Source organism: Photobacterium pectinilyticum (genome assembly GCF_024357955.1).
Lineage (GTDB): Bacteria > Pseudomonadota > Gammaproteobacteria > Enterobacterales > Vibrionaceae > Photobacterium > Photobacterium pectinilyticum.
Genome location: NZ_JANEYT010000022.1, coordinates 1 through 57,671 on the forward strand (window position 1 = coordinate 1; position 57,671 = coordinate 57,671).

Genomic DNA, 57,671 nt, shown 5'->3' on the forward strand with positions numbered 1-57,671 from the left:
TCGGAACCAGCTGTTCCATTGTGACCATTTCGAGTTCGTACTGTTGGGGTAAGGGTTCTTTTAACATGTCGAGATATTCATATTTCGATACCTCTATTAGATCAAAGGCCTAGCTTAAAAGCCAGGCCTTTGTCATCAATCTGAAGCCAGCTGGTATACCAGCTGGCTTTTTTATTAATTTTCCTATACGAAACTTGTTAGGTTTGTATTTAATGCATATGGTTTATTTAGTTAGATAACTTTTGGACCTGCAATGCCTTTATCGCGAAAGACAGAGATACCCAATAGCAACAGCGATTATTATTATCAGCCACAAGGGAATGAAATTGAATTATTTGAGTATGCATACTCTCATCAATTACCTCTGTTGATTAAAGGCCCTACAGGGTGTGGTAAAACACGATTTGTTACGCATATGGCAGATAAATTGGACCGCCCTCTATACACCGTGGCATGCCATGATGACTTAACGGCAGCGGATCTAGTAGGACGACACTTGATCGGACCTAATGGCACTTACTGGCAAGATGGCCCTTTGACCAAAGCCGTAAGAGAAGGGGGGATATGCTACCTCGATGAAATAGTTGAAGCACGTAAAGATACCACGGTTGTGCTGCATCCCTTGGCAGATGATCGTCGAATGCTGCCGATAGAGCGCACCGGAGAACTATTAACCGCAACACATGGTTTTATGTTGGTTGTTTCTTACAACCCAGGATACCAAAATATCTTGAAGGGAATGAAAGCCAGTACTCGGCAGCGATTTGTCGCCATGCGCTTTGACTATCCCGAGCCTCTATTAGAGCAACAAATCTTAATTGGTGAAAGTCAGATTGATCAATTGCTTGCATCAAAATTAGTCGAGTTGGCTGGCGCTCTACGTCGGCTGGAAAGTGATTTAGATGAGGTGGTATCCACGCGCTTACTGATATACGCAGGACGCATGATATCGAGCGGAATGTCCCCGCAGGAAGCTTGCCGAAGCTGTCTTGCCGAGCCGTTATCTGATGATATCAGTACAGTCGTTGCGTTGATGGATGTAGTGAAGCTCTATTTTGATAATTAAAATTACTGATTATGTCTTGTTATTGGTTTTTGTAGCCAAATTTATGCCCAGACCATGACCGGACTAATGTCCAGACCGCGATTAAAATAAATACGGTGTGGATAAAGACGAAGTAGGTGATCACAAAAACCCAAGTCCAACCGGAGTTAAAACCACCCAGTGAGATCATGATAATACTCACTAAAATAAGTGCTATTGCCGCAATAAGATTAAGTTTTATTGCAAACTGTAAGTGATAATAAGCGAAAGACTGCTTCTTGAACTGTTTTAACTTCATTAATAAAAAAATAAATGCGATAACGGGCAGGAAAGTTAGATTCAGTAAAGACAGTAAAGCGATATTAGATGCTGATTTTAATTCTTGCTTATCGTTAGTTTGTATAAGTGTTCGCATAGTATATAGCCTCAAAAGTTATTATCTGGGCAAATAAATGACCATGATGGCACAGAAGAGACAGATGCAGATGAATGCTCCAATAAAAACCTTAGTACGGTATCGTCGGCTATTAGGATGATGCTTGGGTAATGGCATCCCACATTGACTACAGGTTTGTGATTTTTTCTGGCGATGGGAATTTTCATCGATTTTGTTCTCTGTTTGACAATATAAACAGTGTATTAACTCTTTCATAAACCCCTCCATTGATTGTTCACCATATTCAATGGTGCTGGGTTAATTGATGGTACAAGAGGGGCAACTTTTTCGGTAATTGACTAGGGTTGTAAATAGTCGTAAACCCGTTGTTTCCAAAAATGTACGGTAGATATTGATCTGCTTTTTTATCGATGGTGATGCAGAAGGGAATGAGTCCTTGTTTACGCGCTGCTATGATAGCTTGCCTGGTGTCCTCTATGCCAAATCGTCCTTCATAGTGGTCAATATCGTTAGGCTTTCCATCGGTTAATATCAACAATAATTTTTGAGAGTGCTGTTGCTGAGCAAGAATATCACTTGCTTGGCGAATAGCAGCACCCATGCGGGTATAGTATCCAGGATGCAGTCCCAATATCCGGCCACGTATATTGTCGGTGTATTGTTCGCCAAAGTTTTTCAGTATGGTGAACCGAACATGCTGGCGTTTAACGGATGAAAATCCATAAATAGCAAAAGGGTCTCCTACTGCTGTTAAGGCTTCAGAAAATAACAACATACTTTCTTTTATGACATCAATAACCGTCTTTTCATCATTGATATGGGCATCTGTCGACATTGAAAGATCAGACAGCAAGAGGCAGCTAATATCACGATTTTCATTTTTGAAGTGCAGGTAATAATCGGAGTCTTTTGCAACTGAGGCTTTACTTTCAACATAGTAATCAATCCAAGCAGACAAGTCGATCTCACTGCCATATGGCTGGGCTTTTAGCCAATGTTTGATACTTGATAAATACTCAAACTGGTTCCGAATTTTTTTTGCATTGGCCTGCAGGTTGGTGGGAAGAGGTTCTGGTTTACACTGTCTAAGCAACAGTGGTTGTACCAAGCAGCGGTTTGGAACCAGTTGTTGGGTTTTATAATTCCACTCTGGCTGCTTTATTCCCTTGCCAAGTGGGTAGTCATCCTCTATTGCTGCAGGCAGATCGAGGTCTATTTTGAGTTTGGCTGTTTTTTGTTGGCTTCCTTTAGCGACTGTGATGAGATTTAAATCTTCTGCAACACGTTTTGAGTCGGTATCTTCGGTGTCATCTTCTGCCCGATTGACTTTAGAAAACTCACTCCATGAAAATAGGTTTTCTAAACGAAAAACCATAAGACTGTCTTTGGTATTGCTGTCATCAACCCGTTCTGTTTTTTTCCGAGCTTGATGGCTTTCAAGTTTACGACTTTCTGAGGGAGAGCTTTGCTCAGGATCTGAACTCGTTGTGTCTTTAAAGGGGTTAGCGTTGATGTATTCGCTAGGGTATAGCCAGAGATAAATGGCTTGTGGCGCATAGTTAGCCTCAGGAAATTCCATGGGCAACTCAGGATATTTAAGTGCTTCAATAACGGATTTTTCTAAAGATTGCATGCCCTTAGGTAACTTATTAATGGGAACTCGTTGCTCTAATGCAGCACCAAGGAGATCGTTGTAGCGAGGTCTTAAATTTGGATAACGGTTTAATATTGTTGCGACGATAGCCTGATTATCTTTAGCCCAGTGAGTGAATGTCACTGAGCTATGGGCAGCTAAGACTGTAAGCCACATATAGAGCTCTCTATTTAGGTGCTTACTATCAAAGACCGCAATGGATTGTGGTAAGCGTAAACTACTTTCATCTTGCCACGCTAGGCTTGTTTGTAATTTTGTACCCGCAATTTTGTCGAGGAGATGACGACGGATAACATAATCACGTGGGGCTGCGGCTTCAATCCGTTTAGAAGGCTCCCCGCCGAGTGAACGAAACAGTATTCCCACTGATTTTTTTACGTCATTGAACTCTACACGTGCACCGTGAAAGTCAGTATTGCTCTTTTGGACGATAAACTTATGCCAAATACTGCCAACCCACTCTTCCATAAGTTTCCTTTATGACCTAAGCAAGACTTTTCATCAGGTTTAATGGATAAACTATTTTTTAGCTATCCAAAAGTTTGCAAGATATGTGAATAAGCCAATTAGAAATATCACCCCGGCCAGCTCTCTAGCCCAGTAGAAGATGGATAGCTTATCCTGAGTTGCCATAAACCCTAATGCTTCACCACCTTCAGGTATACGCTGTAGCCAGACTTGGAGTATCCCCGCTCCCGTTAGGAAGAGAGTGATGAATACCATGGAGACAGTCATTAACCAAAACCCCCACATTTCGATGACTTGCGCTTTTTTACTGAATGCTTCGCCGGCGCCATTCAATTTCGGCATCGCATAAGAAATAATGGTGAGTACGATCATGGCGTATGCGCCATAGAACGCCATATGGCCATGGGCTGCTGTGATTTGCGTTCCATGTGTGAAGTAGTTTACGGGGGCAAGGGTATGGAGAAAACCCCATACACCCGCACCTAGGAAAGCCATGACTGCAGTGCCTAAAGCCCAAAGTGTGGCGGCTTTATTCGGGTGCTCCCGGCGGCGATTATTGACCATATTGAATGCGTATAGAACCATCGCAAAGAATGGGAGGGGTTCAAGTGCAGAAAATACCGAGCCAACCCATTGCCAATATGCAGGGGTACTGAGCCAGAAAAAGTGATGGCCAGTGCCTAACAGTCCTGAGATCAAAGCCATTGCAACAATCACATAGAGCCATTTTTCGATGATTTCTCTATCAACACCGGTGATTTTAATCAGTATAAAGGCCAGGATTGCCCCCATGATCAGCTCCCAGACCCCTTCAACCCACAGATGTACCACAAACCACCAGAATAGCTTGTCGAGTGCGATATTTTCAGGGTTATAAAACGAGAAGAGAAAAAACACCGCGAGGCCAATCAAACCGGTGAGCAAAACCATATTGATCACGGTTTTTCGTCCACGCAAAATGGTCATGCCAATATTGAACAAAAAGCCGAGGCAGACGATGACAATACCTATTTTGGTTATCGTCGGCTGCTCTAGAAACTCGCGACCCATGGTTGGAAAGTACTTATTGCCGGTGATTTCAGAAAGCGTCGAGTAGGGGACTAAGAGATACCCCAGAATGGTTAATGTTCCTGCAATTGCAAATACCCAGAAGAGCAAATTTGCTAGCTTCGTGCTGTACAGTTCAGTTTGAGATTCCTCTGGTACCAGAAAATAAGCTGCGCCCATGAAGCCGAATAATAGCCAAACAATTAATAGGTTAGTGTGTACCATGCGGGCAACATTAAAAGGTATCGTACCAGCAAGGAAATCGCCAATGACGTATTGCAGTCCCATAATGAGACCGAACAGGATTTGGCCAGTAAATAGAACTAATGCAAATACAAAATAAGGTTTAGCAACCGATTGAGATTGAAACTTTAAGGTGTCCATTGCTTAACCCTCAATATTTGGTGGCCAGTTATTGACTTCAACTTCTGCCGTAAATTTCAGAAACTCTGCTAAATCGTCGACTTGCTGTTCATTGAGATTAAACTGTGGCATTTGACGCCTGCCAGGTACACCCAAAGGCTGTGCTGCCATCCAAGCTTTTAAATAGGCTTTAAAGGCAATGAGGTTGCCCGCTCCTCGACGGAAATAAACGTTGCCTAATTCAGGGGCATAATAGGCGCCTTCACCTATGAGGGTATGACAACCGATGCAATTGTTCTCTTCCCATACTGTCTTTCCTCGTGCAACGGCTTCGGTCAGGTTTTCGCGGTGGTCAGTCTTTGGCATCTCTCGGGTTGTATGTAGGGTTAATGCAGCAAAGAGCAATAGAAAAAAAACACTGCCGCCATAATAAATATTTCGAGCCATGCCTTTTGTAAAATGGTCTGACATATGCCACTCCGTTGTATAATTCTTTATTTGGCGGAATAAGAGGAAGTATAGGTCAGCGCAGAGGTTTTCATTGGACTAATCGATTAACAGTGCTGCAATGACTGGCGAGACGCTTTTGGTACGGACGTGATTTAACCACCAAGTATCAATAATATCGACTAACTTTAACTCATTACATCTCATGTTGAGTGCTTACAGCTTTTGTTGCTGTACCTATACCCTCGAAATAGGCTAACTATTACGTTCGGCTATTTGTCTTGAACTGAAACCATTGATGAAGCTCTGAATCCTGCAACTTGGAGTAACTTGGGTATACTATGAATGATCAAACACCGAAAGAGCCTCTGGGCATTTTTCCCCGTTCTTGGAGTGAAGATCGAGCAGGTAGGATTCCAGGCAATATTCCTATATGGGTTGGGATTCTGTCGGAGCTGACAGAGTTCGGTATTTTTTTTGTTGCCTATTTTATTGCTAAATTTAACTACCCTGATGTTTTTTCTAAAGGACCGCATACTTTAAGTACCTCTTTTGGGGTTGTCAATACCATTTTTTTACTATCGAGTAGTTACTTTATGGCAAAAGCGATGATGTATATTCGGTTAGGAAAGAGAAAAAAATGCCAGTTTAGTTTATGGCTTACCTTCATCTGTGGTTGTTTGTACTTGCTAGTAAAAACGACAGAGTTTTATTGGAATCATTTGCAGGGGCTGCATACGGGAAGTAGTCAATTTTTTACCATTTATTACTATATGACATTCAACCATTTCCTTCATGTTGGATGGGCGACTTGTGCCATTCTATGGGTAATCATTAGGTTGCGAAAAGGCACTTATTCTTCAAGTCGTTATGCTGGCTTAGAAGCATTGGCAGTTTATTGGCATATGATTGATCTAATGTGGATTTTAATATTCCCACTTTTATATGTTTTAAGGTAGGTGAGTTTTGAAATGGTTAGGAAATCTTGATTATTATTGGTTGATATTAATATCCGTCACTTTGTTTAATACCTTTTTAGGTGAGAAACTCAGTTCTGTTCAACTGTTAAGTGTATTGGTTGCATTCACTGTAATGTATAAAGGCTTAATCGTGATAGATCATTTTATGGAGCTTAAATATGCACATAAATACCTACGGCTTTTAATGCGGCTGTATGTTTTTATCTTTCCCTCACTGATTATTGTGATTGCATTTTTATAATTCAGGCGCTTACACCGATTTACAAACCGTATTTAAATCCTACCAAAGAGGTTAGGTTAATCAAAAGAGGTGCCTGTAAACTTACCTTTTTTGGTTGAGATTTGATCGTAATCTTTCATTTTGTAAATCATCACGCTATTAACTTGTGCCGTAATTGGGTCTTGGCTAATGCTTCTGTATTTGTGATTCCCATCACGTTTCATTTGTTTTTGCTATTTGTGTTGTAGGTTTTTTTTGAGATTAATATCACGTTAGCAAACGTTTGCCTGTGCTTTTTTTGAACATTTTTGTGTTGTGTGATTGTTGGGAATTAACGTTTGCGCAGCATGCAAAGGTTTACAATTAACGACTCATTTATCAAATTTACTGAATTTACATTTTGAAACTCTCTCGGTGGTTTTCGAGTTTTTATTCTATTACTAAGGCGTATATTTGCTCACGATTACATTTTCTATTTTTATTTTTAATTATTTTGATTGCCTATATATGACTAAGAATACTATTAAGGTTGCAACGCTGAGTGCAGCGATTGTTACCGCCCTAGCCGGGTGTAACAGCAGTAGCAGTGATGAAAAGACACAACCATCACGTCCATCAATTGCTGAATGTAAAACCTATGAGCCAACGCAACCAGTGATCGTTAAAGGTGACAATGAAAACCTTAACTTCCAAACGATTACTATCGGTGCAACAGGTGATATGCACGGCCGTATCTTTGCGTATGACTACGCATTAGATGACGTGGATGTGAATGCGGGCTTTACCAAGATTGCCACACTTCTTCATGAAGAACGTGCGCAAAATGAAAATTTCTTGATGATTGATCTGGGTGATACCGTCCAGGGCAACTCTGCAGAACTATTTAACGAATTACCTATTCACCCAGTTGTTGAAACCATGAATCATATGGAATACGACGTTTGGGTACCGGGCAACCACGAGTTTGATTTCTCTCGTGATTTCTTATTCCGTAACTTGGAAGGTTTTAATGGTGCAGTAATATCTTCAAACATCATCTGGCACGAAAATGCTGTTGATTGTAAGAACACTGGCCAAGAAACACCTTTCTTACGTGGTTACCAGTTATTTGACTACAACGGCGCAAAAGTCGCTGTTATCGGCTTGACGCCTTCTCACGTAAGTAGCTGGAATGCTTCTAACCCAGAGAACTTCCGTAACTTAGACTTCAAAGATGAGTTCGAAGCTCTAGAAAATACGGTTGATCAAGTGATTAACCAGTATCAGCCAGATATTGTGATTGGTGCCCTTCACCATGGCCGCAGTGAGACTCATGACGTTGTTGGTGTGAATGAAATCGCATCAAAGATGGCAGACAAGTTCGATGTGATCTTCATGGGCCACGAACATGCTCGCTTTATCGAGCAAATCGACTTGGGGGCACCGTTTGAGAACGGGATGGATGACATCTCTGTTTCAGGTGATAAAGCTAACCAAGTAGAAGACAAAGCGAAATCTGGCGCTTACAACTGGCGTAACCGCGACTCTAAAGTGAAAGTTATCGAACCGGGTAACTGGGGTTGGGCATTGGCGAAAGCTGAAATCGATCTTATCAAAGACCAAGACGGCAACTGGAAAATTTACGATACCACGCTGTCTAACCGCACCGTGGCTGACGTTGAAGAAGATGCGGCGCTTCAGAATGAAATGCAGCATGTCCACTATGAATCTGTTGAAAATGCAAATGAAGTGATTGGTACGATCCATGGCAATTTCACCAATACTCCAAACGGTGGTGCGGATGAGGCCGTTTTGGAAGAGCAAGTTTTGAACAGTGAAGGTCAACGTCTATACACGACTATTCATAGCGCTAAGCTGTCTGATATGCCATTGACTGATTTGATCAACCAGATTCAGATCATGAATGTGGAGAAAGAAGCTGAAGTTAAGGTTGATGTTTCCGCTGCAGCCCTTTTCTCTGATGCATCTAACCTGTTTGATGGTGAGACCTATCGCAGGAAAGACAGTGCCAACCTGTACATGTACGATAACCAGTTGGTTGCTGTTAATATTACCGGTGATAACCTGAGGAAGTACATGGAATGGTCTTACAGCTATTTCAACCAGTATCAAGACGGTGATTTAACTGTTTCTTTCGATGAAACTGTTGCGTCATTTAACTACGACATCTTTGATGGTGATATTGAGTATGTGGTCGACCTGAGCCAAGAGGTTGGTGAACGTGTTATCTTCAGTCAACTTGCTGGCGCACCTTTTGATGCAGATCGCACATATGTATTGGCTATCAACGATTACCGCTTTGGTTCCACTATGCTGGTGGAAGGTTGGGTAACAGAAGAGGATAAAATCTGGGACTCTTCTGACCTTGATACCTACGCTATACGTGACATGCTAACAAACTATGTTGAGGAAAATGGTCTGGATCGAACTAAGTTCGAGAATGTGAACTGGTTTATCAAGCAGTATGGTGAATCAGATGAGCGTGGTGTTGTAGCTCCGCATCTTAAAGGTGAAATTCTTCAACTACGTGAAGATGATACTGCTGGTAAAGAGCTTTGGGAGCGTCTACAGAACAAAGAAATCTGTGTAATGCGCTCTGGCCCTACAGCACGCGATGCTATCAATGTATCCGTTAACGTTAAAGACGAAGATACTTGGTATGAAAACCCTAATTACTCGGAAAGTGCTTCAATCGAGGCTCTGTATCAAGGCTGTACTTACGCTAATCAGCCTAAGTCTTAGTATTTGAATTTATTGAAATAAGATATAGAAGGCGCTTTTGCGCCTTCTTGTTTTGGAATTAAGTGATGTTAAAACGATTAATATTTCCTTTTGTGGTCTTTCTTATTTCGACGGCTATTTTGTGGTATTCGCCATCGGTGAGTGAGTCATTTAGGCCAAAAGCATACAATAGTCAGGAATTTGTCCGTGCGAGTGTGATCGACGTTTTAGCTGAGAGTACTCAGTCTGATCCTTTAGTGCCTTCAGTTAAGACAGGACGTCAACGCTTATTGGTGGAATTACGCGAAGGGGAAGATAAAGGTAAGCAGGTCGAAGTCGAGAACCAACTTAGCCGCTTACATAATGTGTATGTCACCGAGGGTGATAACTTCATTCTGCTGATCCGTGAACAAGGCGAGCGTACTATTTATTGGCCGTATAATCATGATCGTTCCTCGGCCGTGTATTGGATGGTTGGGATCATTGTGCTGCTGACTGTTCTCTTCGCAGGCTTGCAAGGGGTGAATTCGGTGGTCTCCTTGTATTTTACTGGTGCGCTGTTAATTGGCGTGCTGGTTCCGGCTCTGTTTGCTGGCTGGAATCCTATTTTGCTGACCATCGGCTTGATGGCAGTGAAGATTGTGGTCAATTTCCTGCTGGTCGCAGGTTGGAACAAAAAGTCATTGGTGTCCATGTTAGGCACACTGGCGGGTGTGGTTATGGCGGGCCTGATGGCCCAGTTTTTTGGCGAGATGGCTCAACTTAATGGCCTTTATCTTGAGAAAGGCGAAGATATTCTTTATCTCGGCGGTGAGGCTCAGGTGCAGGTACGCTGGCTGTTGTTTGTTGCCATTATGATTTCGGCTCTTGGCGCAGTGATGGATGTGGCGATCTCTATGGCATCTTCTTACCACGAGCTTCGTGAAATGTCGCCGCAGCAACCTGAAAAAGATCGCTTGTTGGCGACGATCCGAATCGGCCGCGATATTCTCGGTACCATGACTAATACCTTGGTATTGGCGTTTGCAGGTAGCGCCCTTACTACCATCATGATGGTATGGGGGTTCCAAATGCCGCTGATGCAGTTTATGAACATTCCGGCGCTGTCTCTGGCCATGATCCATGGTTTGGCGGGCAGTATCGGGTTGATCATGACTGTGCCGCTAACGGTATTGATTGCCAGTGCGGTTTATCAGCGAGACTAAAAACGGAATGTGGCAATGAATAAAAAAAGCTGAGGGTTAAACGCCTCAGCTTTTTTATTATACCTATGTAGTCAGGCTACCTGATTGCGATTACCTTGGCTATGTCGGTATGTTGTCATAATTGGTGGGTAATATAGGCCCCTGTTTTAGATTTAGTGGAATTGATGTGGGGGAAACATGGAAGTCATTCTGGCTACGACGAACGAAGAGATCATTGAAATTGCACCTATCATGCAGCAACTTCGGCCAAAATACACATTGGAGAAGATAAGTGATTTACTGAACCAGCAGTGCAAAGCCGGTTATAAGCTTGTCTATGTTAAGGAAGATAACAACATCTTGTGTGTCGCCGGTTTTGTCACGGGGCACAAGTTAGGGTGGGGAGCTTATTTGTACATTGATGACTTAGTGACCGATGAAGCCCTGCGCTCAACTGGTGCAGGCCAGTATTTAATTGAGTGGTTTAAAGACTACGCCCACATCAACCAGATAGAGCAGATCCACCTTGACTCTGGTGTACACCGCTATGGCGCGCATAAATTCTATTTAAAAGAAGACTTTGTTATTTCCAGTCATCACTTTGTTTGTCAATGTTGATTGTTTGCTGAAAGTTGTCGACTGTGCCTGGTGGTTAGGAGCCACTTTGGCACAGTCGAGAGTTAGTTGATGCATCAAAGGCAGTAACTTGGCTCGGGAGTCTCTTCCATAAGAGATGCTTGCATGATTTCTTCAATCAGCAGCAAAGAGGCAGATTTCTGATCCTCTTGGCATTTAAAGTCAATCGATAGCACTTCGAGTAAGTCCTTCAATAAAAAGCTCATGTGAGATGCGTTCTTGCTACCATTCACATAAGGCTCAATAGCTAGGATCAGTTTTTCGATATCGTTGGCGATTGAGTTTGTTGCATCGTTTTTCCATTGTGCTCCCTTCACTTTGAGAACATCATTAATTGAATTGTATGTATTCATTGCTTCTGCGCCCTTGGTAAAGCTGCTAATAATAGAAATAACTACGTTGTTGAGTCGATCCAAGTGCCTTCAAGGTACTGCCTTCAAGGTACTAAGGTATGACCTTCAAGCTACTTGGGTATATCTTGAGGTGTGTCTGTTTTATTGACTTTATACCTCAGGCGTTTCTATTCCTTACTGGCTGCATGGATTTTAATCTGCACCAACAAGAAAAACCAGTGGGTATAACCATCTTTTGTTATTGGTATAACAATTCTTATTTAAGATGAAGAGAGCGTTTAGTGAAGAGTGATTACTTTTCATTAGTTTAGTTGTTAATCAATAAGTGTCGGGGGGAAGGTTGTCTGCTAATCGGGTGCGTCAGTTCAGTTTCCGGAGTTGCAACCACATGAAGTTTGGCCTGAAAATGAAAGGAGGCCTAAGCAAAGCGGAAATGGATACCCGTCATAGTGTCTCTGGTGATTTGGGTTAAACGCCAGTACTTACAATACAACTCCCTGTCGTGATTGTTCTATCAGTGTTAAAGCGATTAGGGTTATTATTTTTCGAAATTAAACACCCACTTAAATTCAAACAAACTTACAAGCTAGGGCTTAATAGCTCAAGGGTGGTTATTTGTGTTTGTATTCCTCGAAAAAACCATTTAATTCACTTTGTTGCCCCGATTTGATTCAAAACATAATCGCTCATCACTGTTACAGGGCAAGTGTCGTTTTTTTTGCACCATTATGTGCTCAGGGTATTATTCCAGACTTAATCACCTTAAGCTTTATGATGATTTATGTTGTTTAAAATCAGCTGGTTATATTTATTTTTGTTCAGTTATTCGTTTTGGCACCAATTTTGATTGGTTGTTTATGAATGTTTATTACAACGGAGATGTTAAGTATGACCATGAAGTCCAAACTGAATCTAGCCGCACTTGGCCTGAGTCTATCGTTAGTTTCTGCTGTTGCATCAGCAGAAGAGACGATAAAAGTAGGGGTTCTCCACTCACTGTCTGGCACCATGGCGATCAGTGAAACCACGCTGAAAGATACAGTATTGATGCTGGTTGATGAGCAAAATAAAAAAGGGGGATTGCTTGGCAAGAAACTGGAAGCTGTTGTTGTCGACCCTGCCTCTAATTGGCCGCTATTTGCTGAAAAAGCCCGTGAGCTTATCGAAAAAGAAAAAGTAGATGTGGTTTTTGGTGGTTGGACGTCGGTTTCACGAAAATCAATGCTGCCAGTATTTGAAGAGCTCAACAGTATTTTGTTCTACCCGGTGCAGTACGAAGGTGAAGAGTCATCGAAAAACGTCTTCTACACTGGCGCTGCGCCTAATCAGCAAGCGATTCCTGCCGTTGAATACTTGATGGATGAACTGGAGGTTGAACGCTGGGTACTGGCGGGAACTGATTATGTTTACCCCCGTACCACCAACAAGATCCTCGAGTCTTACTTGAAAGCGCAGGGTGTTGCCGATGAAGACATCATGATCAGTTACACCCCGTTTGGACATTCTGATTGGCAGTCGATTGTGTCTGATATCAAGAAGTTTGGTTCAGCAGGCAAGAAAACTGCCGTGGTCTCGACCATTAACGGTGATGCGAACGTTCCCTTTTATAAAGAGCTAGGCGCTCAAGGTGTCTCCTCTGAAGATATCCCTGTTGTCGCGTTCTCGGTGGGTGAAGAAGAACTATCAGGTATGGATACCTCTCCGCTTGTTGGCCACTTGGCGGCTTGGAACTACTTCATGAGTGTCGATACCGATCAGAATGAAGAGTTCATTGATGGTTGGCAGTCGTTCATCAAAAGTGACAAGCGTGTGACTAACGACCCAATGGAAGCTCACTATATCGGGTTTAACATGTGGGTACAGGCGGTAAATAATGCCGGTACCACCGAGCCTGAAGCGGTACAGGATGCCCTTATTGGTATTGCAGTACCGAACCTTTCTGGTGGCTACTCGACTATGCTGCCAAACCACCATATCACTAAGCCGGTCTTAATCGGTGAAATTCAAGATGATGGTCAGTTCGATGTGGTATGGGAAACCACGGGGCTAGTGGCGGGAGATGCGTGGTCTAAGTACCTACCTGAATCAGCCAAGTTATATTCCAGCTGGTCAAAGCCTTTCTCTTGCGGGGCCTTCAATACAGAAACCAAGAAGTGTTCAGGTGCTAATTAACGCATTGTTTTAGGGGCCTTTGCCTCTTATTGATGGCGCTTCAGGTTTAGGCTGAAGCGCTATTTTCGGTGGGTATTACATTTACCCGCGTTGGAAGTGGTTAATTGTCAGTAAGGACACAAGAAATGACACCTTTAATGAAGTTTGTTAAAGCGCTCATTGTTCTCTTGTTGTGTACTCCCATGGCGTTTGCTTCGGTCAGTTCGACAGATGAATTTGATCAGGTATTGATTGGGAAAAATAACAACGATAAGGAAATCGCCATTGAGTGGCTAGTCGATAATCAGCCTGCCGAAAAGGCAAAGCCTATTCTTCGGGCTTGGTTGGAAGGCAACCTGTTTTATTACAAGAACAAAAATAGTGAGGATTTCCAGCAGCTCTTTATTATCGCCGGTAGAAACGGTAAGCAAGCTGATGGTATTTGGGATTCAACACAGTTAGTTGTTTCGCGCTCTCGCGACTTTGGCAAAATTCGGGTGAATAACAAATTGCGCAGTCTTATTCGGGTACAGTTGGCCTCTATAGGGCTGAACTCGCCTGATGCGTCAACCCGCTTACAGGCTGTCGATGGTCTGCTAGGGCAAACCGATGATGAAATCATTGAAAGGCTTGCCGCGCAGTTGAACGTTGAACAGGACGACAAGGTACAGGATAGGCTGCAGTTGGCGTTGTCGGTCAGTACGGCGTTAGATAACAGTGCATCAACGTCAGTGCGAACTGCAGCCGTCAACACCTTGTCTGAATACAAACAAGCAATCGTGTTGCAAACCTTTAATAAATTGCAGCCACAATCATTGGATCCTGAACTTTCGGCAGCTGTCGAAAGAGGCTTGGCTAAATACCACCAGAGCCAGCAGCTTTATTCCGGTGTCGAGACAATCTTTTTCGGCCTTAGTTTAGGCTCTGTATTGGTGCTGGCCGGAATAGGCTTGGCCATTACATTTGGGGTGATGGGGGTCATTAATATGGCCCATGGTGAGCTCATCATGATTGGTGCATACACTACCTATGTGATGCAGCAACTTCTTCCTCAGCAAAGCGGTACCGCATTGCTGCTGTCTATTCCGATGGCTTTCATTATTTCTGGGCTGGTAGGAATAGCGATTGAACGCAGTGTGATCCGGCATCTCTACGGTCGGCCACTTGAAACATTATTGGCGACATTCGGGATCAGTTTGATCCTCCAGCAAGCGGTACGATCGATTTTCTCTCCGCTTAACCGTTCTGTCAGTACGCCCGACTGGATGGCGGGGGCTTGGGAGCTGAACCCAATGCTGTCTCTGACATACAACCGCTTATATATCATTTTGTTTTGTGCCTTGGTGTTCATTTCTATGGTTATGATCTTGAAGCGTACGCCTCTGGGCCTGCAGGTGCGGGCGGTTTCTCAAAATAGGGCAATGGCAAGGGCGATGGGGATCCGCTCAGAGCGGGTTGATGCCCTGACGTTTGGGCTGGGCTCTGGCGTGGCTGGTGTCGCGGGTGTCGCGTTGTCACAGCTGACGAATGTAGGGCCAAATATGGGTCAAGCCTACATCATTGATTCATTTATGGTGGTGGTGTTTGGTGGGGTCGGAAACCTGTGGGGTACCTTGGTTGCTGGTTTAGGACTTGGGCTGTTCAACAAGTTACTGGAACCTTGGGCGGGTGCGGTACTGGCCAAGATCTTGATGCTGGTCTTTATTATCCTGTTTATCCAGAAACGTCCTCGTGGGTTATTCCCGCAGCGTGGCCGTGCGGCTGAAAGCTAAGGAGCGCTTGATGCAGTCTAAATCAATTATTCTTTCGGCCTTGGGGCAAGATCGGGGCGGCAAAATCGTCCTTGCGTTGCTGATCTCTGCCGTCATTTTGGTCCCGATGGCAAACCTGATATTGCCGATCGGTCACCCGCTACATATCGAAACCTTCACTATTTCTCTGATGGGTAAATACCTCAGCTATGCCATGCTCGCGCTTGCGGTCGATTTGGTATGGGGCTATCTCGGGATCCTGAGTTTGGGCCATGGGGCGTTCTTTGCCCTGGGCGGCTATGCCATGGGGATGTATTTGATGCGCCAAATTGGTGACCGGGGGGTATACGCCAATCCCGTGTTGCCCGATTTTATGGTGTTTCTAAATTGGCAGGAGTTGCCATGGTTCTGGCAGGGCTTTGATCAATTCTGGCTGGCTTGCCTGATGGTAGTGTTGGTCCCCGGTGCTTTGGCTTATGTTTTTGGTTATCTAGCCTTCCGTTCACGGGTGTCAGGAGTATACCTGTCGATCATGACCCAGGCACTGACTTATGCCCTGTTACTGGCGTTCTTCCGCAACGAAATGGGCTTTGGCGGGAACAACGGGTTAACCGATTTTAAAGATATTCTCGGCTACAGCTTGCAACAAGATACAACCAAAGTGGCGCTGTTTGTCTGCACTGGGTTGGCGCTAGCTGTGAGTTACGTGGTGTGCCGAACCATTGTCAGTAGTCGGTTGGGACGTGCCGCTTTGGCTATCCGTGATACCGAGTCGCGGACACGTTTCATGGGCTACGACGTCGATGGCATCAAACTGTGGCTCTTTGTGTTGTCTGCCGTCATCGCGGGCATTGCCGGTGCCTTGTATGTGCCGCAAGTTGGCATTATTAATCCCGGAGAGTTCGCACCGCTTAATTCGATTGAGGTTGTGGTGTGGGTTGCTCTTGGCGGTCGGGCAACGTTGTTCGGCGCTATCATTGGGGCTCTGATTATCAACTATGCCAAAAGCTGGTTTACGGTTGAATTCCCAGAAGTGTGGCTGTTTGCTCTGGGGGGCTTATTTGTGCTTTCCACCATGTATTTCCCGAAAGGGGTGATTGGGTTTATATCCGACATAACGGCTCGACTGGGTAAGGGGAAAAAGGAAAAGTCTTCTCAGCAGTCAGGGGGCTCCTCGCAATCAGGAAAACCTCAACAAGAGTGCGGCGTTAATGAGGTGGTGTCATGACAGTATTAGAGACGGCAAAGAAGCTAGGTACATTTGCCCAAGAGATGACCAAACGGGAAGAAACGTTTTCATTTCTTGTCCCCGATGAGCACCCCTTGATTGATACCAGACATAACATTTTGCTCTATGTCGAGGGCGTCAATAAGAGCTTTGATGGTTTTAAAGCCATTAACGATCTCAACCTGTATATCCGCGAGGGCGAGCTTCGCTGCATTATTGGGCCAAATGGCGCCGGAAAGACCACCATGATGGACATTATTACCGGTAAGACGACACCGGATTCCGGCCAAGTGTGGCTTGGGTCAAACATCAATTTGTTGGCTATGAATGAATCGCAGATTGCCAATGCCGGCGTGGGCCGGAAGTTCCAAAAACCAACCGTGATTGAGTGCCTGACGGTTTGGCAGAACCTAGAGCTGGCGATGTCGGGAGTTCGGACGGTTTGGGCGACATTCAGAGCCAAGCTGACCGCAGAGCAGAAGGATAAGATCGAGTCTGTTCTGGTGTTAATTAACTTGGCAGATCACGCCGCCTTATTGGCCGGAAATTTGTCCCATGGCCAAAAGCAATGGTTGGAAATTGGCATGCTGCTAATGCAGAACCCCAAGCTGTTGCTGGTCGATGAGCCTGTCGCGGGGATGACCCACCAAGAGATGGATAAAACCTCGGAGTTATTGAATTCGTTGGCAGGTAAGCATTCCGTGGTTGTCGTTGAGCATGATATGGACTTTGTCCGTTCGATTGCCAGTGATGTGACAGTTCTTCACCAAGGCCATGTATTGGCTGAAGGCACCATGGACCAAGTACAAAACCATCCTGAAGTGAAGCGGGTTTATCTAGGGGAATAGCATGTTAGAGATCAAGTCACTCAACCAATATTACGGTGAAAGCCATACATTGTGGGATTTGGATATGCAGATCCCCGAAGGTAAATGCACGGTGTTGATGGGCCGTAATGGTGTGGGTAAAACGACGTTATTGCAGTGCATCATGGGGTTGGTGGGGCCAAAAAGTGGCGATATTACATTTAATGGGCGCTCAATTCTCGCGGAATCGGCAGAATCCCGGCCACGGTGGGGAATAGGGTATGTGCCGCAAGGGCGTCAGATTTTTCCGATGTTGACGGTCCAGGAGAACCTAGAGATAGGTTTGCCTATCCGTGCTCGGGGCGATCGTAAAGTGCCTGACTTCATTTTTGATCTGTTTCCGGTTCTAAAGGAAATGCGTCACCGCCGTGGTGGCGATTTATCGGGTGGTCAACAACAGCAATTGGCGATAGGCCGGGCGTTGGTGGTGAACCCTAAGCTATTGATTTTGGATGAGCCGACGGAAGGGATCCAACCCAATATCGTGCAAGAAATTGGCGATATTATCAGGATGCTTAACGAAAAAATGGGACTTACTGTGTTGCTGGTTGAGCAGAAGTTACCTTTTGCTCGTCGGGTGGGCGATCAATTTTGCATTCTCGACCGAGGACGCCATGTTGCCAGTGGTGAGATGGCCGAGCTCGATGATGCCTTGGTTAAGGAGTACCTCACCGTATGACAGAGTATTTATCGCCTGTTGCGACCAACCCGACCGCAAGTCAAATCGCCCAGCATACCCACCATGGCTGGCAGGCTGAATTGAGCCTGTCCTACCGAGATAGGGGCGATAAAACCGTACTTAAGCACCGAGAGCAAAAAGGCCCGTTAACGGTACAGCAAGCGCTCTACCCCGAAGGGGAGGTTTGCCATAGTTATCTGCTTCATCCGCCTGGCGGTGTCGCGGGTGGCGATACACTTGATATTCGCGTCGATGTTGGCGCGGGTGCCAAGGTGTTGGTGACAACCCCTGGAGCCACAAAATTTTATCGCTCTGAGCGCCGTTTTGCCAAGCAAGCCCAGCATTTGTCAGTCGCCGAAGGAGGCCGGCTGGAATGGCTGCCTCAGGAGAATATCTTTTTTCCTGAGGCCCATGCTCAGCTCAATACCGTTGTCCACCTCGAGAAAGGTGCACAGTTTGTGGGCTGGGAGTTGCACTGTTTTGGTCGCCCTGCACTAAAAGAGTGCTTTGATAGCGGTAAATTGATTGGAAAAACAGAGGTTTATGTCGATGGGCGCCGGGTGCTGACTGAAGGTTTGAACATGTCTGGTGGTGATAAAGTACTGATTAATATAGGAATGCAGAGATTCCCCATGATGGGGACCCTGTACTTGTCCGAAATGGGGCAAGATTTCTATCAGTTGGTACAGGCTTTGCTATTAGATATTCAGAGCGAAATAAATATACAGAGTGAGCTAGGTAGCAAGAAGCTAATCGTGGCTGCAACACAGGTCGAGGGGCTCATTGTTGTTAGGGCGTTGGGGTATTGGAGTGAAGATATCCTGCACTGCTTTACCCAAATATGGCAGCAAGCGCGAAGTCAGATGACGGGCATTGCCCCTCACCCCCCGCGCATCTGGGCCACGTAGTTAGTCGGTTACTCAGCGAGTTAGAGTTTTGGCGACTTAGCGACATTGGAGAGTGACATGGAGTTGACACCAAGAGAGAAGGACAAGCTACTGATTTTTTGTGCCGGGATGTTGGCCAAACAACGCAAGGAAAGGGGACTCAAGCTCAATTACCCTGAATCCATTGCTTACATCAGCAGCGCCATTCTTGAAGGGGCGAGAGAAGGAAAGAGTGTCGCAGAGCTCATGGACTATGGCCGTACGCTGCTCTCTGTGACGGATGTGATGGAAGGGATTGCGTCCATGATCCCGGATGTCCAGGTAGAAGCTACCTTTCCCGATGGCACCAAATTAGTGACTGTGCATGAGCCGATTGTGTAGTTGTTTGATGGTATAGCGGCATAGTATCTTGCAGATAAATAAGGAGAAAAAATGGCAGGGAGTGGTGCATTCAATACCTCCGCGTTTGTGCCCGGTCAAATCGAGACCGCAAGCGGGGAGATCGAACTCAATGCTGGCAGGACAACCCTTACCGTTAAAGTTGAAAACGTAGGGGATCGGCCAATCCAGATAGGCTCGCATTATCATTTTTTTGAAGTCAATGATGCCCTCAAATTTGATCGGCAAGCCTGCAAGGGCTTTCGCCTCAATATACCAGCAGGGACTGCTACACGTTTCGAGCCGGGTCAGTCCCGGACAGTAGAGCTGGTTGATTTATCTGGTAAACGGGAAGTTTACGGATTCCAAGGCAAAGTGATGGGCAAGCTCTAGTTCTTTCCTTCTCTAATCATTAATACAAGGAATAGTCATGGCAAACATTTCACGTCAGGCTTATGCCGAAATGTTTGGCCCAACGGTAGGTGATCGGGTGCGTCTTGCCGATACCGAGTTGTGGCTGGAGGTTGAAAAAGATTTCACTGTCTATGGAGATGAAGTGAAATTTGGCGGTGGAAAGGTGATCCGCGACGGTATGGGACAGAGCCAACGACCAAGTGCTGAAACACCTGATTTGGTGATCACCAATGCCATCGTGCTCGATTACTGGGGTATCGTTAAGGCAGATGTGGCGGTAAAAAATGGGCGGATTAGCGGCATCGGGAAAGCTGGGAATCCCGATATTCAACCGGGGGTTGATATCATCATTGGCCCGGGAACCGAAATCTTGGCGGGCGAAGGTGCGATCTTAACCGCGGGTGGTATTGATTCCCATATCCATTTTATTTGTCCGCAGCAAATTGAAGAAGCGTTGGCGTCTGGGGTGACCACGATGATTGGTGGTGGTACCGGCCCTGCGACGGGTACCAATGCGACCACCTGTACACCTGGGCCATGGAACATGGCACAAATGCTTCAAGCGCTCGATGGCTTTCCAATGAACTTCGGCTTGCTGGGTAAAGGGAATGCCAGCCAACCAGAAGCGCTGCGTGAGCAGGTAGCGGCTGGGGCGGTGGGGCTAAAGCTTCATGAAGACTGGGGTACTACGCCTGCATCTATTGATACTTGCTTGTCGGTTGCCGACGAGATGGATGTTCAGGTTGCCATTCATACCGACACCCTGAATGAATCAGGCTTTGTTGAATCGACCTTGGCGGCTATCGGTGATCGGGTGATACATACCTATCATACAGAAGGCGCTGGCGGCGGGCATGCCCCTGACATTATCCGTGCTGCTGGTGAATCGAATGTCTTGCCGTCGTCGACTAACCCGACTCGACCTTATACGGTCAATACCGTTGATGAGCATTTGGATATGTTGATGGTATGCCATCACTTGTCCCCTGCGATTGCAGAAGATGTGGCGTTTGCCGAATCCCGAATTCGAAGGGAAACCATTGCTGCCGAAGATATTCTTCATGATTTGGGGGCTTTTTCGATGATTGCCTCGGACTCTCAAGCTATGGGGCGGGTGGGTGAGGTGATCACCCGAACGTGGCAAACGGCCCATAAAATGAAAGTTCAACGTGGCAGTTTGGCGCAAGATTCCAGCTACAGCGATAACTTCCGGCTGAAGCGTTATATTGCCAAATACACAATCAATCCGGCTATTACCCATGGCATGGCGCATGAAATTGGATCGATTGAAGTGGGAAAACTGGCGGATTTGGTGTTATGGAAGCCGGCCTTCTTTGGGGTTAAACCAAGTACTGTCGTCAAGGGCGGCATGATAGCCATGGCCCCGATGGGGGATCCTAATGCGTCTATTCCAACCCCACAGCCTGTTCATTATCGCGCGATGTTTGGCAGTTATGGCAAAGCGGCTATGAATACTTCGATGCTGTTTATCTCGTCGGCGGCGAGTGACGCTGGCGTGGCCGAGCAACTCCAGCTTGGCAGCCAGATTGGCATCGTCAAAAATTGCCGGAATATTAGCAAGTCAGATATGAAGCTTAACGATTGGCAGCCTCGTATAGAGGTAGATTCTCAGACCTATCAGGTGCGTGCTGATGGTGAGCTTTTAGTGTGTGAACCAGCAGAAGTTCTTCCGATGGCCCAGCGCTACTTTTTGTTTTAATGCGGTTCAAATAATAACAAAGGAATTGTAAATGATTGAGTTGGTTGAAGTAAGTGCAGAGGCGGCAGTGCGGCCCGATGCGTATTTGAGTCTGCCGATTGATAGTCGGATCAAAAGCCGGTTGAAGGTAGTGCTAGATGATGGCCGTGATGCAGGCCTATTTCTGCCTAGAGGTCATATCCTGCGCGGTGGCGAACAACTGAAGAGTCGCTGTGGCACTTTAGTGGAAGTTAAAGCGGCCGATGAGCAGGTATCAACAATATATTGTGATGATCCTTACCTTTTGACGCGTGTTGCCTACCACTTAGGAAATCGTCATGTCCCGCTTCAAGTTGAAGCTGGTTGGGTGCGTTACCAACATGATCACGTACTGGACGACATGGTCGTAGGTCTAGGCGCTAAAGTCACGGTTGAAAAGGCACCGATAGAGCCAGAAGGCGGTGCTTATGGTGGTCGCTCTGGCGGACATCATCACCACCACTAATAAAGAGCTAACGTTTTTTTGCAAAAGGATATGACAATGAAAACAACCCCTATTACCTCATCGTTGGCAGCGCTTAGCCTTGTGATTCCGGTTTCGGTACAGGCGCATCCCGGACATGAGCATTCTTCATTCTTTAGCGGGCTTTTGCATCCTATTACCGGTGTCGATCACCTCATTATGCTACTCGCATTTGGCGCATTGGCTTTCTTTGCCGTTAAGAAAACCACGACCCAATTGAGTTTATTGGCCGTCGCGTTAGTCGCATTAGTGACCGGAATGGTGGCTGGACTCAATTTGGGGGAGGTAAGCGGTATTGAGGGCGCGATTGCAGCGTCGTTACTTGTTGTTAGTGCTGCACTTTGGCAAGTGTTTTCTGGTAGCCAAGTGGTAACTCGAATGGCAGTGGCGCTGTGTGTTGCCCTCATCTTTTGTCATGGTTATGCCCATGGTGTCGAGGCCACCGGTAGTGTTTCGCAGTTTGCTGTTGCGATGGCAATATCGGCATCGGCATTGATGTTGTTGGGACACCGGTTAGCGGCATTTGCATCAAGCCGCTGGGTTTCTGCTGGTGTTGCTTCTGCCAGCCTTGTTTATTTGCTGGTGGCTTAATATGGCGGCCGAGGAGCTGAGAATAAAGGAAGTCGAACGAGGTGATGATCCCATTGCCACCTACCGTTTGTTTCAGTTAATAAGCCCCTCGCTGCCAATTGGTGGGTTCACCTATTCGCAAGGGTTGGAGTGGGCTGTCGAGGCGGGGTGGGTAAAAAACAGGGTATCCATGGTCCTGTGGTTGGAGAACATATTGCGCTATAGCGTGGCAACTCTTGAGCTTCCCCTTATTGATAGGTTCTACCAAGCGATTGAAACTCGCGATATACCGAGCATCGAAGCATTGAGTAACTTGCTTTGTTCAAGTCGGGAAACCAAGGAGTTGCGGGCCGAAGAAATTCAGCGGGGGAAAGCGCTGAATGTGCTGCTGAAGCAGTTGGATATTCCTGTTGATGATTACCTTGGTAGCAATACTGATCCTAATCAGTTGGTCGGTCTGTGTGTCGCAGGCTATTTATGGGGGATAAGCCCTGAAGCCATGAAGCAGGGGTACCTCTGGAGCTGGGCTGAAAATTTAGTGATGGCAGGTGTAAAGTTGGTGCCGCTGGGGCAAACCGATGGTCAGCGGGCTTTGATGGAATTGACCCTGCAGTTTCCTGAGATGGTTTCTATCTCGACACAGATCGATGAGGTGATGATTGGCAGTTTTACACCGATTGTGTCGCTAGCCAGCAGCCTGCATGAAACACAATATACCCGTTTGTTCCGTTCATAAGCCTGATGTGCTTTGTGGGCAATAAGATAATAAGGAATGTTATGGAAACATATAAGCAGCCACTTCGTATTGGGATTGGTGGTCCGGTTGGTTCCGGTAAAACCGCATTACTTGAGGTTTTGTGTAAAGCGATACGCGATAAGCTGAATATCGCGGTGGTGACGAATGATATCTATACCCAGGAAGATGCCAAGATCCTGACAAGGACCGAGGCTCTTGATCCTGATCGGATCATTGGCGTGGAAACCGGTGGGTGCCCTCATACCGCAATTCGTGAAGATGCCTCGATGAATCTGGCCGCGGTAGAAGAGCTAGCCAAGCTGCACCGTAACCTTGATGTGGTGTTTGTTGAAAGTGGCGGCGATAACCTCAGTGCAACTTTTAGTCCTGAGCTTGCTGATCTCACCATCTATGTGATTGATGTCGCTGAAGGTGAGAAGATCCCCCGCAAGGGTGGCCCGGGTATTACCCGCTCTGATCTGCTGGTGATCAACAAAATTGACCTTGCGCCCTATGTAGGAGCGTCACTGGAGGTAATGGAAGAAGACACTAAGCGGATGCGGCCTAATCGCCCTTATGTCTTTACCAACCTTAAAGAGTCCCAAGGGCTTGAAACAATCATCGACTTTATCATTACCGAAGGGATGCTGACGCCGAAAGGTGAGTAAGCGGAAGGTAATTCGATTATAAGTGACAGGGATCTGAGCAATCAGATCCCTTTTTTATTTAGGGTGGTATTATACCAACCTACATAAATACTTGATCAACTACTTATCCAGATTGGTATTAGGCTCTCCGTTCGAAGCGAGAGAGTCAGGATCTCTTCAATACTCAAGCTCATATGAATAGAGAGCGGTCTAAATTATTTTAATGAGCCCTGTTTTCTCTTTGACTGTAATATAAAGTGATGGATTTTCAGATTTAAGGCTGTGAGCGCTAACCAATTAACCCTGTTTTTTTACGAACATCGTTGATGCAAATCTTTAAGCTGTCAGCGATTTGAATAAGTTCATTAAGCTCCAAATCGGTAAATGGGTGAGTAAGTATTGATTCGGCCCCCTGCGCATTAACAACCGTTGGTAAGCTTAAAACAACATCGTGTAAACCATACTCACCACGGACCATCGTGCCTATTGGTAGAACCGAGTGTTCATTTATTGAGATAGCTTGAATAATCCTAAATACACTGGCGGCAATGCCGTGGGCAGTATTTTGCTTACGCTTGAAAATCTCAAATCCGGCTTGTTTTACCGCTTCTAATAACTCCGTAGGGTCGATAGAGGGAAGGTGGTTGGTATCACAGTAATAATCGGCAGGTTGCCCAGCGATACTGATCAAACTTTTTGGCGTGAAACAGTGACTTCCGTGCTCGCCAAGCACATATCCAAAGACATTCTTTGGGTCGAGTTTAACCCGTTTACCGATAATGGTCATAAGCCGTGCTGTATCGACAAGGCAACCAGCACTTAGAACCTTGCTGGCGTTAAAACCAGTATTCGCAACGATGAAGTAAGCGACGATATCGCAAGGGTTGGTTACGACAATGAGGATAGCATTTGGCGTGACTTTTTCGATTTGCCGAGCGATATCAACGCCAATCTTGCTATTTATTTCGGCAAGATCAAGTCGAGATTGTCCATCTTTGATCTGTGCGCCTGCGGTGATCACAACGATTTCAGCATCAATGAGATCATGATAATCATCGCTAGCCGTGAGAGCGGTATTCTTCGAGAAAGTGAGGGCCTCAGTATGACTGAAGTCGAGGATTTCACCTTCGGCTCTTTCTCGGTTTTTATCTAATAGAACAAGCTCACTAACACTACCTAGTGTGAGTAGGTAGTTACATACTCCGACGCCAACAGCCCCAGCACCAATAATTCCTATTTTCATGACTACATTCCTTGTGCGTGTCCTAAATATTATCTTACTGAAATATTTCTGATTGAGATAGTGATTCCAAGTGTTATTACCGATATTCTGGCTGCCATTTCATTTAGTGTGATTGGTTGTAAGTGATTTTTTAATTAGAACTTCAAAGTAAAATGATTAGATAAAATGAAAATTATGTAATATAAAGTAACGTAGTATAATCCTTTTTGTGTTGTTTTAAGTTAAATCGAATATTTAAACTATCGCTAATAGTCATTTTATATCGATAGTAAATAATGTGATTAGTATATTGACATCTAATGCAAATAGGGCCATTACAGGTTCGTAATGTTAGTGCTAATGAACGGTGGAGGTTCGGTCATACCGTATCGGGCATATGCTTGGTCGCTGTAGTAAGCCCAAAGTTGGTTTCCAAAGTCGTAGTGCCACCATTCACTCGGTAAGTTTGTAAATCCCGCTTGAATCATAGCGAAATAGAGCTCGCGACGATAGTGTGCCGATAATGTATCGATATATTTTGTGCTTTCAAGCGCGGAGCTCCAAGATAAAGAGCTATCTTGATCAAACGCGGTGCCTAAATCGAGAATACGGCCAAAACGATCACATAGGGTAACATCCACCGAACCACCTGTTAGGTGAGGGCTTGGTTTTTTTGGATCACTACAGGGTGGGGAGACCTGTTTTCTGACTATCTCGATTAAAGCGGCTTCGGAGCAGTGTCTAAATTTAGGGTGCTGGTGATATTGAGAATATAGCTGGCTAAAAAAGTACTGCTGTACCAAGAAAGGCCTCCAACCATCTAGTACAACAAGCGTTACACCTTTAGGTAAATATGATGCAGCGTTAATTAATCGCTCAAAAACTGATTCACGTACAAAGCATTCAGAAATGGCATGCTTGACGCCTTTTTTGTAGTAGTTTGGGTAGCATTTGATATCAGTTGCTATGGAGAGAGGAACTAAGCTCTCCTCATTATCATTGATAAGAATGGACTCCATTTGTTGCCAAACTGGCAATGAGATTGAGGGTATCGTCTGCATATTAGTTAAATAAACCTGGGAAGAATAACGTTAGTTGTGGAATAAAGATAATTAGAGTGAGTATGCTAAGTGCATAACCAATAAACGGGATGATCTCTATGAATAAACGGCTTAGCTCAAGTTTGCTTACGGCGCTTGCAACATATAGGCAGGCCCCCATAGGTGGAGTAATCAAAGCTATGGTGATATTCATCGTGATAACGATACCGAGGTGGATTGGATCTATCCCTGCTTGCAGTGCAACAGGCATAAATATAGGGGTTAGTAGCATCAGCGCCGACACCTCTTCCATCAACATTCCAATAAAGAAGGTAATCAAGCTGAGAATAAACAGGATTAATACAGGATTATCGATAAAGGGAGTCAAAAGGTGAGTAAATAGTGTTGGCACTTGAGCGTAACCTAATACCCAGGTGATCACGGATGAGGCTGCGATGATCAAAAAAATTGCCGAGGTCAGTTTTGTGGCATCAATGATAGCCTTAACTATTAATTTAAGACTGAGAGTTCTAAGGAGTACGCCAATCACAAGCGAATACAATACAATAAGTGCCCCTGACTCAGTCGGGGTAACGATACCAAAAATAATACTCATTACAATAAGTATGGGTGCAAATAAAGCGGGAGTTGCATACAAAAATGCGTTTATTACCGATGGTAAACTTTCTCTCTTATCATTGACTGGAAGGTTGTTTTTACGTGCGTAGTTCCAGTTTACAAAAAAGAAGCACAAGCCTAGTAATAATCCAGGAATTATTCCGGCTAAAAAAAGGTCACCAACCGATGAATTAGTTAGTGAGGCGTAGAGAATCATAAAAATACTTGGTGGAATGATAGGCCCAATTAACGAACTACCAGCGGTTAAGCTTGCTGCATAACCCGTTGAGTAACCTTCTTTTTTCATTGCTGGAACAAGCATGGTTCCCAGTGCTGTCGTATCGGCAATCGCAGAACCATTGACTCCAGCAAAAAACACACTCGATATAACATTAACATAACCTAGCCCTCCTTTTAGATGACCGACCAATGAGCGAGAAAAATTCATCAGCCTTGGCGTAAGCCCACTTTCATTCAACAGATTACCTGCAAGAATAAAAAGTGGTATTGCCATTAGTGAAAAGCTGTCGATACCGCTAAAAAATTGTTGCGGAATAATACGAAATGCTAGCTCAAAATCAATAAAGGTAAATCCGACTATTGATGCGAGAAGTAGTGAGATAAACAGTGGTACACCTAATAAAAGGTGAATAATAAAAATGGTGATAATGGCAATAATCATACTGTCTCCTTGGCGGCAATGAGTACTTCAGTAAGCCGAATAAAGGTACAGAATAACAAGCAGGTGAAACCAATTGGTAGTGCTAGCATCGGGATGGTTTTGCTGATGTCTAGTCCGATAGTGGTAAAACTGTGAATTGAAATAGCGTAGCGGTAACTAAAATAGGCCATAAATAGGCAAATGCATATACTAATACTGTAGGTATAGATAGATATTGCAAGTTTTATTTTCTTAAAGGGCAACTTATCCACTACATTTAAGCGCATATGCTCTCCGGATAACATAACAACCCCCGCAATTAGCATGCTGGCGCTAATCATAAGGTAGCGAGATAACTCATCGACCCAAATTGGCGATGCACCTAAAAAATAGCGTGAAAATACGCCGTAGAGTAACGTTGCTACATTGACAATAATACTTAGAGTGGAAATTGTAATAAAAAATGAGCGAAAGCTCGTTAATAGCTTTTTTTTCAACATATGAATTCCAAATAGCGCCGTTTCCATGGCGCCAAATTGTTTAATGGTTTATAGGTTTTCTAGGTCACTATTGGCAAGATCTATCCACTTTTGATTAATTCCTTTTTTCTCAAGCCATGCAATAAAAGAAGGTTGGGCTATCGCATAAAACGCATCGAGTTCATCTTGGGTTGGCGAATAGACTTGCATTCCATTTTTCTCAAGGTAATCGACCCTAGATTGGACCTGCGCTTGCACCGCTTCTCGGTTCATATCGTTGGCTTCTTTTATTGCATCAAGTAACAGTTTTTTATCTGTTTCTGACAGGCTTTTCATTAGCTTGCCGTTTCCGATGAGGAATTGGTCAGAATATTGAATATTGGCCAGCGTCATATATTTTTGGACCTCGTTTAAACTACCCATAATAATATAAGCTGGTGGGTTCATCTGGCCATCTGCAACACCTGTACGTAATGCCATATAAACTTCTGTCCATGGAATGGGTGTGCCTGAGGCACCAAATGCTTCATATAGTGCGACTTGGCTTTGATCCATGGCGCGAAACTTGAGACCTTTAAAATCATCAGGTTTACGAATTTCTCTCACGTTGTTAGTAAAGGCTAAGAATCCCCCCTCCTCAACCACAGCCAAGATATGCGAGCTGGTTTTTTGGTTAAAAGTATGTTGGATATTTTCCCAATATTTTCCCTGGTCGAAGAATTGGCGAGCCTGTTCAAAACTCTGCAACATAAAAGGACTTGCACTCACAAAAATTTCTGGCATCAGTGGGGAAACACCCGCAAAAGAGGCGATATTTAAGCTTGGGGTGTTGATCACTTGCTCCATTCTCTCTTGCTCTTCTCCTAACATACTGTTTGGGTAAAGCTGGATTTTCATCTCACCACCCGATTGCTGTTCCACAATTGCTTTTAAGTTCGAAGCAAAAAGGTGAACGGCATTTTTTTCTGCATCCGGCGCACCGTTATAGCTCAAATTAATAGTTTGTGCTTGTAATGTTGCGCTGCAAAAGCAAGTTATTGCAAATGTACTCATACCAACAAACAGTTTGGCTAAGCTAGATCTAATTTCCATATTAAAACTCCTTTTATTGTTAATTATTCACCATCAATGCTGATGGTTGTCTATTCCTCTGGGATAAATCGTTGATGGACCCGACTTGTTAGTTTTATAGTGAGTTCATAAGGAATGGTGCCCAAGTTTTTCGCTACATGCTCAATGGGGAGGTGTTGACCCCATAACTCCACAGTATCCCCCACTTTATCTTGGTGTGCGGAACCTAAATCTACGGTCATCATGTCCATAGAAACTCGCCCTACGATGGGAACAGTGCGGCCGTTTATATATACCGGGGTGTTGGTGGGAACCAGCCTCGGGTATCCATCACCATAGCCAAAGGCGATAACACCTATGTGGGTATCGGTCGGTGAACGCCATGCCTCACCATAGCCTACTGGTTCATTGGCTGCGTGTTTACGAATGGCAATAAGCCGACTTGTTAATGTCATGACTGGGGTGAGGTTATGATCTGTGCCTGTATGCTCAGCACTCGGCGAAATACCATATAGGGCAATTCCTGTTCTTGCTATATCCATATGGGCGTGAGGCCAGAACAGTAATCCTGCAGAATTAGCGATGCTCTTGTTACCGGCATAAGTTTGGGTTGCTCTAGTAAAGCTAGCTATCTGTTGCTCGGTTTTTGGGTTGTCAGGCTCATCCGCATTGCTAAAGTGACTGATAAAACCGACTTCACCCTTAATTTTATTTGTTCTGCGAATGCGAGCAACGACATCACTGATTTCGTAGGGGGAGAAACCGAGACGGTGCATCCCTGTATCGACCTTAACCCAGACTGTAACAGGATTAACCAAGGGATAGTTTTCTAAGTCGATCAGTTGTTGGTGGTGGTGGATAGTGATATCGAGTTGAAACTGCGAGGCAAGCTGTAAGTCCTGCCCGTTAAAGCACCCTTCAAGTAACAATATAGGCTGGTTTATTCCTGCATGGCGTAATTGTAGCGCCTCCTCTAGCCGCGCTACGGCAAACTTGTTTGCGTTAGGTAACGCCTTGGCTATTTTTATCGCGCCATGCCCATAGGCATCACCCTTAATTACTGCGATTAATGGTTGATGATTATTTTGTTGACTTAACTGTTGGTAGTTTAACTTAATTGCATTTAAATCGATAAGGGCTTCCGCTGTGATCATAGTATGGTTTGCACGACGATTTATATCGTTCCAACGCGTCCAGGTTAATAGATACAATGGTGAACTAAATGCAATTTAAGTGCCATTTGTAAAATAAGGTGAATAATTATTTGTGACAATGGTTTAGCTAGCAATAATAAGGCTTTCAAAGGAAGTAGGTAAAATTAACTAAGGCTGAAATATTGGTTGATTAATTATTGAGCACAGTTAATGTGCACTGAAAAGGTTTATATGCACCAAAAAGGTACAATAAAAATGACTCACTAGAAGCACAAGAAAAAACGTTAACAAATTATTAACCGGTGGAAGTGAGTTTTAATTAAAAAGGTCCCAATTTTATTGGATAAAAGGTAAATGACGTTAAAAAAGAATAAATGGTTACGAATGTTACTTTCTTTAACTTTGCAGAGGTATAATATTTGGTTTATCTTGATTATTTTAGTGCTATATAAAATTGAGTCAATTATTTAATTTTGATTTAAATCAGGCGTTTATGGATTTTTGGTGAGGTTTTGGTGGAAAAATCTGTTTATAAATCACTGTATTTGAAAACCTGTCACGATTTTTGCACTGTTCCTGTGTGACTTTAATCTCGATGTTTATAGTTAATGATAAATTAATTTAATTTAAGGAAGAGTTAGAGATGGATCTTAATAAACCGTATTTATTGTTTCTTGGTGATGCCGCGGACCCTCTTGCCGCTAAGGTTGCACAGGGGATTAAAACATGGCGTCCAGAATACTGTGTTGGGCAACTGCGTCTAGAAAATTGTTATGCTGATGTGGGCCTCGATGATATTTCGATAGAACAAGCAGTGGATGCTGGTGCTAAGACCTTGGTTATTGGTGTTGCAAATCGTGGTGGCGTGATTTCCGAGCGGTGGCTCAGTGTATTACTTGATGCATTGCAAGCGGGGATGGATATAGCCTCTGGTTTACACAACAAGCTTACCGACATTCCTGAGCTGGTTGATTGTGCCGCGAGATATAATCGTACACTGTTTGATGTACGTTATCCCACCCAGAGTTACCCTGTGGCGACGGGCAAGAAGCGTACAGGTAAACGCCTGTTAACCGTCGGGACTGACTGTTCTGTGGGAAAAATGTACACATCTTTGGCTATAGAACAAGAAATGAAACGGCATAATATCGATGCCGATTTCCGTGCCACGGGGCAGACCGGGATTTTGATTACTGGCTCTGGTGTAAGCGTGGATTGTGTGGTTGCAGATTTTATTGCTGGCGCTATAGAAACCATTACACCGGATAGTACCCCTGATCATTGGGATGTGATTGAAGGGCAAGGTTCATTGTTCCACGCTTCTTTCGCTGGGGTAACAATGGGCTTAATCCATGGCTCTCAACCTGATGCGTTAGTATTGTGTCACGAGCCAACACGTACCCATATGCGTGGCTTACCTGATTACCCATTACCGGATATTGTAAAATGTATGAAGGTGAACTTGGAGGCCGCCAAACTCACTAACCCAAGCGCGGAATTTGTTGGTGTATCGGTTAATACCTCTGGGCTGGAAGAGCAAGACGCTTATGGCTACATGGAGAAGCTTGAGACTCAAATTGGTCTTCCTGTTGTCGATCCTTTCCGCCAAGGTGTTGCCCGTATTGTTGATTACATGGTGACATCGTTATGAAGTTGAACATAGTCAAGCAGCGTTGGCCTATTCGTGGATCATTCACCATATCTCGTGGCAGTAAAACAGAAGTCAATACATTGATTGTTGAATTAGAGCACCAAGGCGCAACAGGCCGGGGGGAATGCGTTCCCTATGCTCGTTATGGTGAATCGCTTGACAGCGTTGAGGCCCAACTGCGCTCTATAGCTTCTCTGGTCGAAGAGGGAGCAAGTCGGCTCGATATGCAAAAACTGTTGCCGCCCGGTGCGGCGCGTAACGTTATAGACTGCGCGTTTTGGGACCTTGAGTGTAAGCAACAACATTGTTCTATTTGGCAGAAGTTAGGTTGTGTCCCTGATGCACTTGAAACGGCATTCACCCTTTCGTTAGACACGCCAGAAAAAATGCAGCAGATGGCGGCAGACAATGCGTTTCGTCCCTTATTGAAGCTGAAGCTGGGGGGAGAAGACGATCTACAGCGGGTTAAGGCTGTTCGTCGAGGGGCGCCTTCAAGCAAGCTCATCATTGATGCGAATGAGGCTTGGGATATAGAGAGTTATGAGCGCGTAGTGCCGGAGTTGTTTAAGTTAGGAGTGGCCATGATAGAGCAGCCTTTTCCTGCAGATAAAGATCATTGGCTTGATGAGGTGGCAAGGCCTATTCCAATTTGCGCCGATGAGTCGTGCCACGATAGAACATGCCTAGAAATGTTGGTAGACCGCTTCGATATGATTAATATCAAGATTGATAAAACGGGTGGCTTAACCGAAGCGTTGGCACTTAAGCAAGAAGCCGAAAGAATGGGCTTGGCTGTGATGGTGGGATGTATGCTCTCTTCATCGCTGAGTATGGCGCCGGCATTTGTTGCGGCGCAAGGTGCCGATATTGTCGACCTAGATGGCCCTTTGCTATTAAGCCAAGACATTGAACATGGATTTGAATTTAAGGACAACCAAATGCTGCCTTTCGGCACTGAGTTATGGGGATAACATGATGCAACGAATTGTGTATATGAACGGAAGCTATGTCGCTGAGAGTGATGCCACCGTTTCTATCTTTGACCGTGGTTTTTTATTTGCCGACGCTGTATATGAGGTGACGGCAGTACTGGCTGGTAAGCTTGTCGATAACAAGGGCCACCTTGCTCGTCTTGAGCGCTCGTGTAAAGAATTAGGTATGAAACTGCCTGTTAGTGCTGATGAGCTTACCCAGATTCAAAGGACCCTCATCGAGAAGAATCAACTTACTGAAGGAGGGATATACCTGCAGCTTACCCGAGGTAACGAAGGGGATCGTGACTTTAGTTATAGTGATGATATAAAGCCTACTTTGGTGCTATTTACCCAGCAGCGTGCCTTGCTCGATAGTCAGGCGGCTAAAGAAGGGATTAAAGTGATTTCAATGGAGGATATCCGGTGGCGCAGGCGAGATATCAAAACGACCAGCTTACTGCCAGCTTGCTTGGCGAAACATCTCGCGCATCAGGCGGGTGCTGATGACGCTTGGTTAATTGAAAATGGGCTTGTTACCGAAGGTGGCTCTAGCAATGCCTACATCGTTACTCATGATAATAAGATCATTACTCGGCCTTTAAGCAATGACATTTTGCATGGAATAACTCGAGCATCGTTATTAAAAGTGGCTGAGGATTGCCAAATAGAGCTTGAACAGCGTGCCTTCACCATTGAAGAAGCGTACGAGGCAAAAGAGGCATTTGTAAGCTCAGCTACCACCTTTGTTTGGCCTGTTGTCGCAATAGATGGCAAGACCATTGGTGACGGTCAACCAGGAGAGATAGCGAAAAAGTTACGAAGTACTTACATCGAAATGGTGCTGGCATTTACTCAATAGTGATGGACCGGCTTTATTCATTGTTGAATTTATCGCCGGTGTAACCCATGCAACATGACTGGTGGGAACTATCGGAGGGAGGCGTCGATTGGCGAAAAAGAGACGAGTTTAACCGCCGAACTCTATCTTTTTTTACCCAAGACTGATAGTGTCGCATCCCTTGCGACAACAGGGTGGGGTAGATGAATGTCTTGCTGGTGTTGTCAGTGTTTCTTAAGCCTGTGAAATAGTCTTTCAACGTACAGGCGATGACAGGATATTACCCGTGAGCAAAAACGCGTTTTCAACTTTGAATCTAAAACCTGATCTGATCTCTAACCTAGAAACGATGGGTTATGAATCGATGACTCCTATCCAGAGCCAAAGTCTGCCACATATTTTGGCGGGCAAGGATGTAATCGCTCAGGGTAAAACAGGTTCGGGTAAAACGGCCGCTTTTGGTCTTGGCTTGCTTGACCATCTTAATGTTAAGCGCTTCCGTATCCAGTCATTGGTATTGTGCCCAACGCGTGAGCTAGCAGATCAGGTTGCTAAGGAAATCCGTAAACTGGCACGCTCAATCCACAACATCAAAGTGCTGACTTTGTGTGGTGGTATGCCATTTGGTCCGCAAATTGGCTCTCTTGAGCACGGTGCCCATATTATTGTCGGTACTCCGGGCCGTGTGGAAGAGCACCTACGTAAAGGTTACCTATCTCTTGACGATCTGAATCTGTTGGTACTTGATGAAGCTGACCGCATGCTAGAGATGGGCTTCCAAGATGCTTTGGATGCTGTTGTCGATGCAGCGCCGGCTGATCGCCAGACTTTGCTATTCAGTGCAACGTACCCTAAGCAGATTGAATCTATCGCTCGCGATATCATGCATAAGCCAGTGATGGTGAAGGTAGAGTCTACCCATGATGAAAACACCATCGATCAGCACTTCTACCATGTAGACTCCAACGAAGACCGTATGACGGCGCTTCGCTTGTTGCTGTCCCTGCACAAACCAGAATCGAGCGTCGTGTTCTGTAATACTAAGCGTGAAGCACAAGAAGTGTCTGATGAGCTGGAGTATTACGGTTTCAGTTCAATGGCGTTGCACGGCGATTTGGAGCAACGTGAGCGTGACCAAACCTTGGTACGTTTTGCTAACAAGAGTACCTCTGTGCTGGTTGCAACAGATGTTGCTGCACGTGGTTTGGATATCGAAGCGCTGGATTGTGTGATCAACTATCACCTTGCGCGTGATACTGAGGTGCACGTTCACCGTATTGGCCGTACCGGTCGTGCGGGTAGCAAGGGTGTTGCATGCTCTTTCATCAGTGATAAAGAGCACTATAAGGTTGCTCTGCTGGAAGACTATTTGGAGAGAGACATTGTTGGTGAGGCATTGCCTTCAGAGTCGTTGTTAAACCAACCGACTTTCCGTCCAGCGATGACGACGTTACAAATTCTTGGTGGTAAGAAGCAGAAAGTTCGTCCTGGTGACATTCTTGGTGCACTAACGGGCGATAACGGTATCCGTGGTGATCAAGTTGGTAAGATCAATGTCTTCGATATGGTTGCCTATGTTGCAGTGAAAAGCGATGTTGCTCGCGTGGCACTGAAGAAGTTGGAAAACGGTAAGATGAAAGGCCGTTCGTTCCGCGTGCGCGCTATCAAGCGATAATTAACGCATTTACCGCTTTTGCATGATTGAGCCATGGTTAGATCCCACTTTGGAGATCTCCATGGCTTTTTTATTCCTATCTTGAGCGGATATCCCAGAATCTGTCAGAAATAATCGGTACAAAAACAAATAGATAACTACGGAGAGTGTTATATGTTTAAGAAAAACGTCCTGATTTCTGCAGAAAGTGGCCTCCATACCCGACCAGCAGCCAAGTTCGTGAAAGCGGCTAAAAAGTATGCTGAAGAGATTGAAATCGTTTCTAACGGCAAAACAGCAACAGCTAAAAACCTATTCAAGTTACAGACGTTAGCGCTTGTTCAGGGGACGCAAGTAACCGTGCAATCAACTAACCAGCAAGCGGTAAATGAGCTGGCGACGTTTATTGAAAACGTGACCGGTTAGCCTTTGGGTATTAACGATTGGTCGGAGTAAACCGACTTTTTTAATCACGCTTTACACGAAAAGCCTGCTCAATGAGCTAACTCCTATCACTTAAGGTGTTTGGAGCGAGCTGGATAATGAGTCTGAACGGTCCTTGATTTGGGCCGTTTTTTCGTTCAGAAAGAATGCAGCGCTTTACGCGTTCTTATACCAACCTACATAAATATTTGAACAACGACTTATCCAGATTGGTATTACATCGCCCTCAGCTTCTTTTGCAATACGGCTTATCTCCAAACGAACTAGGTTGTTAAGTTCGGTGTATTACCGCCCCGTTTGGAGCGGCAATATCGGTGGTTTAGCTCAAAAATCCCAGTGTTTTCTGGTTGAAGTTTGCTAGATTTGGGAAGAGGTTATCAAGTGAGTCTGTCGGTGTCCCAAACCAATGGGCAAGCGTTGCGGCGACTTGATCGGCGGAGGTTGTCGGGATCATGCGACCATTATTGTTGATTGACCAGTTGCCATCATGGATCAAGTCGGGCATGTCGCCGTAATACCGACCGCCAATAACGGCATCACCCATGACCAGCTCATGGCCTGCCCAGCCGTGGGCGGTTCCTGTTCCGTTGGTGAGCTGCGAGCGCCCGAAATCCGACATGGTGAAGGTGGTCACGTTGCTACCTAGACCAGAAGCATCAAGCTCGCCCTGGAATGCCGCTAATGCTTCAGCGAGCTCTTGGTACAAACGATCTTGGGCTACCAGTTGGTTGTTATGGGTGTCATAGCCGCCTTGAACGACATAGAAAACTTGTCTTTGTTGGTTTAGAGCGGCATTGCCTTTGAGTACTTTTGCGACCAAAGACAAGTTATTAGCCAGTGATGATTTTGGAAAACTCGTCGATAGTTCTGCTTCCAGCAATGGGTCTAGCTGAGCCCCCGATGACAACATCTGCTGTTTTATGAGATTAATTTGTTGCCTGAACAGATTGGTACGCTCCACGACCATATCATCTTTGAAAGCTTGCTCAAGGCCTTCAGCCAATCCAAAGGCGTTGATATTGGCACTTTCCGACAACAATATTTGCTGGTAGCTGTTTGACAGCAGGAAGTTGGTTTCCTCGCCGGTACTGTAGCCCGGACTGAAATCATAGACAGGACTTGCCAGAGTATCGAGTAGGCGTCCTGCCCATCCCGTGTCTATCTCCCCGCCAACAAACCCACTGCGTTTGGCTGCCTGCATATCAGCATGAGAACCAAGGCGGGAAATTGACGGTACGCTCTTGGCCTCGAACGCTGACCTGTCTCCGGCGGCGATCAAGTTGCCTGTATTGATGATGGCAGTCATTTTCCCTTGGTTAAATAAATCAGACAGGGGGCTAAGTGCTGGGTGGGCACCCAAGGCAAGCTCCCCGTCCATCGCTAAGTTCACTAGCTGGCTTTTGTCGATTGCCAGTGCACCTTTGGCAGCGCTGTATTCATCATAACGAGTAGAGAATGTTGGGATAAGCATATTGTGTGAATCGTTGCCACCGGCAAGAAATACACACACTAACGCCTTGTAGTCACCGCCAGCGGCCATGGCCAAATTGCGCATGCCAATACCGGTCGATAATGAAAGCATGCCTGCGGTCGCGAGGGATTTTTTGAGAAATTCACGTCTTTTCATTATCGTTACTCCTGGATCAGGTATTCAGGCGAGGTGACAGTTTGCCAGATCATCCCCTTGCAGCGAATACGGCCGTTGCTAGCGCCTATTGAATCGGTGAACTGGCGGTAGGTGGCAAGCATGGTATTACTGATAGGTTGGTGGTAGAAGGTCTGCTCGAGGTAGGCCATTTGTTCTTCGAAGTTGGAAACGTGGCTGATGTTATAGCAACCGGAAATATCGACTTTATTTTTTTCATTTATTTCTGGTGTTTCGAAGTTTTTATTCTGGCTAATCACCGAATGTAGGATGTTACTTAAGACCTTGAAAGATGAAGCATTAAGTACGGTTAGCTCTGGTGCGACTAAGCCTTCATCTTTCAAGCTACCGTCAGGTACGTCTTCGGGGCGGTAATAATTGAAGACCGATGGGGAACCGAGAGGAATTTGGCCGTAGGCGTCGGCGGTATCGAGATCCTGGTAAATACCATCGATGTTTCCTCGCATCGACATCGCCCGGGCCAGATTGGTCATGACAATCAGTGGCTCTTTGACTTTGAATGCTTCACCATTTCGGGCTTCTTCATCACTCAAGATGGCTTTTGCGACCATGGCGAGATCCCCCCGTACTCCTTGCCCGTTGTTGCGAAAGACATTAGCGACCCGCGTGATGTAGTCAGGTGAAGGGTTCGACGTCACCAAGCGTTGAATAAGGATTCGGCTAACAAAAGCCGGGGTGTTGGGATGATTGAACAAGATATCGATAGCAAGGTTTAAGTCTTGCTCTGCTGATTTCCCACTGGAAAAAGTGATACCCATCACTTGCTTACTGCCACTATCATGGCGGCTTTCATTGGGCTGCATCGACGCAAAAAGTTCACCGTTGCTCAGATCGTCCCAGTCAGTATTGTTTGCCAGGTGCCAGCCGGTCAGCGCCCGCGAAAATTCACCGATATCGGCTTCGGTGTAGGTGGCGATTGGGTCGCCTGATGCATTCAAGAATGGCGAACCATCTGGTTTAAGTTCATCGAGCCCGATGGTGAATAACTGCATCAATTCCCTTGGGTAGTTTTCATTGGGGCGGATCCCCTCGAAGGGGTTTTCTTGCTGACTGCCGATTGATGTTAGGTAGTACCCCATTGCCGGATGGCGTGATACATCGAGGAGTAAGTCCCGGTAGTTCCCCAGCGCATACTTGATGAGAAGATCGTAGTAGTCAGTAAGAAGCTTGGGATGAAGGCTAAGGGTGGCATCTTTCTCCGATACAACTAGGATCTGACTGAGGGCAAAGGCCATACGCTGACGGAGCTGATCTGGCGCATTGATGCTTCGGTCCCACCAGACCCGATAACGGGTTGTGGCTGAATCTTCTTCGCCGTAGGCCAGGTAATCATCATAACGGGGTAAGTGGTAGCTCGGTGCAGCGTTGACCTGCTCGTAAAACCAAGATTCAAACCCTTGTGATTTCAGTTGGCCAGGATCTGAGGGGGAGGGACCAAATGTCGCTTGGAATAACAAAGATGCTGCAGCCTGCTCGGTAGCGAGGACAACCTCGGGAATGTCTGGGGCCGAGGTTTGTACATCTATTCGCGGGTAAATGAGATCTCCAGAAACATTTCCGCTGGGTTCGACTACCCAGGTAAAGGGGCCAAATGTGCTGGTCTCTATACCATCAGTCACGGTGAAGGTGACGTCTGGGTAATAGCCTTCAGATCCTAGTGGCGGCATACGATCTACGTTAGGTTTTGCCCAGAACACACCATTAGCATTGACCCAAATGAAGTCCGGTAAGTTTTCACTTGACCATGTTAGGGAGCCTTCGCCGTCGTAGTCTATAGGTATTATCCAGCGGTATTTGTCGCCGACGGTGCCCCGTGGAGGTTGAATATCAGAGGGAATTTCTAGCGTTGCGTAGCTTGGTGCTGATAGGGCGATGGGAACGGTAATCCATAACCACCGGCTCACTTTGAAAAGTCGCATCGTTGCCTCCTTTGTTAGACGATAGTGTGAGTATTAGCAGGCAATAAGCGAGAGGTGATGCCAATTCATTGATTATGTGAATATCTGGGCTGGAAATCACGTTTACTGGCATTTCTGTGCCTACGTGACGGTAAAGGTTATGGTGGTCGGGGCTTGCCGAGCGGTAGTCGCCTATATCCCGAAGATTTACATTTTAGTTATTACTTGAAAACCGATCTATCTCGTTGTTTAAAATGGCAAAGTCGGTTACGTTAAATACATAAATATTGTTTATTCACCCAGTTGATATTGGGAGCAAGGATGATGCCTTCTCTAAAGCCAAAAGCTGCAATTGTAATGGCCAAAGATCGGCTAGGTGGCCTGCTGCTGGTTGCCTGCTGCTTACTCGCTTTTGTATGGGCAACGCTTCACCCAACCTCTTATTCTGCATTCAAACTCTACCCACTTGCCGAGGGCATATCATGGCAACTTTTTGTCAATGATTTGCTTATGGTCCTTTTCTTCTTGATGGTTGGTCTAGAGCTAAGTAATGAAGCCAAGCATGGCGTGTTTAGGACCAAACGGGCAATTGTCCTGCCTTTGATTTCTGCCTGTGCGGGCTTTATCTGTCCAGCGGTTATCTACCTTGCTCTTATCGGCGGATTTGCCTCGCCAATGAGTAGCGGATGGGCAATTGTTACTGCTACAGATATCGCCCTTGCGCTTGGTTTGCTGTCGCTGTGCAGTCGCGTCCCTGTGAGCTTAAAAATGTTTTTGCTTGCTGTCGCCATTTTTGATGACATGCTAGCCATTATCACCATTGCTGTTTTCTATACAACGACGTTTGAGGTGCTGTACCTGTGCTTGTCTGTGGGCATTACCGTATTGATATTTTGGTTGACTCGCCGGCAGGCTAAGAGCTTGTCGCTGTATTTGGCCTTGGGTACAATTTTGTGGTTTGTACTTCTCAAAGCGGGTATTCATCCCGTTTTAGCTGGTGTGGTTATCGGGTTCGCATTGAGTCAAAGCGGCTGTGCACTTAGCCACCGGACAGAGTCTGGGTTGCAGTGGGGGGTGACTTTGCTGGTACTGCCTATGTTTGCTTTGTCAAACGCTGGCGTGTCGCTCGCTGGTACTTTTACCTTAGAAAATGTTATCGACCCTGTTGCTGCTTACATCGCTATAGCGATGCTCATTGGTAAACCATTGGGTGTATTCGGCTCAGTCTGGCTGGGGGTGCGGATGAAGATCTTTGAATTACCTGAAGCGACGAATTTGCGTATGTTATTCGCCCTGTCCATTTTTTGCAGTATCGGATTAACACTCTCTTTGTTTATCGGTGAACTGTCCGGTTTGGGGAATGATCACTATAAATTGGGTATCGTGGTGGCTGCGTTGGTGGCGAGTATTTTAGGGCTGATACTTATGCATTTTGCGACCCGCCAGGGTAACGGTGTGTTTCAGGTTAGGGGCGATCAATAAGGCGGTATTTTGCTATCGGTTCCATTTTTACTTAGTACCTGCTGTTTTGTCCATAGTGGTTAGACAGGTTGTCGGTGTTCGTGCCTCCTTTCCAGCCCGTTGGTTTGGCAATGGCGATAACCTGAAGGGCGTTAAAGGCATTGCCATTAAACAAGCCCTGGGATAATTCCTGGTGTTGGTCAGGATATAACTCTCCAAAGAGTGCATACGCATATTTCTGATAGCGTTGGTTTAAGGCCGAGCTATCCAGCACTGCTGAAATCTGGCCGTTTGTGTAGCTCTCTCTTGGGCCATAAGACTTGAGCAGCATTGGGCCGAGTACCTTAATGTATCGGCGGATAGCTCTTCGCTTGAAGAACTGGCTAAATCTGAACATCTCACACCTCTTAAACCAAATGACTTTTAAACCAAAACAGTTCTTATACCACACATTATTAATACGGTGTTCAATAGCATTTTACAACCGTGTTTATTATTGGGACTGACTCAACCTTTCAGCAATAAAATCTATAAAAGCTCTTACCCTGACTGGCTGACTGGCTGACTGGCTGGCTGTGGCTTTCTTTGTAAACGGCATAGAGCGGAACAGTTTGCTGTTGGTAGTCTGTTAGTACATGGATCAGCTCTCCTGTGGCGATATAGGGGGTTATCATCCACTTTGGAGTTGTGTCGCAAACAGTGGTGCTTAGTTAAGATCCCTGATAGTACTCATTACCTTTAGCATTATGACTATCAACTTTTCCGGTCGCCACTTTCCTTCCAGCATCATCCTTCAGGTTGTTCGCTATTACGTTTCTTATAAAAAATTAGCTACCGTGAAATCGAAGAGATTATGGCTGAGCGGGGTATCCATGCTGATAACTCAACCATCAATCGGTGGGTCATCAAATATGCTCCCTTCCTGGAACATCAGGCTCGTCGAAGAAAGAAGCCTGTCGCTTCTTTGTGGCGGATGGAAGAGACATACATCAATGTCAAAGATCAGTGGAAATATTACTACCGAGCCGTTGATAAGTACGGCAAGGTCATTGATTTTTTACTGTGCGCTCACCGTGATGAGAAAGCTGCTCGCGCCTTCTTCATTAAGGCAATAGGCCATAACGGATTACCTGAAAAGGTGGTGCTCGATATGAGTGGTGCCAATGTGTTAGCGCTGCATAATATCAACGTCTAACTCTGGCTGACGGGGAGGGTGCTCTACTTGATTGAAGTGCTTCGAGTTAAGTATTTAAACTACCTAGTCGAACAAAGCCACCGAAAAGTGAAGGTAAGATGCATCAGTGTCTGGGATGGAAATCAGTACGGTTGTACTTCGGCATAATTTTGCGACATAACCGAATGTTTATCAGGGTAACGAAAAAAGGCTAAATATCTTTAGATATCTAGCCTTAATTTATCAGTCTAACCGACTAGCATCACGTAACGTAATAGCGTGGGTCTGGGCGTTCTTCTATGATTAACTCATCTAAGCTAATGAATTAATGACCTTTGAACGAACAGTTAAATTCACCACTGTAATCAAAATCAAAGTAGTACTCAACGAACCCTTCAGAGCCTTCTTTTGTCGTCTCAACACCCGTCGTAGAAAGGCCGGTTAACTCATCCGCACAACGATAGGCCTCTTCAAGCTTCGCCGATGCAAATGTAACCTTATCTGTGCCTGGCGCAACTAGAGTAAACACTTCAGCATTCTTAAATTCTAGCTTCAAATCATCATCTTGCTCTTCTAGACGATCATTCAAGTAGTACTGTACTAAATTACGGTTATTAAATGCAGCTTCTTCTTTAATAAGCTCAGCCTTATCAATTCCTGGCATATCAACGTTCGATGCTCGGTAATTATTGGTAATCACATAAATTTCCGCATCATCATCAATTTCTTCACCTTTAAATGTCAAAGATGTTAGTTGTTGATTGCTGGCTGTTTCATCATAATTAAAGCCGTTAATATTTGTAAAACGAGGCTTGTTTACAACATTCACTTCATATTTTAAAAGGCCTTCACCGCCATTATCAACACCACCATAAAACGCATCAAAGTTGTAGCCAGGGAACCCTTCGACTAAGAATGTTTCCCCATCTTGAAGTGGTAAGTTGTTGTAAGCATTTGAGTTAACCCACTCAATCCAGCGCTTCATATCTGCGCCAGTCATTTTCAAAACAGCGGGTGTATTGTTGTCAAATACATAGATATCTGCAACAGATGCATTAGTAAACTCACCGTCTTGGATATTAGTAAAATCTTCACCGCCGTTACGGCCAGACTTAAATGGTGCAGAAACAGACAAGAAGAAAGCATCGGCTGATGCATCAGGGAATTGCCCCTCATCTTTCCATTTCATCAATTGATGAAGCTGCGCTTCATTAACAATTTGAATCGATAGATCTGGTACAAGCTGAGGGAAAAAGCTGTTTACGTTAACATCAATTTCTGCAATTGTATCAGCCATATACTCAACTGTACCCTTATGCTCTTCTGCTACAAGAGCTTCGATAACAGTATCAGACTGTTCTGGGAGCAATGACCGTAGTTTAGCTGTGGACTGACTATGATCAACATGCCAAGTCTCACCACCATCTTTAGAATTCAATTTGATATCAATGACGCCCAACTTAGCACCCCAGAAGCCAGGCATAACCGCCGGAATACCATTAATAAGCCCTTTCTCTGATTTTACCCCTTCGATTTCACTATATTCACCCGTAGAATTTGGGAATTCACGGTGGTCATGACCAAACATGATAGCATCAACATCATCAACATAAGCCAGTTGAAGCGTCGCATTTTCAGCAAACTCACCATCTTCGTCAGCCAACCCTGAGTGCGGAATAGCAACAATAACATCAGCACCTTCAGCCTTCATCATTGGAACATAATGTTCAGCAGTTTTTTTAATATCAGAGACTAGAACATTACACTTCAAGTGAGAACTATCCCACCCCATAATCTGAGGTGGAGTGAAGCCTATAACACCCACTTTAACGGTGTGGTATTGACCATCATCACCAAGAAAATCTCGATCAAGGATAACATATGGGGAGTGCATGCTTTCTGCTTGTTCATAGAAATCTTCAGTAATCTGAATTTCACACTCTTCCGCGTCAGTGCTCACTTTTTCAAGACTGTCGTCAGCTTTCCAAATGTTAGCAGATACATAAGGGAAATCAGAACCTTTCAGTGCTTCTTCTAGATACTCAAGGCCATAGTTAAACTCATGATTTCCTAAGTTTGCTGCATCGTATTTAAGATGATTCATTGCCTTGTAAACAGGGTGTAGATCCCTTTTAAGGTGTTCAACTCCGAGATTTGCCATGTAATCCCCCATTGGACTACCTTGAACCAGATCACCATTATCAAACAACATACTGTTGTCAACTTCTTCTCGTGTTTCTTGAATCACGAGCGATGTACGAGCCAAACCCCACTCAGGCATTGAATTGGCATTAACATCTGCGTTGACAAAATAGTTATAAGGCATGACATTCGTATGAATATCCGTGGTCTCCATGAGACGTAGGTCCATACTAATATAATTATTACTGCCACTATCGCTATTACAACCGCCCAACAATATTACGACTGAAGATGCCAGCAGCAATTTTTTCGTTTTTAAACTCATTTAACTTCCAGGGAAATTCGGTATAAAAAATGAAATCAAATGAAATCAAACGAAATCAAATGAAACAGAATGAAATAAAATTATAAGTTGCAGGATAAATAATGTCACGGTTGGATAATACCTGTCCGGAGTTACTTAACTGTTAAATAAACACCTTTCATCAAGTGCTTAGATTATTGGTGTGGTTTATTTTTAAACATAAAGATATATATATCGTCAAGTTATCGATTACATTCTGCATTTATGTTAATAGCAAACGTTTCCCATCTTTCCACCTAAAACGTGAACAAGATCACACGGCGTTAACTATCACTGAAAAAAATAGACACAAATCGCTTCTTTGTGGCGGATGGAAGCGACATACATCAATGTCAAAGGTCAGTGGAAATATTACTACCGAGCCGTTGATAAGTACGGCAAGGTCATTGATTTTTTACTTTGCGCTCACCGTTATGAGAAAGCTGCTCGCGCCTTTTTCATTAAGGCAATAGGCCATAACGGATTACCTGAAAAGGTGGTGCTCGATAAGAGTGGTGCCAATGCGTTAGCGCTGCATAATATTAACGTCCAACTCTGGCTTATGGGGAGGGTGCTCTACTTGATTGAAGTGCTTCAAGTTAAGTATTTAAACTACCTAGTCGAACAAAGCCACCGGAAAGTGAAGGTAAGATGCATCAGTGTCTGGGATGGAAATCTGATGAAGGCGCTAAAGCCACACTCGCTGGCATAGAGCTGTGGTCGATGATTAAAAATGGACAGTTCAATAACCCTGTTGTCTGTGATTCTAATACTTCAAGGTGTTTGATTGAACATATAAATGAAAGGAAAGCACCCACCTGGTAAGTCCTTCGGCTCGCCATTCGGGACAAACCCCAGTTTCTGATAAAAGTTAACGGCGTATTCTGAAGCGTTAAGGTGAACGGCTTGTTTGGGCGAGCGTTCTTTGCAAACCTCGAGCGCTTTGGTTATCAACTGGCGAGCAATGCCTTGATGGTGAAACCGAGGGTCTACAAATAAATTGGATAGGTTCCAATATTCCTTAACCAGAATGGTACCGACGATGTTGCCGTCAATGCGATAGACATAATGCACGGAGCTGTCTGGGTAACGTCGCCACCACAGCACGCTGTCGGCACAGCTGGCAATAATCCCATCTTGGATATCAGCTGGCTCATCAATACAGGTCCTAATTGCTAGCCCTATAACCGCAATAATGTCAGCGGTATCCCTAAACGTCGCTTGTTGGATCACTTTATTGCTTCCTTGTCCTTGCTCGCGTTAAGTTTTATATCTTAGCGTGTTATCTGTATTTTTCTGTCTAACAATGGTAATAATTTACAATGTTTGGCGAAGAATCACGGATAGGCACACCATGAAAACCATTGGCTTGCTAGGCGGTATGAGCTGGGAATCAACAGCAAGTTATTACAAGGCAATTAATGAAGGGGTTAAGCACGAGCTCGGAGGTCTACATTCGGCCAAAATCGCTCTTTACAGTGTAAACTTCGACGAAATTGAGAAGCTGCAGCATGCCGGTGACTGGACTGCAACCGCAAATATCTTGTCACAAGCAGCCAAATCGGTGGAAGTTGCTGGTGCAGATTTTCTATTGATTTGTACTAATACCATGCACAAAGTCGCTAAAGATATTGAGCAGGCTGTGTCAATCCCCTTGCTGCACATTGCCGATGCAACAGCACAACAACTTAAATCCGACGGCATCAAAAAAGTGGGGCTATTGGGAACGCGTTTTACCATAGAGCAAGACTTTTATATCAGCCGTTTAACTGAGCAGTTTGGTATTGAGGTAGTGGTGCCAGATTTACCTGATAGGGACATTATTCATCGGGTTATTTATGACGAGCTTTGTAAAGGCGTACTCAAAGAAGAGTCACGGGCAGAATATGTTCGAATTACCGAAAAACTGGCTGAACAAGGCGCTGAAGCCGTAATTCTAGGTTGTACGGAAATTGCGTTGTTGATTTCGCCCAAAGATACCGATGTTCCGCTTTATGATACGGCAAGCATCCATGCGGAGGCGGCGGTTAAGCTGGCTTTGACTGTATAGTATATCCGTCATGTGTTGTTGGAAGATAGGGCACCAATAGGGCCCTATGATCTTGAATAATAGTCTTTATATTAGACGATATTGATCTTGGCAACGCGCCGCTTACCCACTTGGTAAATACTTTCGCCTACCGGAAGCTCAAATGAAGTCTCCTCAACCTTGATCCCATCAATTTTGACGGCGCCTTGCTTGATCAAACGAATCGCCTCAGAAGTCGATGCGGTTAGTTCAGCTTGTTTAAGTACCTGACTGATGGTTAACCCGTGTTGCATTTCAATAGTCTCTAGATTATCTGGCAGGACCTTTGCCGCGAAACGTTGGTTGAACATCGACTCGGCGCTATTGGCCGCTTCATCAGAATGGAAGCGGGCGACGATCTCTTTGGCCAGCAGCACCTTGATCTCTTTAGGGTTACGTCCCGTGTTGATATCCCGCTTAAACTGTTCAATGTCATCCATGCTGCGAAACGATAATAGCTCAAAGTAGTTCCACATCAACTCGTCAGAAATCGACATCAGCTTGCCGAACATTTCCTCAGAAGATTCAGTGATACCAATGTAGTTTGCCGCTGATTTTGACATTTTCTTGCTGCCATCGAGGCCAACCAGCAATGGCATGGTGATCACTACCTGTGGCTCCATGTTGTGTTGCTTTTGTAACTCTCGGCCCATTAGCAGGTTGAAGGTCTGATCCGTACCACCCAATTCAATATCGGCTTTTAGTTCAACAGAATCGTAGCCCTGAAGCAGCGGGTAGATGAATTCATGGATGCCAATCGATTGTTGCTCGGCGAAACGCTTTTTGAAATCCTCTCGTTCAAGCATTCTGGCCACTGTCTGGCTGGCGGTGAGTTTTAACATGCCCTCGGCACCCAGTTGAGATAGCCAATGGGAGTTAAAGACGATCTCGGTTTTGCTAGGGTCGAGGATCTTGAATACTTGCTGCTGGTAGGTCTCGGCATTGGCGAGAACCTGCTCTGTCGTTAGTGGTGGACGCGTGGTGTTCTTTCCGCTTGGATCACCGATTTTACCGGTAAAGTCGCCGATCAAGAAGACAACTTTATGACCCAAGTCTTGAAACTGTCGTAATTTATTAAGAATAACTGTGTGACCAAGGTGAATATCCGGCGCCGTAGGATCAGCACCAAGTTTGACCACGAGCGGTCGGTCTTTTTTTAATTTATCAATCAAAGCTGATTCTGGGGTAACTTGCTCTGTTCCTCGGTGAATGAGAGCAAGGGCTTGGTCAATATTCATAGTCGCTCCGTTAGTCGTTAAGTTCAGAGCTTATCTATCATTTATTCTGATACTCTGATTGTTGAGATGGTGTCAATTCGTAGCTCGGTGTACTAACATTCCGCCGCGCTAATTGATGCCTCAGCGTATCAAAGAATGTTTCAGGTGAAAGTTAGCAGCTATCACAATGTGTGATAGCTTGTTTGTGGTTAATGATTTGGAAGTGAGCAATCCGTTATGTACAGCTTTGAGCAATTGAAAATGTTTGTCGCCGTTTGTGAGTGTGGGTCATTTTCGGCTGCTGCAAGAAAGTATAAACGGGCACAGTCAGGGGTCAGCCAATCGGTGTCGAATTTGGAAATCGCGTTGAATCAAACCTTGTTTGACCGTTCGAGCAATATGCCGAGATTAACAGCCCAAGGTGAGGCGCTGTTACCCATTGCTCGCTCAATTCTGTTACAGCAGCAACGTCTGGACCAAAAGGTAATGGCTCTGGATGCCGATGAAGAGCATGAGTTGGTGATTGCGATTGAGGAAAGCCTGCTTGAACCTGAATTACTTAGCCAAATTGTCGCTATTGGCGAGCAGCATCCGATGACCAATATTGAGTTAATCTCGGCATCAACTTTCGATATCAAAACAATGGTCAGTGAGGGAAGGGCGCATGTAGGCGTGGTGTATTCCGATGGAAAAATGCTGGAAGATACCGAGTTTGCAACGGTAGGGTATAACCGCTTTTTGACATTGGCTGCGCCTCAGCATCCGCTTGCTGACAAGGTAGCACTTAAAGATAGTGATTTGCGCAATTACCGACAAGTTGTGCAGCGTTCGTCCAGTGGTAAGGAGTTGTGGTTTAGTTATGCCATCAGTACTCAGGTATGGTACGCCAACAATCATCAGCTTTTACTGGAACTGGCTGCTCAAGGGCTTGGCTGGGTGATCGTTCCTGAACGTTTGGCTGCACCTTATGTTGAACAAGGTAAATTGAATATATTGGATCTCGCTTTCGAACCGGATGGTTGGCTGACAACGGTTGATGTGATCCAAACCCGCCGTCATACCGAGGGCCCAGTGCGCCAAGCTTTACTGCATATTTTAGAAAAGGCTCTCGCTTCCAAACAGAGGCTGTAATTTTCGGCGCTATAAATCTAAGCTACCTCACTGTTTTTGCTATAGTTCAAATGTACGGGTTTGAACTTACTCAGCGTTAGCAAGGAGGCTGGCATGAAACGAATTATTGGACTGATATTCACTCACATTATTGCGGTAGGGATTGGCTTTGCACTTGGCATTTATGCCCTGCCGATATTGATAGCGCCAGATGCACCACCTGTATCAACCATTCAATCGGTCGAGGCGAAAGCGCAGTTTACTGCAACGTTTGATAAAGAGCGCCAAGACAGTGATTTCCTGCATTGGGGAGAAGGAAAAGTTGCACTGGCTGCAGATAGCATCAGCTTTATCGGCGAGCTAGCGCCGGGACCTGATTATAAGCTCTACCTATCACCTGAATTTGTTGAAACAGAAGCTGATTTCAATCGCCTTAAATCGTCTATGGTGAGGATTGGCGATATTAAAACGTTCGATCAGTTTATGTTGCCGCTGGACGAAAGCGTTGAGATAGCCCAATACAATACGGTAATTGTGTGGTGTGAAACCTTCGGTCAATTTATTACCTCAGCTCAGTATCAGTGATGTTATCTCCTTAAAGGAATGCCAAATGGTCTCTTGTCATCAAACTGATTATGTTGAAATTGCTTGTATGTATCGCTATCCCGTCAAGCTGACCTTGAAGTCAGGGCAAGAGGTGTTTGGAACTGCACTTGATACCAAGTGGAATGCAAGCAAAGAAGAGTGTATTGAGATCCAAACAGGTGACACTATTGAGTTGGTGTTGCTAGAAGTGGTCTCCAAGCTCGAAGTTCAAATAGATAATCCGCACTTCAGTCATATCGACTTTGATTGAACGATTTCTCCACTTTCTAAAAATATATATCAATGGTTTACACTCGCCATCAAACAGCCCTATTGATGCGTTAACCGCCCGTTTAGCTAATGACGGGTATAACTTGGTGGTGGTCCAAGACGTACTGGTGATGGTTACTATGAAAGCATTGTCTTAGGCCCAAAAGGTAACTTTAGCGCCAGCGAGCGTTTACAACCCAAAGTTGAGGAAGATATGACAGAAGTAAAAGCGGTATTGTTTGATATGGATGGCCTGATCTTTGATACCGAAGGTTTGTACAAGACCTGTTGGCAATATGCAGCTGAAGAGCAAGGATTAGACTTAACGGATGAAGACTATCAGTGCTTTATTGGGGTTCAGGATGTCGAGTGTGAGCGTCGCATTACCGTTAAGTTTGGTGAGGCGTTGGATCTTGAGCGTTTTTGCCAAGTCAGGGATGCGATGTTTCATGCCGAGCAAGATAAAGGGATCCCATTCATGCCGGGGTTCAGCGAGTTGTTTGCAGATATTAAACGAAAAGGGCTGAAATGTGCGCTTGTAACTTCATCCCCACGTAAGAAAGTGGCACACCACTTTGCCGGCACCGATTATCTCTCGCAATTTGACGTTGTTGTCACGGCTGAAGATGTGAAAAACGGTAAGCCAGCACCCGATTGCTACCTGATGGCTAGCGCCCAACTGGATATCGCTCCTGTCAATTGTTTAGTTTTGGAAGACTCAAACAATGGTATGCGCTCTGGGCTAGATGCGGGCTGCCAAGCGATTATGATCCCTGATTTGTTAGTGCCTGCGAGCGATGTTGTGTCAAGAGCAGCATTAATTGGTGAGTCATTGCTGGAAGTTAAGTCATACCTCTAAATTTCAGCGAATCGCTAATTGGCTATTCTGTGATCTAAAAGCATGTCATTGCTATAGCCTCTGGCACTATACTTGAGTGGAAACAGAGGTTTAATGGACACAGATAACGAGCGGGGATTGCATGCGACAAATAGGTGATGACATTTGGGTTCATGAAGACTCAAGGAAAATGCTGGGGACAAAGCTTGGGCTGAGGATGACGGTTGTCCGGTTACAGGATGGTCGCCTGTGGGTACATTCACCGACAGCCATGTCATCCTCTCTGCAGCAAGCGATCAATGAGCTAGGTCCTGTTAGTTATCTGGTTGCAGCCAATAACCATCACAGTCGATGGCTTCAAGATTGGATCGATGCTTATCCTGATGCTGAGGTGTATGTCAGTGCCGGTATTCCCCGCAAAGTACCGCTATCGAGTTATCATATTTTGCAGCGAGGAATGGAGAATGTTTGGCAAGGTGATTTGGAATGGTACACCATGCCGTCAGTACCTTTGTTTAATGAAACAGTTTTCTATCATCGCCACTCTAGTTCGTTGATTGTGACGGACTTGGTGCAAAACTACCCTGAAAACCCGAATAAAGCGGGTTTTGCAGGAGCGATGGCCAAGTACGTCTTCGAACCGATTGGTTTCAAAGGGTGTTGCGTCGCACCGCCGTTGAAAATGGGGTTCACACTAAAAGATAAACCGGCTTTTAATCGATTCCTCCAAAGTGTGCAAGAGTGGGACTTCGACAAGATTATCGTGACACACGGAAACATTATTGAAGATGATGCTAAAGCTAAATTTGCTTTATTATCCTCACGGTTTGCTTGATATCTTGTGGTGAAAGTAGAGTATTTAAGCGGCCTGCTGGGATAGTGAGCGCTTGGCGATTTGAGTGATATTTTTGCTTTACACCTAATATCGAACTGCGTATTATTCGCCGCACAAAGGAGAGATGGCTGAGTGGTTGAAAGCACCGGTCTTGAAAACCGGCATACGTTTGTAGCGTATCTAGGGTTCAAATCCCTATCTCTCCGCCAAATTTAGAAAGCCAGCTTAATTGCTGGCTTTTTTATATGACTAGTGAATAGTTACAAGCTTTCAATCGCACTTTGAATCGCAGGGCCAATCTGGCGCTTGCGTGAAGTGACACCTTCCAGCGTTAGCATATCGCCCTCTACGTCAGTATTGAAAGCGGCTTTAATGACGGTAAAGTCGTTGTTATCCACCCACAGTAAGTTGGCTTTTTTATCTTTGGTGTCGGTGATAGAGAAGAACAAGTGGTCAAGTTCATTGGCTTGCTTGTGCGCTTTCATTGCTGCCAGCAAGTCTTCCTTACGGTCAATCAACTGTTGGGCGGTCAGCGTTTCTGCCACACCAATACCTACTTTCTTGCCGCCATATTCAAAGTTTTTGTAGTCCATGGTCAAAATGGTGTCAGCAGAAAGGTGGCTAAGATCAGATTTGGCAATTAGCATCTGCTGGCCGAAGTCTTCTATATCGCTGATACCAGCAATGGCTGCGAGCTTTTCAGCATAGTGATGATCATAGTCTGTAGTGGTCGATGATTGGAAAACCACGGTATCAGACAGGATGGCACCTAGACCGGCACAAGCCAGGTGTTTGGGTAAGGTAACATCAAGCTTCTCGGCATTGTCTGCCAAAATCGTTGCTGCTGAGCCCCAGCCACGGATATCCATCGCAACAAGTTGTGGTGTGTTGATAGGCGAACCGCCAATGGCGTGGTGATCAATCACAGCAACAATAGAGCCTTGATCAATGGTTGGGGCTAATTGAGTTACTTGGTTAAAGTCGACAAGACCTACCTGGAAATCGGCATAATTAGACTCGATGCGTGGCGCTTCAGCGTTACAGTAATTGAGTACAAACTCTGACTCAGGGTTAATTTTCTCAGGTACGGTAGCAGTGCCACCATAGATATGGGCCGCTAGCATGGCTGAAACGACGGTGTCGGTATCAGGGCTGAGGTGTCCAGTCCAGACCAAATTATCTGTACTGTTGTTGGCCGGTTGTTGCAAGTCGAAAGCGTAGCTAGTTGAACTGACTGAAACGAGAATGGCTGCAACGAGAGGTGAGAGCTTCACGGTAATGTCCCTATCTATTTCCTAAAAGTGAAAGCAAAAGCTACCCTTGTTTGTTTGCAGAAATATTTCAATACGTTAGAACGACGTAACTAATACCAATCTGGATAAGTCGTTGATCAAGTATTTGCACTGGAAAAATCGTTGTTATCAAGGCAGATATTGCAGTAACTAGTGGCTCTAATTACAAAATATCTAACGCAGAGAACAGCGGTTTTAACCAGCAAGACTGATCAAGTATTTATGTAGGTTGGTATAAATGACTAGAATTGCACTTCTACTTCCATTCCTTCTATCCAATATTTTTGCTCAAGTGCTCCTTCGAAATGTAGGGTGACTTTTAAGTAAGCTGGCTGCCCCTCAAACGGGCGCTGAAGCTCCTGCGGTAATTTATTAACGATTTCGACCGGTTTGCTTACTGTGGCACTCATTTTTTTGCCATCAGGAAAGGTGATTGTTGCATTGGTATCTATGTCGCTGTATTTCAGGTACTTGGGGTTGAGGAAGGCGATAATATCTGGGGTAGTGTTTCGTGCCACCGTGATCAGTGGCGTATCGGCTGTAACCCTCTCGCCTTCCAGTACGTGGATATCGATGACTCGACCATTAATGGGGCTACGAATGGTGAGGTTATCTTGCTGGGCGCGTTTGACGATCAACTCCTGCATCAACGCCCGATCGGCTTGGCTTACAGGGCCTGCCAATGCTATTTCATTTAAATGGCGTTGAGCCTCAATATAGGCCAATTTTTGGTTATTTAGCTGATTGTTGAGTGAGCTGCTGATATTGATTATTGCAGCGTAGTCAACTTCAGAGACATGGCCTTTTGCTCTAAAGGTGTCGTAGTTTCGCTGAATTTGTTGGAATTTTTGCAAGTTTTGCTCTGATTGTGCAATAGCAGCCTGATAGAGCTTGTCTATTTTTGGGGTGGGTGGGGAGAGTTTAAGTAACTCTTGTTCAATAAAACGGGTTTCTTCATCAAGCGCCGGATCAGATAGCAAAATGATAGCTTGGCCTTTAGTAACCCTATTGCCAACCACTGTCGGTAGTGGCGCGACGAGACTACTTTCAGCAGAGGTGATAGTGACGGGGTATGACGTAATAATTGCTGGAGCGATAACCAATACTTGGGTGCGGAACAGATAATACCCCATGATGAGCAGTGGGCTGATCACCAAGGCAAGGATCAGATACCAACGTAGTTTATAGCCGCTACGTTTGGCCTGCCCGTAGACGACTTTAACGCCACCTTCTGATTGCGGTTTTTGTTGCTTGTCGAGGTGAAATTTAACCTTCATCGTTTAGAACTTTTTCCCCCGTTTTAGTACCCACCAAGGCGCCATACTGGACTCTTCATGGCTGCGTCGGACCACTTCATTGATCATGGCAAAAGCGGTCAGAAGGCGCATCAGGAATTGATAAATAGGATAGAGAGGTAACCATAAAGCTGCTCTCCAATCGCTTCTTCGTTCAGAAATTAAACCGTAATACACAATAAAGAACAGCAATGAAAAGAAGAAGTAGACGAAGTACAAAAGCATGCAAAGTGCCAGTACAAAAGCCAATGGATAGCTAATAACGATATATACTGTATATCCAGCAACAATGATGGGGAGTAATACGTTTTGTATGACACCGTATGCCAAGGTGAAAATAAAGTTCCCCCAGCCCAGTAAAGATGGTGATAGCCCATCACGATGCTTGCGCAGAAAAAGAAACAGAAGGTCCCCGTCCCACCTTAGGCGCTGCATAATCAACCCTTTCAAGGTGTCTGGTACATCGGTATGGCCAACCGCATGGGGCGTGAAATCCAGCTTATAGGTGGGGTAGCGCACCTTATATTGTTTTAGGCGCACGGTCAGATCGAGATCTTCGGCTGTGTGGGTGTCCCACCCTCCAACCTGCTTCAGTAAGTGGGTTCTAAATGTACCAAAAGCACCGGAAATGTTATTTAACACCCCCCAGTTTGCCATTCCTGTTTTCCCTGCCTGCATTGATAGCATATATTCCAATGATTGCATCCGAGTAAGGAGATTTGCGGTGTGGTTTCGTACTCGCAAAGCGCCACCGCAGGCTAGTGTTTGAGGAGATGAAAACACTCGAGCCATGTTATACGCCATGTCGTTATCAAATGAGGTATCACCATCAACGTTGATCACAAGTTGGCCTTTTGCCATCGCTAGGCCTGCGTTGAGGGTGGAGACTCGCCCACCGCGTTGCCATTTAGGGATAACGGAAATTTGTCGGTTATTTCTTTTGATATGATGTTGTTTACTTCGAATAGCGGCAAGATAGGTATCATGATTTTGGCTTGCTCCATCAACCACAGCCAATATCTCAATGTGTCCCGGATAGATTTGCTCGACTAAGGTATCGATAGTGATTTGAATGGCATCTCCTTCACCATAGCAGGTAATAATGAAACTGATGCTGGGGAAGTGTGAAGGGGCAGGTGGTGGTTGCTGGAAAGCCCAACGGAAAATACCCGTGATGACTAATAGGTAGAGTGGTAATTCAACGATGAGTAACATTGGAAAGAGCAGAAGCCATACTTCATGATTATTTTGCAAGACGAGAAATAAATACTCTAAGACATTCAAACTATCTGGCAGCATAGATATTACCTATGGTTTCAGCCAGCCATACCTTAACGCCTTCGTTGATGGTTGGGTCTGGTATTTTTACCGCAGAGACATGTAATACGAATTGTTCTTCTTCGATCAGGCTGCTGAGCTGTTCTATTTTCTTTTGCAGTACGGAGATGCTGGTCATTTTCGTTTTGGGCATGAGTACCAGTAGGACATCTTGTTTGTATTGACAGCAGATATCGGTATCGCGAAATAGGCCGTTAAGCCGGACTGTGATTTGATCGAGTAAGGCAAACATTTTGCTATCACCATACAGGCTGCTGTACTCCTCTAGCCTAGGCAGGTACATGCTTAGCAGTAGGTGCTCTTCATCGTGTCTCAGTGCGACCTTGTTGAGCCACAGTAAGATGTTTTCAAAATAGCCGGCATCGACTTTTCCTTTGATGGATAACTCTGGTGCTTGTAATACTTTTCCATGCTGGTAAACATACTCTCCGAGCTGCCCCAGTTTAAGCTGGTGAATTTTTTGGACAATAAGCTCTGCCGTTTCAGTTTGCGTTTCACAATTCAAACAGTTGCTTATTGTTTCTGGTTCAACAAACAAATGGAAGCAGGAGCGACATATGTGTGTTTCTAATGGCCGATCGTAGTCCACACCAATATGCCGTAGCTGGGTTAAACAATTAGGGCATTCTAGTTTCCCTTTGCGCAGGAAGCTTTGTTGGTCGCCAACGTGTCCACAAGTAAAGCAGTGCAATGAGGTTTGTACGTCGATATCGATGCTTTTGCAGTTTGGACATACTTCTACGTAGTTGAGGTGCCCGCTATTGCATTGTTTACAAACCCGAATACGGTCAACCAGTTTTTCTGGTTCAAGCATTTCTCGGTTTACTTCGGAAAGCACATAACGGTAGGTTGAGTAAAGTTCTGGGTATAAGGCTTCGATAATAGGGTATTGGTAGATGCCCAAATAATTGAGTTGTTTAAAAGGTGTCACTCGTCGTGTGCGTTGAATGCCCAACCAACCTGTGAGCGGATCAATTTGCTCGATGTTAGAGAGTTTGTTGAGTCTGTGGTTAATTTCAAGCCAATAGTTATAGGCTGTCTGTTCATTGAAAACACCATCGCAGAGACAGTCAGAATAGTGGTTGGTGTGGGTGACATACATTGCCCAAGACCATACTTTTTGATGAGAGAATATAGAGACCAACATATGGCTCTGTTCTTCGGGATCATCTAGATTGACGCACAATATACCTCCCCAGATGTCGGGCAGGTCATCTACGCAGTGAACTTGTTTTACATTTTTGAAGTGAACGGCCTTTGGTGGATCTCGACCGAGCCAATATAAATTGTTATCAATGGGGTACATGCTATTCGCCCCCACTCTTAAGTTTGTTCAAGACCGCTTCTTTATCCCCATCGGCAATCACATGTCCTTGCTCCAGCACAATTAGCCGGTCAATACATTCCAGCATGCTGGTTTTGTGGGTAAACAAAATCAGAGTATGTTGGTCATTTAATGACTTTAGGGTTTGCTTGAGATGTTGCTCCGAGCGGTTGTCCATCTGGCTGGTGGGCTCATCGAAGATAAGTAGCTTGGGTTGGTTGAGCAGTGCACGGGCAATGGTGATCGTTTGTTTTTGCCCACCTGATAAGTATTGCCCTCCTTCCCCTACTTGGCGGTTAAGCCCTGAGGCCTCCTGTTGGGTAAACAGGTGGACACCGGCTTGGTGGCAGGCGAGGTTAATTTCATCGTCGCTAGCCTGTGGCGAACCGAGAGTTATGTTGTCGCGAATAGAACCGAAAAACAAGGCATTGTCTTGAGGAACACAGCCGATTTGCTGGCGCAGCGTATGGGGGTGATATTGATTGATATTGGTGTTATCAAAGCGGATGGATCCCGAGCTAGGTTGATATAATCCCATTAATAGGCGTAGGAGCGTGGTTTTCCCCGAGCCTATTTTTCCGATAATCGCCACTTTTTCCCCAGGCTTGATGGTGAGGGAGACGGACTTCAGTGCAGCCGTCTCGGCATTTGGGTAACTGAACGTGAGGTTGTCACACGTGATATTGCCACTTAAAGGCTGGGTATTATCTGTTTGCTGGCTTGGCCGAGTCTCATCTGGCATCGCCATAATATCACTCAAGATAGCAATGGCTGATTTGGCCTGGTGGTAGCGGGTGGACAATTGTGACAACTGGATCATTGGCCCGATAGCTCGGCTAGTCAACATGGAGACGGCGATCAAGCCACCGACCGTCAACTGTCCTGCCGCAATCAAGTAAACACCGAAGATAATCACCCCCACCGATACGCACTGTTGGGTCAGTCCAGCAAGATTATGTACCGAG

Annotated in this window: 52 protein-coding genes, 1 tRNA gene and 2 pseudogenes (1 of these 55 running past the window's edge); 34 read left to right on the forward strand and 21 right to left on the reverse strand. The window is 45.2% G+C overall.

Annotation, left to right across the window (positions count from 1 at the left end; translation table 11 throughout):
* The first annotated feature begins 253 nt into the window (after positions 1 to 253).
* Complete coding sequence (locus tag NHN17_RS11345; protein ID WP_255042610.1) at positions 254 to 1,066, forward strand: CbbQ/NirQ/NorQ/GpvN family protein; 813 nt, start codon at positions 254 to 256, stop codon at positions 1,064 to 1,066.
* Positions 1,067 to 1,725: 659 nt separating this feature from the next.
* Here NHN17_RS11345 and NHN17_RS11350 read toward each other — a convergent pair.
* From NHN17_RS11350 to NHN17_RS11360, 3 genes are read right to left on the reverse strand one after another with little or no spacing between them, the layout of a single operon-like run.
* A complete protein-coding gene (locus NHN17_RS11350) occupies positions 1,726 to 3,564 on the reverse strand; it encodes a nitric oxide reductase activation protein NorD (RefSeq protein ID WP_255042611.1) in 1,839 nt (612 codons plus the stop codon).
* A 51-nt stretch (positions 3,565 to 3,615) separates the two neighbouring features.
* Positions 3,616 to 4,995 (reverse strand): cbb3-type cytochrome c oxidase subunit I, encoded by a 1,380-nt coding sequence (locus tag NHN17_RS11355; protein ID WP_255042613.1) that lies wholly within the window; start codon positions 4,993 to 4,995, stop codon positions 3,616 to 3,618.
* A gap of 3 nt (positions 4,996 to 4,998) precedes the next feature.
* A complete protein-coding gene (locus tag NHN17_RS11360; protein ID WP_255042614.1) occupies positions 4,999 to 5,445 on the reverse strand; it encodes a c-type cytochrome in 447 nt (148 codons plus the stop codon).
* 317 nt (positions 5,446 to 5,762) lie between these two features.
* Here NHN17_RS11360 and NHN17_RS11365 point away from each other — a divergent pair, with 317 nt between their 5' ends.
* From NHN17_RS11365 to NHN17_RS11385, 5 genes are all read left to right on the forward strand, one after another.
* Complete coding sequence (locus NHN17_RS11365; RefSeq protein WP_255042615.1) at positions 5,763 to 6,380, forward strand: cytochrome c oxidase subunit 3 family protein; 618 nt, start codon at positions 5,763 to 5,765, stop codon at positions 6,378 to 6,380.
* Between the two features lie 40 nt (positions 6,381 to 6,420).
* Entirely contained in the window at positions 6,421 to 6,642 is a 222-nt protein-coding gene (locus NHN17_RS11370; protein ID WP_255042700.1) for a hypothetical protein, read from the forward strand.
* A gap of 486 nt (positions 6,643 to 7,128) precedes the next feature.
* Positions 7,129 to 9,363, forward strand: a complete 2,235-nt coding sequence (locus NHN17_RS11375) for a bifunctional metallophosphatase/5'-nucleotidase (RefSeq protein WP_255042617.1) — start codon at positions 7,129 to 7,131, stop codon at positions 9,361 to 9,363.
* Positions 9,364 to 9,428: 65 nt separating this feature from the next.
* On the forward strand, positions 9,429 to 10,547 hold the full coding sequence (locus NHN17_RS11380; protein WP_255042619.1) for a YibE/F family protein: 1,119 nt from the start codon (positions 9,429 to 9,431) through the stop codon (positions 10,545 to 10,547).
* A gap of 177 nt (positions 10,548 to 10,724) precedes the next feature.
* Positions 10,725 to 11,144 (forward strand): GNAT family N-acetyltransferase, encoded by a 420-nt coding sequence (locus NHN17_RS11385; RefSeq protein ID WP_255042620.1) that lies wholly within the window; start codon positions 10,725 to 10,727, stop codon positions 11,142 to 11,144.
* A 74-nt stretch (positions 11,145 to 11,218) separates the two neighbouring features.
* Here NHN17_RS11385 and NHN17_RS11390 read toward each other — a convergent pair whose 3' ends face one another.
* Positions 11,219 to 11,515 carry a hypothetical protein gene (locus NHN17_RS11390; protein ID WP_255042621.1) on the reverse strand — a complete coding sequence of 99 codons (297 nt, stop codon included), beginning with the start codon at positions 11,513 to 11,515 and terminating at the stop codon, positions 11,219 to 11,221.
* Between the two features lie 888 nt (positions 11,516 to 12,403).
* Between NHN17_RS11390 and urtA the strand changes: the two genes are divergently transcribed.
* From urtA to ureG, 13 genes are all read left to right on the forward strand, one after another.
* Positions 12,404 to 13,687 carry an urea ABC transporter substrate-binding protein gene (gene urtA, locus NHN17_RS11395; protein ID WP_255042623.1) on the forward strand — a complete coding sequence of 428 codons (1,284 nt, stop codon included), beginning with the start codon at positions 12,404 to 12,406 and terminating at the stop codon, positions 13,685 to 13,687.
* A gap of 125 nt (positions 13,688 to 13,812) precedes the next feature.
* Positions 13,813 to 15,438, forward strand: coding sequence for an urea ABC transporter permease subunit UrtB (gene urtB / locus NHN17_RS11400; protein WP_255042625.1), 1,626 nt, complete (start codon positions 13,813 to 13,815; stop codon positions 15,436 to 15,438).
* 10 nt (positions 15,439 to 15,448) lie between these two features.
* Positions 15,449 to 16,645: an urea ABC transporter permease subunit UrtC gene (gene urtC, locus NHN17_RS11405; RefSeq protein ID WP_255042628.1), complete on the forward strand. Its 1,197-nt coding sequence runs from the start codon at positions 15,449 to 15,451 to the stop codon at positions 16,643 to 16,645.
* Positions 16,642 to 17,493: an urea ABC transporter ATP-binding protein UrtD gene (urtD, locus tag NHN17_RS11410; RefSeq protein ID WP_107346891.1), complete on the forward strand. Its 852-nt coding sequence runs from the start codon at positions 16,642 to 16,644 to the stop codon at positions 17,491 to 17,493. Before urtC ends, urtD begins: the two co-directional genes overlap by 4 nt.
* A 1-nt stretch (position 17,494) precedes the next feature.
* A complete protein-coding gene (urtE, locus tag NHN17_RS11415; RefSeq protein ID WP_107346892.1) occupies positions 17,495 to 18,190 on the forward strand; it encodes an urea ABC transporter ATP-binding subunit UrtE in 696 nt (231 codons plus the stop codon).
* Positions 18,187 to 19,098 carry an urease accessory protein UreD gene (locus tag NHN17_RS11420; RefSeq protein WP_255042636.1) on the forward strand — a complete coding sequence of 304 codons (912 nt, stop codon included), beginning with the start codon at positions 18,187 to 18,189 and terminating at the stop codon, positions 19,096 to 19,098. The genes urtE and NHN17_RS11420 overlap by 4 nt, the downstream gene beginning before the upstream one ends.
* A 57-nt stretch (positions 19,099 to 19,155) precedes the next feature.
* On the forward strand, positions 19,156 to 19,458 hold the full coding sequence (ureA, locus tag NHN17_RS11425; protein ID WP_255042637.1) for an urease subunit gamma: 303 nt from the start codon (positions 19,156 to 19,158) through the stop codon (positions 19,456 to 19,458).
* 51 nt (positions 19,459 to 19,509) lie between these two features.
* Entirely contained in the window at positions 19,510 to 19,848 is a 339-nt protein-coding gene (locus tag NHN17_RS11430; RefSeq protein ID WP_255042638.1) for an urease subunit beta, read from the forward strand.
* A gap of 37 nt (positions 19,849 to 19,885) precedes the next feature.
* The gene (ureC, locus tag NHN17_RS11435; protein WP_255042640.1) at positions 19,886 to 21,589 is read left to right on the forward strand and encodes an urease subunit alpha; all 1,704 of its coding nucleotides are present in this window, start codon (positions 19,886 to 19,888) and stop codon (positions 21,587 to 21,589) included.
* A 31-nt stretch (positions 21,590 to 21,620) separates the two neighbouring features.
* The gene (gene ureE, locus NHN17_RS11440; RefSeq protein ID WP_255042642.1) at positions 21,621 to 22,073 is read left to right on the forward strand and encodes an urease accessory protein UreE; all 453 of its coding nucleotides are present in this window, start codon (positions 21,621 to 21,623) and stop codon (positions 22,071 to 22,073) included.
* Between the two features lie 36 nt (positions 22,074 to 22,109).
* Positions 22,110 to 22,682, forward strand: a complete 573-nt coding sequence (locus NHN17_RS11445; RefSeq protein WP_255042643.1) for a HupE/UreJ family protein — start codon at positions 22,110 to 22,112, stop codon at positions 22,680 to 22,682.
* A 1-nt stretch (position 22,683) separates the two neighbouring features.
* Positions 22,684 to 23,397, forward strand: a complete 714-nt coding sequence (locus NHN17_RS11450; protein ID WP_255042644.1) for an urease accessory protein UreF — start codon at positions 22,684 to 22,686, stop codon at positions 23,395 to 23,397.
* A 41-nt stretch (positions 23,398 to 23,438) separates the two neighbouring features.
* A complete protein-coding gene (ureG, locus tag NHN17_RS11455; RefSeq protein ID WP_255042645.1) occupies positions 23,439 to 24,065 on the forward strand; it encodes an urease accessory protein UreG in 627 nt (208 codons plus the stop codon).
* A 268-nt stretch (positions 24,066 to 24,333) separates the two neighbouring features.
* On the opposite strand, the gene NHN17_RS11460 is transcribed toward ureG, so the two are convergent.
* From NHN17_RS11460 to alr, 6 genes are all read right to left on the reverse strand, one after another.
* On the reverse strand, positions 24,334 to 25,287 hold the full coding sequence (locus tag NHN17_RS11460) for a lactate/malate family dehydrogenase (protein WP_255042647.1): 954 nt from the start codon (positions 25,285 to 25,287) through the stop codon (positions 24,334 to 24,336).
* 314 nt (positions 25,288 to 25,601) lie between these two features.
* A complete protein-coding gene (locus NHN17_RS11465; RefSeq protein ID WP_255042648.1) occupies positions 25,602 to 26,285 on the reverse strand; it encodes a M15 family metallopeptidase in 684 nt (227 codons plus the stop codon).
* 43 nt (positions 26,286 to 26,328) lie between these two features.
* Entirely contained in the window at positions 26,329 to 27,606 is a 1,278-nt protein-coding gene (locus NHN17_RS11470; protein WP_255042649.1) for a TRAP transporter large permease, read from the reverse strand.
* Positions 27,603 to 28,085, reverse strand: coding sequence for a TRAP transporter small permease (locus tag NHN17_RS11475; protein ID WP_255042651.1), 483 nt, complete (start codon positions 28,083 to 28,085; stop codon positions 27,603 to 27,605). Before NHN17_RS11475 ends, NHN17_RS11470 begins: the two co-directional genes overlap by 4 nt.
* Before the next feature lie 48 nt (positions 28,086 to 28,133).
* Complete coding sequence (dctP, locus tag NHN17_RS11480; RefSeq protein ID WP_255042652.1) at positions 28,134 to 29,156, reverse strand: TRAP transporter substrate-binding protein DctP; 1,023 nt, start codon at positions 29,154 to 29,156, stop codon at positions 28,134 to 28,136.
* Between the two features lie 50 nt (positions 29,157 to 29,206).
* Positions 29,207 to 30,289 (reverse strand): alanine racemase, encoded by a 1,083-nt coding sequence (gene alr, locus NHN17_RS11485; protein WP_255042653.1) that lies wholly within the window; start codon positions 30,287 to 30,289, stop codon positions 29,207 to 29,209.
* Between the two features lie 643 nt (positions 30,290 to 30,932).
* On the opposite strand from alr, the gene dgcN reads away from it, so the two are divergent.
* The 5 genes from dgcN to NHN17_RS11510 all read left to right on the forward strand — a co-directional run bounded on the left by dgcN (position 30,933) and on the right by NHN17_RS11510 (position 35,832).
* A complete protein-coding gene (gene dgcN / locus NHN17_RS11490) occupies positions 30,933 to 31,940 on the forward strand; it encodes an N-acetyltransferase DgcN (protein WP_255042654.1) in 1,008 nt (335 codons plus the stop codon).
* Positions 31,937 to 32,911 carry an N-acetyl-D-Glu racemase DgcA gene (dgcA, locus tag NHN17_RS11495; RefSeq protein ID WP_255042656.1) on the forward strand — a complete coding sequence of 325 codons (975 nt, stop codon included), beginning with the start codon at positions 31,937 to 31,939 and terminating at the stop codon, positions 32,909 to 32,911. The genes dgcN and dgcA overlap by 4 nt, the downstream gene beginning before the upstream one ends.
* Before the next feature lies 1 nt (position 32,912).
* Positions 32,913 to 33,773, forward strand: a complete 861-nt coding sequence (locus NHN17_RS11500) for a D-amino-acid transaminase (RefSeq protein ID WP_255042659.1) — start codon at positions 32,913 to 32,915, stop codon at positions 33,771 to 33,773.
* Positions 33,774 to 34,038: 265 nt separating this feature from the next.
* Complete coding sequence (dbpA, locus tag NHN17_RS11505) at positions 34,039 to 35,427, forward strand: ATP-dependent RNA helicase DbpA (protein WP_255042660.1); 1,389 nt, start codon at positions 34,039 to 34,041, stop codon at positions 35,425 to 35,427.
* Positions 35,428 to 35,580: 153 nt separating this feature from the next.
* Positions 35,581 to 35,832 (forward strand): HPr family phosphocarrier protein, encoded by a 252-nt coding sequence (locus tag NHN17_RS11510; RefSeq protein ID WP_255042662.1) that lies wholly within the window; start codon positions 35,581 to 35,583, stop codon positions 35,830 to 35,832.
* Between the two features lie 337 nt (positions 35,833 to 36,169).
* On the opposite strand, the gene NHN17_RS11515 is transcribed toward NHN17_RS11510, so the two are convergent.
* On the reverse strand, positions 36,170 to 37,477 hold the full coding sequence (locus NHN17_RS11515) for a DUF1501 domain-containing protein (RefSeq protein WP_255042663.1): 1,308 nt from the start codon (positions 37,475 to 37,477) through the stop codon (positions 36,170 to 36,172).
* Positions 37,478 to 37,482: 5 nt separating this feature from the next.
* On the reverse strand, positions 37,483 to 39,435 hold the full coding sequence (locus tag NHN17_RS11520; RefSeq protein WP_255042664.1) for a DUF1800 domain-containing protein: 1,953 nt from the start codon (positions 39,433 to 39,435) through the stop codon (positions 37,483 to 37,485).
* Between the two features lie 300 nt (positions 39,436 to 39,735).
* Here NHN17_RS11520 and NHN17_RS11525 point away from each other — a divergent pair, with 300 nt between their 5' ends.
* Positions 39,736 to 40,896 (forward strand): Na+/H+ antiporter NhaA, encoded by a 1,161-nt coding sequence (locus NHN17_RS11525; RefSeq protein ID WP_255042665.1) that lies wholly within the window; start codon positions 39,736 to 39,738, stop codon positions 40,894 to 40,896.
* Positions 40,897 to 40,927: 31 nt separating this feature from the next.
* Here NHN17_RS11525 and NHN17_RS11530 read toward each other — a convergent pair whose 3' ends face one another.
* The gene (locus NHN17_RS11530; protein WP_255042666.1) at positions 40,928 to 41,272 is read right to left on the reverse strand and encodes a DUF6559 family protein; all 345 of its coding nucleotides are present in this window, start codon (positions 41,270 to 41,272) and stop codon (positions 40,928 to 40,930) included.
* A gap of 349 nt (positions 41,273 to 41,621) precedes the next feature.
* Here NHN17_RS11530 and NHN17_RS11535 point away from each other — a divergent pair.
* Positions 41,622 to 42,217 (forward strand): annotated as a pseudogene (locus NHN17_RS11535) (IS6 family transposase).
* A gap of 157 nt (positions 42,218 to 42,374) precedes the next feature.
* Here the strand turns inward: NHN17_RS11535 and NHN17_RS11540 are convergent.
* The gene (locus tag NHN17_RS11540; RefSeq protein ID WP_255042670.1) at positions 42,375 to 44,516 is read right to left on the reverse strand and encodes a bifunctional 2',3'-cyclic-nucleotide 2'-phosphodiesterase/3'-nucleotidase; all 2,142 of its coding nucleotides are present in this window, start codon (positions 44,514 to 44,516) and stop codon (positions 42,375 to 42,377) included.
* Positions 44,517 to 44,856: 340 nt separating this feature from the next.
* Here NHN17_RS11540 and NHN17_RS11545 point away from each other — a divergent pair.
* Positions 44,857 to 45,359, forward strand: a pseudogene (locus NHN17_RS11545) (IS6 family transposase); the annotation flags it as partial.
* Here NHN17_RS11545 and NHN17_RS11550 read toward each other — a convergent pair.
* Positions 45,309 to 45,767 carry a GNAT family N-acetyltransferase gene (locus NHN17_RS11550; protein ID WP_255042672.1) on the reverse strand — a complete coding sequence of 153 codons (459 nt, stop codon included), beginning with the start codon at positions 45,765 to 45,767 and terminating at the stop codon, positions 45,309 to 45,311. The pseudogene NHN17_RS11545 and the gene NHN17_RS11550 overlap by 51 nt on opposite strands.
* A gap of 121 nt (positions 45,768 to 45,888) precedes the next feature.
* On the opposite strand from NHN17_RS11550, the gene NHN17_RS11555 reads away from it, so the two are divergent.
* Positions 45,889 to 46,584, forward strand: coding sequence for an aspartate/glutamate racemase family protein (locus tag NHN17_RS11555; RefSeq protein WP_255042674.1), 696 nt, complete (start codon positions 45,889 to 45,891; stop codon positions 46,582 to 46,584).
* Positions 46,585 to 46,655: 71 nt separating this feature from the next.
* On the opposite strand, the gene tyrS is transcribed toward NHN17_RS11555, so the two are convergent.
* The gene (gene tyrS / locus NHN17_RS11560) at positions 46,656 to 47,840 is read right to left on the reverse strand and encodes a tyrosine--tRNA ligase (protein WP_255042676.1); all 1,185 of its coding nucleotides are present in this window, start codon (positions 47,838 to 47,840) and stop codon (positions 46,656 to 46,658) included.
* A gap of 216 nt (positions 47,841 to 48,056) precedes the next feature.
* On the opposite strand from tyrS, the gene NHN17_RS11565 reads away from it, so the two are divergent.
* The 6 genes from NHN17_RS11565 to NHN17_RS11590 all read left to right on the forward strand — a co-directional run bounded on the left by NHN17_RS11565 (position 48,057) and on the right by NHN17_RS11590 (position 51,666).
* The gene (locus NHN17_RS11565) at positions 48,057 to 48,950 is read left to right on the forward strand and encodes a LysR family transcriptional regulator (protein WP_255042677.1); all 894 of its coding nucleotides are present in this window, start codon (positions 48,057 to 48,059) and stop codon (positions 48,948 to 48,950) included.
* A 93-nt stretch (positions 48,951 to 49,043) separates the two neighbouring features.
* Positions 49,044 to 49,514, forward strand: a complete 471-nt coding sequence (locus tag NHN17_RS11570) for a DM13 domain-containing protein (protein ID WP_255042678.1) — start codon at positions 49,044 to 49,046, stop codon at positions 49,512 to 49,514.
* A gap of 25 nt (positions 49,515 to 49,539) precedes the next feature.
* On the forward strand, positions 49,540 to 49,785 hold the full coding sequence (locus tag NHN17_RS11575) for a Rho-binding antiterminator (RefSeq protein ID WP_255042679.1): 246 nt from the start codon (positions 49,540 to 49,542) through the stop codon (positions 49,783 to 49,785).
* A 213-nt stretch (positions 49,786 to 49,998) separates the two neighbouring features.
* A complete protein-coding gene (locus tag NHN17_RS11580; protein ID WP_255042680.1) occupies positions 49,999 to 50,643 on the forward strand; it encodes an HAD family hydrolase in 645 nt (214 codons plus the stop codon).
* Positions 50,644 to 50,764: 121 nt separating this feature from the next.
* Complete coding sequence (locus NHN17_RS11585) at positions 50,765 to 51,457, forward strand: DUF4336 domain-containing protein (RefSeq protein WP_255042681.1); 693 nt, start codon at positions 50,765 to 50,767, stop codon at positions 51,455 to 51,457.
* Positions 51,458 to 51,575: 118 nt separating this feature from the next.
* Positions 51,576 to 51,666, forward strand: a tRNA-Ser gene (locus tag NHN17_RS11590).
* 51 nt (positions 51,667 to 51,717) lie between these two features.
* Here NHN17_RS11590 and NHN17_RS11595 read toward each other — a convergent pair.
* From NHN17_RS11595 to NHN17_RS11615, 5 genes are all read right to left on the reverse strand, one after another.
* A complete protein-coding gene (locus NHN17_RS11595; protein ID WP_255042682.1) occupies positions 51,718 to 52,731 on the reverse strand; it encodes a manganese-dependent inorganic pyrophosphatase in 1,014 nt (337 codons plus the stop codon).
* A 260-nt stretch (positions 52,732 to 52,991) separates the two neighbouring features.
* Entirely contained in the window at positions 52,992 to 54,026 is a 1,035-nt protein-coding gene (locus NHN17_RS11600; protein WP_255042683.1) for an HlyD family secretion protein, read from the reverse strand.
* A gap of 3 nt (positions 54,027 to 54,029) precedes the next feature.
* The gene (locus tag NHN17_RS11605) at positions 54,030 to 55,343 is read right to left on the reverse strand and encodes a glycosyltransferase family 2 protein (protein ID WP_255042688.1); all 1,314 of its coding nucleotides are present in this window, start codon (positions 55,341 to 55,343) and stop codon (positions 54,030 to 54,032) included.
* On the reverse strand, positions 55,330 to 56,688 hold the full coding sequence (locus tag NHN17_RS11610; RefSeq protein WP_255042691.1) for a TackOD1 domain-containing metal-binding protein: 1,359 nt from the start codon (positions 56,686 to 56,688) through the stop codon (positions 55,330 to 55,332). The genes NHN17_RS11605 and NHN17_RS11610 overlap by 14 nt, the downstream gene beginning before the upstream one ends.
* A 1-nt stretch (position 56,689) precedes the next feature.
* Positions 56,690 to 57,671 carry the 3' portion of a type I secretion system permease/ATPase gene (locus NHN17_RS11615; protein WP_255042692.1) on the reverse strand. 1,232 nt of this gene lie beyond the right edge of the window, so the window shows 982 of its 2,214 coding nt (coding positions 1,233–2,214); its start codon lies off the right edge, out of view; it ends in the stop codon at positions 56,690 to 56,692.

Excerpts from the sequence above, each read along its gene's own strand:
- NHN17_RS11450 (WP_255042644.1), top strand. The coding sequence starts at position 22,684 with ATGGCGGCCGAGGAGCTGAGAATAAAGGAAGTCGAACGAGGTGATGAT.
- NHN17_RS11575 (WP_255042679.1), top strand. The coding sequence starts at position 49,540 with ATGGTCTCTTGTCATCAAACTGATTATGTTGAAATTGCTTGTATGTAT.
- ureG (WP_255042645.1), top strand. The coding sequence starts at position 23,439 with ATGGAAACATATAAGCAGCCACTTCGTATTGGGATTGGTGGTCCGGTT.
- NHN17_RS11570 (WP_255042678.1), top strand. The coding sequence starts at position 49,044 with ATGAAACGAATTATTGGACTGATATTCACTCACATTATTGCGGTAGGG.
- NHN17_RS11540 (WP_255042670.1), bottom strand. The coding sequence starts at position 44,516 with ATGAGTTTAAAAACGAAAAAATTGCTGCTGGCATCTTCAGTCGTAATA.
- NHN17_RS11360 (WP_255042614.1), bottom strand. The coding sequence starts at position 5,445 with ATGTCAGACCATTTTACAAAAGGCATGGCTCGAAATATTTATTATGGC.
- NHN17_RS11380 (WP_255042619.1), top strand. The coding sequence starts at position 9,429 with ATGTTAAAACGATTAATATTTCCTTTTGTGGTCTTTCTTATTTCGACG.
- urtC (WP_255042628.1), top strand. The coding sequence starts at position 15,449 with ATGCAGTCTAAATCAATTATTCTTTCGGCCTTGGGGCAAGATCGGGGC.
- ureA (WP_255042637.1), top strand. The coding sequence starts at position 19,156 with ATGGAGTTGACACCAAGAGAGAAGGACAAGCTACTGATTTTTTGTGCC.
- NHN17_RS11445 (WP_255042643.1), top strand. The coding sequence starts at position 22,110 with ATGAAAACAACCCCTATTACCTCATCGTTGGCAGCGCTTAGCCTTGTG.
- NHN17_RS11345 (WP_255042610.1), top strand. The coding sequence starts at position 254 with ATGCCTTTATCGCGAAAGACAGAGATACCCAATAGCAACAGCGATTAT.
- NHN17_RS11375 (WP_255042617.1), top strand. The coding sequence starts at position 7,129 with ATGACTAAGAATACTATTAAGGTTGCAACGCTGAGTGCAGCGATTGTT.
- NHN17_RS11610 (WP_255042691.1), bottom strand. The coding sequence starts at position 56,688 with ATGTACCCCATTGATAACAATTTATATTGGCTCGGTCGAGATCCACCA.
- urtB (WP_255042625.1), top strand. The coding sequence starts at position 13,813 with ATGACACCTTTAATGAAGTTTGTTAAAGCGCTCATTGTTCTCTTGTTG.
- NHN17_RS11580 (WP_255042680.1), top strand. The coding sequence starts at position 49,999 with ATGACAGAAGTAAAAGCGGTATTGTTTGATATGGATGGCCTGATCTTT.
- NHN17_RS11475 (WP_255042651.1), bottom strand. The coding sequence starts at position 28,085 with ATGTTGAAAAAAAAGCTATTAACGAGCTTTCGCTCATTTTTTATTACA.
- NHN17_RS11350 (WP_255042611.1), bottom strand. The coding sequence starts at position 3,564 with ATGGAAGAGTGGGTTGGCAGTATTTGGCATAAGTTTATCGTCCAAAAG.
- urtE (WP_107346892.1), top strand. The coding sequence starts at position 17,495 with ATGTTAGAGATCAAGTCACTCAACCAATATTACGGTGAAAGCCATACA.
- ureE (WP_255042642.1), top strand. The coding sequence starts at position 21,621 with ATGATTGAGTTGGTTGAAGTAAGTGCAGAGGCGGCAGTGCGGCCCGAT.
- NHN17_RS11470 (WP_255042649.1), bottom strand. The coding sequence starts at position 27,606 with ATGATTATTGCCATTATCACCATTTTTATTATTCACCTTTTATTAGGT.
- NHN17_RS11565 (WP_255042677.1), top strand. The coding sequence starts at position 48,057 with ATGTACAGCTTTGAGCAATTGAAAATGTTTGTCGCCGTTTGTGAGTGT.
- NHN17_RS11515 (WP_255042663.1), bottom strand. The coding sequence starts at position 37,477 with ATGAAAAGACGTGAATTTCTCAAAAAATCCCTCGCGACCGCAGGCATG.
- dctP (WP_255042652.1), bottom strand. The coding sequence starts at position 29,156 with ATGGAAATTAGATCTAGCTTAGCCAAACTGTTTGTTGGTATGAGTACA.
- dgcA (WP_255042656.1), top strand. The coding sequence starts at position 31,937 with ATGAAGTTGAACATAGTCAAGCAGCGTTGGCCTATTCGTGGATCATTC.
- NHN17_RS11510 (WP_255042662.1), top strand. The coding sequence starts at position 35,581 with ATGTTTAAGAAAAACGTCCTGATTTCTGCAGAAAGTGGCCTCCATACC.
- NHN17_RS11555 (WP_255042674.1), top strand. The coding sequence starts at position 45,889 with ATGAAAACCATTGGCTTGCTAGGCGGTATGAGCTGGGAATCAACAGCA.
- NHN17_RS11530 (WP_255042666.1), bottom strand. The coding sequence starts at position 41,272 with ATGTTCAGATTTAGCCAGTTCTTCAAGCGAAGAGCTATCCGCCGATAC.
- NHN17_RS11430 (WP_255042638.1), top strand. The coding sequence starts at position 19,510 with ATGGCAGGGAGTGGTGCATTCAATACCTCCGCGTTTGTGCCCGGTCAA.
- NHN17_RS11500 (WP_255042659.1), top strand. The coding sequence starts at position 32,913 with ATGATGCAACGAATTGTGTATATGAACGGAAGCTATGTCGCTGAGAGT.
- NHN17_RS11460 (WP_255042647.1), bottom strand. The coding sequence starts at position 25,287 with ATGAAAATAGGAATTATTGGTGCTGGGGCTGTTGGCGTCGGAGTATGT.
- ureC (WP_255042640.1), top strand. The coding sequence starts at position 19,886 with ATGGCAAACATTTCACGTCAGGCTTATGCCGAAATGTTTGGCCCAACG.
- tyrS (WP_255042676.1), bottom strand. The coding sequence starts at position 47,840 with ATGAATATTGACCAAGCCCTTGCTCTCATTCACCGAGGAACAGAGCAA.
- NHN17_RS11385 (WP_255042620.1), top strand. The coding sequence starts at position 10,725 with ATGGAAGTCATTCTGGCTACGACGAACGAAGAGATCATTGAAATTGCA.
- NHN17_RS11585 (WP_255042681.1), top strand. The coding sequence starts at position 50,765 with ATGCGACAAATAGGTGATGACATTTGGGTTCATGAAGACTCAAGGAAA.
- urtD (WP_107346891.1), top strand. The coding sequence starts at position 16,642 with ATGACAGTATTAGAGACGGCAAAGAAGCTAGGTACATTTGCCCAAGAG.
- NHN17_RS11390 (WP_255042621.1), bottom strand. The coding sequence starts at position 11,515 with ATGAATACATACAATTCAATTAATGATGTTCTCAAAGTGAAGGGAGCA.
- NHN17_RS11420 (WP_255042636.1), top strand. The coding sequence starts at position 18,187 with ATGACAGAGTATTTATCGCCTGTTGCGACCAACCCGACCGCAAGTCAA.
- NHN17_RS11605 (WP_255042688.1), bottom strand. The coding sequence starts at position 55,343 with ATGCTGCCAGATAGTTTGAATGTCTTAGAGTATTTATTTCTCGTCTTG.
- NHN17_RS11600 (WP_255042683.1), bottom strand. The coding sequence starts at position 54,026 with ATGAAGGTTAAATTTCACCTCGACAAGCAACAAAAACCGCAATCAGAA.
- alr (WP_255042653.1), bottom strand. The coding sequence starts at position 30,289 with ATGATCACAGCGGAAGCCCTTATCGATTTAAATGCAATTAAGTTAAAC.
- NHN17_RS11520 (WP_255042664.1), bottom strand. The coding sequence starts at position 39,435 with ATGCGACTTTTCAAAGTGAGCCGGTGGTTATGGATTACCGTTCCCATC.
- dgcN (WP_255042654.1), top strand. The coding sequence starts at position 30,933 with ATGGATCTTAATAAACCGTATTTATTGTTTCTTGGTGATGCCGCGGAC.
- NHN17_RS11465 (WP_255042648.1), bottom strand. The coding sequence starts at position 26,285 with ATGGAGTCCATTCTTATCAATGATAATGAGGAGAGCTTAGTTCCTCTC.
- NHN17_RS11525 (WP_255042665.1), top strand. The coding sequence starts at position 39,736 with ATGATGCCTTCTCTAAAGCCAAAAGCTGCAATTGTAATGGCCAAAGAT.
- urtA (WP_255042623.1), top strand. The coding sequence starts at position 12,404 with ATGACCATGAAGTCCAAACTGAATCTAGCCGCACTTGGCCTGAGTCTA.
- NHN17_RS11355 (WP_255042613.1), bottom strand. The coding sequence starts at position 4,995 with ATGGACACCTTAAAGTTTCAATCTCAATCGGTTGCTAAACCTTATTTT.
- NHN17_RS11365 (WP_255042615.1), top strand. The coding sequence starts at position 5,763 with ATGAATGATCAAACACCGAAAGAGCCTCTGGGCATTTTTCCCCGTTCT.